Source organism: Chitinivibrionales bacterium (assembly GCA_014728215.1).
Classification (GTDB): Bacteria; Fibrobacterota; Chitinivibrionia; order Chitinivibrionales; family WJKA01; genus WJKA01.
On record WJLZ01000117.1, the window covers coordinates 115,344 to 173,014 of the forward strand.

48 protein-coding genes (1 of these 48 only partly in view) are annotated in these 57,671 nt (G+C 47.9%); 25 read left to right on the forward strand and 23 right to left on the reverse strand.

What is annotated here, in order from left to right; all coding sequences use genetic code 11:
- The first annotated feature begins 127 nt into the window (after window positions 1-127).
- From GF401_09210 to GF401_09230, 5 genes are all read left to right on the forward strand, one after another.
- A complete protein-coding gene (locus GF401_09210) occupies window positions 128-1,024 on the forward strand; it encodes a CHAD domain-containing protein (GenBank protein ID MBD3345225.1) in 897 nt (298 codons plus the stop codon).
- A 124-nt stretch (window positions 1,025-1,148) separates the two neighbouring features.
- The gene (glgP, locus tag GF401_09215) at window positions 1,149-2,867 is read left to right on the forward strand and encodes an alpha-glucan family phosphorylase (protein ID MBD3345226.1); all 1,719 of its coding nucleotides are present in this window, start codon (window positions 1,149-1,151) and stop codon (window positions 2,865-2,867) included.
- Between the two features lie 64 nt (window positions 2,868-2,931).
- The gene (locus tag GF401_09220; protein MBD3345227.1) at window positions 2,932-3,669 is read left to right on the forward strand and encodes a hypothetical protein; all 738 of its coding nucleotides are present in this window, start codon (window positions 2,932-2,934) and stop codon (window positions 3,667-3,669) included.
- 69 nt (window positions 3,670-3,738) lie between these two features.
- A complete protein-coding gene (locus tag GF401_09225) occupies window positions 3,739-4,944 on the forward strand; it encodes a 2,3-bisphosphoglycerate-independent phosphoglycerate mutase (GenBank protein MBD3345228.1) in 1,206 nt (401 codons plus the stop codon).
- Between the two features lie 52 nt (window positions 4,945-4,996).
- Entirely contained in the window at window positions 4,997-6,010 is a 1,014-nt protein-coding gene (locus GF401_09230) for an alpha/beta fold hydrolase (GenBank protein MBD3345229.1), read from the forward strand.
- Here GF401_09230 and GF401_09235 read toward each other — a convergent pair.
- From GF401_09235 to GF401_09265, 7 genes are all read right to left on the reverse strand, one after another.
- The gene (locus GF401_09235) at window positions 5,986-7,350 is read right to left on the reverse strand and encodes a PAS domain S-box protein (protein MBD3345230.1); all 1,365 of its coding nucleotides are present in this window, start codon (window positions 7,348-7,350) and stop codon (window positions 5,986-5,988) included. The two genes, GF401_09230 and GF401_09235, sit on opposite strands and share 25 nt — an antisense overlap.
- Window positions 7,351-7,362: 12 nt before the next feature.
- Window positions 7,363-8,700, reverse strand: coding sequence for a class I tRNA ligase family protein (locus GF401_09240; GenBank protein ID MBD3345231.1), 1,338 nt, complete (start codon window positions 8,698-8,700; stop codon window positions 7,363-7,365).
- Window positions 8,664-9,335, reverse strand: coding sequence for a phosphoribosyltransferase (locus GF401_09245; protein ID MBD3345232.1), 672 nt, complete (start codon window positions 9,333-9,335; stop codon window positions 8,664-8,666). The genes GF401_09240 and GF401_09245 overlap by 37 nt, the downstream gene beginning before the upstream one ends.
- Complete coding sequence (locus tag GF401_09250) at window positions 9,335-9,472, reverse strand: hypothetical protein (protein MBD3345233.1); 138 nt, start codon at window positions 9,470-9,472, stop codon at window positions 9,335-9,337. The genes GF401_09245 and GF401_09250 overlap by 1 nt, the downstream gene beginning before the upstream one ends.
- Window positions 9,473-9,578: 106 nt before the next feature.
- Window positions 9,579-10,058, reverse strand: coding sequence for an Hsp20 family protein (locus GF401_09255; GenBank protein ID MBD3345234.1), 480 nt, complete (start codon window positions 10,056-10,058; stop codon window positions 9,579-9,581).
- On the reverse strand, window positions 10,055-10,504 hold the full coding sequence (locus GF401_09260; protein MBD3345235.1) for a DUF2267 domain-containing protein: 450 nt from the start codon (window positions 10,502-10,504) through the stop codon (window positions 10,055-10,057). Before GF401_09260 ends, GF401_09255 begins: the two co-directional genes overlap by 4 nt.
- Window positions 10,505-10,669: 165 nt before the next feature.
- Window positions 10,670-11,089 (reverse strand): aminoacyl-tRNA hydrolase, encoded by a 420-nt coding sequence (locus GF401_09265; protein MBD3345236.1) that lies wholly within the window; start codon window positions 11,087-11,089, stop codon window positions 10,670-10,672.
- Window positions 11,090-11,226: 137 nt separating this feature from the next.
- Between GF401_09265 and GF401_09270 the strand changes: the two genes are divergently transcribed.
- From GF401_09270 to GF401_09285, 4 genes are all read left to right on the forward strand, one after another.
- A complete protein-coding gene (locus tag GF401_09270) occupies window positions 11,227-11,574 on the forward strand; it encodes an MTH1187 family thiamine-binding protein (protein ID MBD3345237.1) in 348 nt (115 codons plus the stop codon).
- A 166-nt stretch (window positions 11,575-11,740) separates the two neighbouring features.
- A complete protein-coding gene (locus tag GF401_09275) occupies window positions 11,741-12,229 on the forward strand; it encodes an Hsp20 family protein (GenBank protein ID MBD3345238.1) in 489 nt (162 codons plus the stop codon).
- A 3-nt stretch (window positions 12,230-12,232) separates the two neighbouring features.
- On the forward strand, window positions 12,233-14,725 hold the full coding sequence (locus tag GF401_09280; GenBank protein ID MBD3345239.1) for an AAA family ATPase: 2,493 nt from the start codon (window positions 12,233-12,235) through the stop codon (window positions 14,723-14,725).
- A gap of 107 nt (window positions 14,726-14,832) precedes the next feature.
- Window positions 14,833-15,828 (forward strand): DnaJ domain-containing protein, encoded by a 996-nt coding sequence (locus GF401_09285; GenBank protein MBD3345240.1) that lies wholly within the window; start codon window positions 14,833-14,835, stop codon window positions 15,826-15,828.
- Window positions 15,829-15,911: 83 nt separating this feature from the next.
- Here GF401_09285 and GF401_09290 read toward each other — a convergent pair whose 3' ends face one another.
- The 3 genes from GF401_09290 to GF401_09300 form a co-directional block, all read right to left on the reverse strand.
- Window positions 15,912-16,661 (reverse strand): DUF72 domain-containing protein, encoded by a 750-nt coding sequence (locus tag GF401_09290; protein MBD3345241.1) that lies wholly within the window; start codon window positions 16,659-16,661, stop codon window positions 15,912-15,914.
- A gap of 60 nt (window positions 16,662-16,721) precedes the next feature.
- A complete protein-coding gene (locus GF401_09295) occupies window positions 16,722-17,531 on the reverse strand; it encodes a hypothetical protein (protein ID MBD3345242.1) in 810 nt (269 codons plus the stop codon).
- 113 nt (window positions 17,532-17,644) lie between these two features.
- Window positions 17,645-18,808, reverse strand: a complete 1,164-nt coding sequence (locus tag GF401_09300) for a hypothetical protein (GenBank protein MBD3345243.1) — start codon at window positions 18,806-18,808, stop codon at window positions 17,645-17,647.
- Between the two features lie 454 nt (window positions 18,809-19,262).
- Between GF401_09300 and GF401_09305 the strand changes: the two genes are divergently transcribed.
- Entirely contained in the window at window positions 19,263-19,856 is a 594-nt protein-coding gene (locus GF401_09305) for an HPF/RaiA family ribosome-associated protein (GenBank protein ID MBD3345244.1), read from the forward strand.
- A 181-nt stretch (window positions 19,857-20,037) separates the two neighbouring features.
- Here the strand turns inward: GF401_09305 and GF401_09310 are convergent, their stop codons facing one another.
- From GF401_09310 to GF401_09350, 9 genes are all read right to left on the reverse strand, one after another.
- Window positions 20,038-20,919 (reverse strand): hypothetical protein, encoded by an 882-nt coding sequence (locus GF401_09310; GenBank protein ID MBD3345245.1) that lies wholly within the window; start codon window positions 20,917-20,919, stop codon window positions 20,038-20,040.
- A gap of 20 nt (window positions 20,920-20,939) precedes the next feature.
- A complete protein-coding gene (locus tag GF401_09315; protein ID MBD3345246.1) occupies window positions 20,940-21,941 on the reverse strand; it encodes a 2-hydroxyacid dehydrogenase in 1,002 nt (333 codons plus the stop codon).
- A 101-nt stretch (window positions 21,942-22,042) separates the two neighbouring features.
- Window positions 22,043-22,474, reverse strand: coding sequence for a CBS domain-containing protein (locus tag GF401_09320; protein MBD3345247.1), 432 nt, complete (start codon window positions 22,472-22,474; stop codon window positions 22,043-22,045).
- A 49-nt stretch (window positions 22,475-22,523) separates the two neighbouring features.
- Entirely contained in the window at window positions 22,524-23,996 is a 1,473-nt protein-coding gene (locus GF401_09325) for an aldehyde dehydrogenase family protein (protein MBD3345248.1), read from the reverse strand.
- A 103-nt stretch (window positions 23,997-24,099) separates the two neighbouring features.
- The gene (locus GF401_09330) at window positions 24,100-25,134 is read right to left on the reverse strand and encodes an AI-2E family transporter (GenBank protein ID MBD3345249.1); all 1,035 of its coding nucleotides are present in this window, start codon (window positions 25,132-25,134) and stop codon (window positions 24,100-24,102) included.
- Window positions 25,135-25,615: 481 nt separating this feature from the next.
- Entirely contained in the window at window positions 25,616-28,303 is a 2,688-nt protein-coding gene (locus GF401_09335) for an HAD-IC family P-type ATPase (protein MBD3345250.1), read from the reverse strand.
- Window positions 28,304-28,323: 20 nt separating this feature from the next.
- Window positions 28,324-31,119: a malto-oligosyltrehalose synthase gene (treY, locus tag GF401_09340; GenBank protein ID MBD3345251.1), complete on the reverse strand. Its 2,796-nt coding sequence runs from the start codon at window positions 31,117-31,119 to the stop codon at window positions 28,324-28,326.
- Between the two features lie 15 nt (window positions 31,120-31,134).
- Window positions 31,135-32,961, reverse strand: coding sequence for a malto-oligosyltrehalose trehalohydrolase (treZ, locus tag GF401_09345; GenBank protein MBD3345252.1), 1,827 nt, complete (start codon window positions 32,959-32,961; stop codon window positions 31,135-31,137).
- A gap of 31 nt (window positions 32,962-32,992) precedes the next feature.
- Window positions 32,993-34,501, reverse strand: a complete 1,509-nt coding sequence (locus GF401_09350) for a DUF4139 domain-containing protein (GenBank protein ID MBD3345253.1) — start codon at window positions 34,499-34,501, stop codon at window positions 32,993-32,995.
- A 689-nt stretch (window positions 34,502-35,190) separates the two neighbouring features.
- Between GF401_09350 and GF401_09355 the strand changes: the two genes are divergently transcribed.
- The 3 genes from GF401_09355 to GF401_09365 are packed head-to-tail and all read left to right on the forward strand — an operon-like array spanning window position 35,191 to window position 36,077.
- On the forward strand, window positions 35,191-35,451 hold the full coding sequence (locus tag GF401_09355) for a hypothetical protein (GenBank protein MBD3345254.1): 261 nt from the start codon (window positions 35,191-35,193) through the stop codon (window positions 35,449-35,451).
- 24 nt (window positions 35,452-35,475) lie between these two features.
- A complete protein-coding gene (locus GF401_09360) occupies window positions 35,476-35,712 on the forward strand; it encodes a hypothetical protein (protein MBD3345255.1) in 237 nt (78 codons plus the stop codon).
- Window positions 35,713-35,720: 8 nt separating this feature from the next.
- Window positions 35,721-36,077 (forward strand): hypothetical protein, encoded by a 357-nt coding sequence (locus GF401_09365; protein ID MBD3345256.1) that lies wholly within the window; start codon window positions 35,721-35,723, stop codon window positions 36,075-36,077.
- Between the two features lie 117 nt (window positions 36,078-36,194).
- On the opposite strand, the gene GF401_09370 is transcribed toward GF401_09365, so the two are convergent.
- The 3 genes from GF401_09370 to GF401_09380 all read right to left on the reverse strand — a co-directional run bounded on the left by GF401_09370 (window position 36,195) and on the right by GF401_09380 (window position 37,465).
- Window positions 36,195-36,863: a DUF1439 domain-containing protein gene (locus GF401_09370; GenBank protein ID MBD3345257.1), complete on the reverse strand. Its 669-nt coding sequence runs from the start codon at window positions 36,861-36,863 to the stop codon at window positions 36,195-36,197.
- Between the two features lie 4 nt (window positions 36,864-36,867).
- A complete protein-coding gene (locus GF401_09375; protein MBD3345258.1) occupies window positions 36,868-37,005 on the reverse strand; it encodes a hypothetical protein in 138 nt (45 codons plus the stop codon).
- 157 nt (window positions 37,006-37,162) lie between these two features.
- Complete coding sequence (locus GF401_09380) at window positions 37,163-37,465, reverse strand: hypothetical protein (GenBank protein ID MBD3345259.1); 303 nt, start codon at window positions 37,463-37,465, stop codon at window positions 37,163-37,165.
- Window positions 37,466-37,809: 344 nt separating this feature from the next.
- On the opposite strand from GF401_09380, the gene GF401_09385 reads away from it, so the two are divergent.
- From GF401_09385 to GF401_09415, 7 genes are all read left to right on the forward strand, one after another.
- A complete protein-coding gene (locus GF401_09385) occupies window positions 37,810-38,763 on the forward strand; it encodes a zinc-binding dehydrogenase (protein MBD3345260.1) in 954 nt (317 codons plus the stop codon).
- 277 nt (window positions 38,764-39,040) lie between these two features.
- Window positions 39,041-41,881: a hypothetical protein gene (locus GF401_09390; GenBank protein MBD3345261.1), complete on the forward strand. Its 2,841-nt coding sequence runs from the start codon at window positions 39,041-39,043 to the stop codon at window positions 41,879-41,881.
- A 54-nt stretch (window positions 41,882-41,935) separates the two neighbouring features.
- Window positions 41,936-44,596: a pyruvate dehydrogenase (acetyl-transferring), homodimeric type gene (gene aceE, locus GF401_09395; protein MBD3345262.1), complete on the forward strand. Its 2,661-nt coding sequence runs from the start codon at window positions 41,936-41,938 to the stop codon at window positions 44,594-44,596.
- 50 nt (window positions 44,597-44,646) lie between these two features.
- Window positions 44,647-46,095, forward strand: coding sequence for a biotin/lipoyl-binding protein (locus GF401_09400; protein ID MBD3345263.1), 1,449 nt, complete (start codon window positions 44,647-44,649; stop codon window positions 46,093-46,095).
- Window positions 46,095-47,528, forward strand: a complete 1,434-nt coding sequence (lpdA, locus tag GF401_09405; GenBank protein ID MBD3345264.1) for a dihydrolipoyl dehydrogenase — start codon at window positions 46,095-46,097, stop codon at window positions 47,526-47,528. Before GF401_09400 ends, lpdA begins: the two co-directional genes overlap by 1 nt.
- 120 nt (window positions 47,529-47,648) lie before the next feature.
- The gene (locus tag GF401_09410) at window positions 47,649-47,876 is read left to right on the forward strand and encodes a hypothetical protein (GenBank protein ID MBD3345265.1); all 228 of its coding nucleotides are present in this window, start codon (window positions 47,649-47,651) and stop codon (window positions 47,874-47,876) included.
- Between the two features lie 76 nt (window positions 47,877-47,952).
- The gene (locus GF401_09415; GenBank protein ID MBD3345266.1) at window positions 47,953-48,339 is read left to right on the forward strand and encodes a hypothetical protein; all 387 of its coding nucleotides are present in this window, start codon (window positions 47,953-47,955) and stop codon (window positions 48,337-48,339) included.
- Window positions 48,340-48,477: 138 nt separating this feature from the next.
- On the opposite strand, the gene glgX is transcribed toward GF401_09415, so the two are convergent.
- A complete protein-coding gene (gene glgX / locus GF401_09420) occupies window positions 48,478-50,661 on the reverse strand; it encodes a glycogen debranching protein GlgX (GenBank protein MBD3345267.1) in 2,184 nt (727 codons plus the stop codon).
- 291 nt (window positions 50,662-50,952) lie between these two features.
- On the opposite strand from glgX, the gene polX reads away from it, so the two are divergent.
- The 5 genes from polX to GF401_09445 all read left to right on the forward strand — a co-directional run.
- The gene (gene polX / locus GF401_09425; protein MBD3345268.1) at window positions 50,953-52,677 is read left to right on the forward strand and encodes a DNA polymerase/3'-5' exonuclease PolX; all 1,725 of its coding nucleotides are present in this window, start codon (window positions 50,953-50,955) and stop codon (window positions 52,675-52,677) included.
- Window positions 52,678-52,696: 19 nt separating this feature from the next.
- Window positions 52,697-54,742, forward strand: coding sequence for an NAD-dependent DNA ligase LigA (ligA, locus tag GF401_09430; GenBank protein MBD3345269.1), 2,046 nt, complete (start codon window positions 52,697-52,699; stop codon window positions 54,740-54,742).
- A gap of 113 nt (window positions 54,743-54,855) precedes the next feature.
- A complete protein-coding gene (dnaK, locus tag GF401_09435) occupies window positions 54,856-56,772 on the forward strand; it encodes a molecular chaperone DnaK (GenBank protein MBD3345270.1) in 1,917 nt (638 codons plus the stop codon).
- 95 nt (window positions 56,773-56,867) lie between these two features.
- Window positions 56,868-57,185 carry a hypothetical protein gene (locus GF401_09440; protein ID MBD3345271.1) on the forward strand — a complete coding sequence of 106 codons (318 nt, stop codon included), beginning with the start codon at window positions 56,868-56,870 and terminating at the stop codon, window positions 57,183-57,185.
- 22 nt (window positions 57,186-57,207) lie between these two features.
- On the forward strand, window positions 57,208-57,671 hold the 5' end (the start) of the coding sequence (locus GF401_09445; GenBank protein ID MBD3345272.1) for a hypothetical protein. The gene runs 790 nt beyond the window's last position; 464 of the gene's 1,254 nt are visible here — the first part of the coding sequence; it begins with the start codon at window positions 57,208-57,210; its stop codon lies beyond the right edge, outside the window.

Consider the following 57,671-nt stretch of genomic DNA (forward strand, 5'->3'; position numbering starts at 1 on the left):
CATCGGAAAACAGCAAAAACTGAGTAATTTCGCTGTAGCCGGGATAAAGAGGTGGTGAAGCAGACAAAAGCAAGGGGTAATCCATTATTCAATCATTTCATTATTCTCATTTATCGAAAGCATTCTCATGAGTTATCGATATGCAATAACCGAAACAACAAAACAGAATCTCAGGCGCATTGCCGGAGAGCAGATCGACAAGGCAATGCGGGATCTGGTGTTTGAAAATATCAAAAACGCCGGCGGCATACATGAGGCCCGGAAAGAGTTTAAAAAAATACGGGCACTGCTTCGACTGGTGCGTCCTGCACTCGGCAACAATTATACCCGTCTCAATGGAATGTTCCGTGGGGCTGGACGGGAATTTTCCGATTTCCGTGATGCGAAAGTAATGGCTGCAACCTGTAGCAACCTCGAAAACCACTTTAAGCCCCAGGCAAAGAAAGCGCTTTTTGCGGGGATCCAATCGCTTCTGGACAAACGGCGAGAGGATTTGATGAGCAAGCAGGGGCAGATTAAAAAGAAAGTTCAAAGAGTTCGGGACATGCTCAATGACTCGCAAAAAGTAATAGCTTCATGCAAAATGGGTGCTGAAGGATTCGATGCCGTGGGTGGAGGGCTGACACGAATCTACCGGCGGGGAAGAAAGGCTTTTGTCAATGCATACGATACTCCTTCCATGCAGAATTTTCATGACTGGCGAAAACGGGTCAAAGATTACTTGTATCACATGCGCCTTCTTCGCGATATGTGGCCGCCTGTTATAAAGGGATGCTGTTTTTCGCTCGAGGATTTGAGTCATATACTCGGTGATGAACACGATTTGAGTATACTGAGTGAATATATCGATGGTGTTTCAGAAGCGCATCTCAATTCTGAAGATCGGGCGGTGCTTAAAGATTTAATAACCCTGCGGCAATCGGAACTTCGCGCAAGTGCCCGGGCGCGGGGCAAACGCCTCTATGCAGAGAAGCCAAAAGCTTTCCGCACCCGTTTCGAGCAGTACTGGCTCGCATGGTCATGATACTCCCCAAGATACCCATCCTCTGATTGGCATACAATTTGCGTTTTGCTTTGTGCATTAACCGGGGGTTTGTGCATCAATCAACAATAAGGAGCCGGTCATGATGGAAGACGGTGTGTCGATAATGGAGAGATTCTACGATATCGGAACAGCCTATTTCTCCATGGAATTTGCGCTGGAGAATGATATGCACACCTATGCCGGCGGGCTTGGAGTACTGGCTGCCGACATGATGCGGGGATGTGCAGATCTGGAAATAGGCATTGCCGGCGTCTCTTTATTAGTGAAAAAGGGGTATTTTTTCCAGACAATCGATGCACAGGGAGTACAGCACGAAAAAGAAGATCGCTGGAATCCCCACGAATTTTTGACACCTCTTAATGCAGAAGTCTCCGTCACCATAGAAGACCGTCAGGTACGCATAACTCCCTGGCTGTACGGGGTGAAGGGGGTTACGGGATTTGAAGTTCCGGTTATTTTTCTTGATACCGACAATGAAGCCAATTCACCCTTCGAACGCAGTTTGAGTTATTACCTTTATAAGGATGACGACCGGTTCAGGTGTGCTCAGGAGATTGTTCTGGGTGTGGGCGGAGTACGGATGCTCGAGGCTCTCGGATTCGTCTCCGATCTCCGGTACCACATGAATGAGGGGCATTCGGCCTTTCTTGTTGCAGAACTCATGCGCAAATTTGGTGATGCTGCAGATCCTGCCCGGGAGGTGCGCAACCGGTGCATCTTTACCACCCATACGCCCGTTCCCGCCGGTCACGATAAGTTCAGTACAAAGATGGTTCAGAATATGTTTCCCTCCATGCCCGAAGAGATACAAAAAAGCATGGGGAGCGTCTGTAACATGACCGAACTGGCTCTCAACCATAGCGCATTTGTCAACGGAGTGGCCGGAAGTCATACCGAAACTACGAGCACCATGTTTCCCGGTCATGATATCGAATCAATCACCAATGGCATTCATACCTCATACTGGGTGTGCCCGTCAATGGATGAACTTTTTGGCCGCTATGTTAAATCGTGGCGAAAAGATTTTTTTAATCTGCGGTATATCGCGGGGGTTTCATGCAAAGAAATCATGGAGGCCCACCGGGCGGCAAAGGAGCGGATGATTGCATGGCTTTTCGGGCATCAAAAAGTCAATCTGAATCCGGATGTTTTTACTATAGGATATGCCCGCCGGATAACACCCTATAAGCGTGCAGACATGCTTTTCTCCGATATGCAGCGCCTGAAATCTATTGCACAACAGTATAGGGGGCTGCAGATACTCTATTCGGGTATAGCCCATCCGGCCGACCGGGAAGGGAAGCGGCAGATAGAGTATGTTCATGACGCCATGAAAGCTCTGAGGCCTCACGTGCGTACGTGCTATATCGAAGACTATGATTTGCAGATCGCCGGTATGATGGTATCCGGGTGCGACCTGTGGCTCAACACCCCCCGTCCGCCCCAGGAAGCTTCCGGTACCTCGGGAATGAAAGCCGCAGCCAACGGTGTGCCGCAACTCTCGGTTCTCGACGGCTGGTGGAATGAAGGACATATCGAGAATATCACCGGATGGAGCATCGGTAAGCGCTATGATGAAAACGAAAGAGCATCACATGCAGAAGAATTGGAAGATATGTACGGTAAGCTGGAACATACGATCCTCCCACTCTATTACAACAATCCGGAACAATGGGCCCGGATTATGCGCAATTGTATCTCAATCAATGGTTCATTTTTCAATACGCACCGGATGGTTCGTCAATACGTCGTAAATGCCTACTTTACACACATCACCGAAAAGATAGAGACAACCGAGCCGGTGCTTCAGGAAATCAGGTAGCGATAATTCAGATGAGAAAAAAGTTTTGACATTACAATAATCAACAAATGAAAGGACATGCGGAATGGTTACCCTCACATACCTTAAGCATGCACAAGAAATCAGGGAAAGCAATGATATTCGGGTCAAAAGACTTTTCCCTGCTTCCGATCAGACATCCTATGATCCCTTTGCTCTTGTGGATGAATTTTTTATACCTCAGGACAGCGGTTTTCCCCGAATGGAATACCGCGGGTTCGAAGGGTATACGTATATCACTGAAGGCGCCCTTCTGCATTCCGATACAACAGGAATTGCACGGGTGATTGAAAGCGGTGGATTGCAGCATTATGTAGCAGGCAGAGGACTCGTTCACTCGGAAACATCAGTCGCCGGTCATCCGCTGTGTCATGGATTCCGGATCTGGGTCAATCTTCCCCGGGACATGAAAAAGATCGATCCGTCATACGACTCTTGGCAGCCCGACCAGTTACCCTATGTTCAGAACCAGGGAAGCTCGGCTTACCACATTGTCGGGAACGGCGCGCCAACATCTTCAACAATACCGTTAATTATCCAGGATATACATATGGATATCAATGCCCATCATTTTATGTCGGTGCCCAGTGAGATGGAGGGGTTGATGTACTGTTACTGGGGTGAAGTTGAAGCGTGCGATTACCGGATCGGTCCCGGCGAATACTTTTTTCTTCCCGATGCCGTTGAAATAGCTGCTTATGCCCGGAGAGAAAGCAGAATTCTGCTTCTTGCAGGCGTACCGTTAGCCGAACAAATCAGACTCAGCGGAACATCGGTTGAGTAATTGCGAATTATCAGCAAAAGTGTCTCTTTCCTCTGTTTTTTACCTTGTAGAAAGTGAAAAAGTTGTATTATGGATTTTAAACATCTCATGCCCTTGCAGCAAAAGAACGATTCGAAGATTATTATGCTTGTTATGGACGGCCTTGGTGGCCTGCCGAAAACATGGCAGGGAAAGACCGAGCTGGAGCAGGCGAATACGCCTGAAATGGACACGATGGCCACGGAAGGAATGTGTGGATTACATGTTCCGGTAGGGCCGGGGATCACCCCCGGAAGTGGTCCTGGACACCTTGGCATATTCGGGTACGATCCTCTCCAGTATACGGTAGGCCGCGGGGTTCTCTCGGCCCTTGGAATCGATTTTGATATCGGGCCTGATGATGTTGCTGCGCGGGGTAATTTCTGTACGATCGACAAAAAGGGGAATGTTACCGACCGTCGTGCAGGACGAATCGATACCGAAACCAATAAGAAATTATGCGAAAAATTACGGAATATCACAATCAATGGAGTTGAAATATTTATCGAGACAATTAAAGAACACCGTTTCCTTCTGGTGCTGCGGGGTAAGAAATTGAGTTCGGCAATTAACGATACTGATCCTCAGGCAACGGGGGCGCCGCCCAAAGAGGTGGAGACTGTTGCTCCGGATGCCGAACACACCGGAAATATTGTTGAAGCTTTTATTTCCCAGGCGAGTGAGATTTTATCCCATGAGCCAAAAGCAAATATGGTGCTGATGCGGGGATTTGCCAAAAGGCCCAATTGGCCCCGGTTCGAGGAAGTATTCGGAATGCATGGAGCCGCCATTGCTGCATACCCCATGTATCGTGGACTGGGAAAATTGATCGGCATGGATGTCATCGGGAATGCAGGCAATCTTGATGAAGAACTTTCTCTTGTAAAAGAACATTACGGCAACTATGATTTCTTCTTTGTTCATGTGAAGGCAACCGACAGTTCGGGAGAGGATGGTGATTTTGACCGGAAGATGCATGCCATTGAAGAGGTCGATTCGATTATCCCCCGGATACTCGATTTTAAACCGGAGGTAATGATTATTACCGGCGATCACTCGACTCCGTCGGTCTTGAAATCCCACAGCTGGCATCCAGTCCCGCTTTTAATCTGGTCGAAATCATGCCGGCCCGATGATGTTCAGAAATTTGGTGAAAGCTATTGTACCCATGGCGCTCTGGGGCCACAAATGCCTGCCGTTGATATCATGCCCATGGCGCTGGCGCATGCACACCGCCTGAATAAATATGGCGCCTGATAGTGTTGCTGCTTCGCCGGGTATGTGATGCGGGTACTAAACCGAAAGGAACATGATCATGCAAAAGCTGCTTACCAGAATATTCATGTTCGTGCTTAAGTCGGCAGTATTTCTTGCGCCCCGGGAAGCGTGTCAGAAAAAAATTGAGGAAATCAACTGCACAATCAATAAAATTCAGGAGTACAATTTACACGGATGGTCGTACCGGAGTGTAATATCCCATGAAACACAGGAACAGTACTGGTATTACGAAGCCGGACCGGATACCGCGCCGGTTCTCGTATGTATTCATGGGTTGATGCTCGATGGGAGAACCTTTGTCAAATTAAACAGGTATTTGCGTGATTACCGTATCATTGCAATCAATATGCCCGAACAAAGTTCTTTATATACGGGGAGTATCGAAAACTTTTTAACCATAATCGTTGATTTTCTCCGTTCGGTGAATGTCCGAGAATGCGATCTTATGGGGGTCTCTTTTGGCGGCGTTGTAGCAACACATCTGGTTGCTCATTTGCCCGAGGATATTGCCGTAAGGCGGCTCGTGCTTGCATCATCGGTAATTGCCGGCGCCACACGCAGCATACGAAACAGCGTAAAAGTGAACCATGAATGGATCCGGTCGGTTCCCGATTATCAGATATACTGGTTTTTTGAACAGCTTATCAATTTTGTCAAAAATACCCGGGGGCAAAAGAGCGGAGATGAAGAATTGGTGGAATTTCTCCGGGTTAAACATCCAGCCTATTACCGTCAGGTTTTTGAAGCCTTGGCGAATTATCAGGGGCTCGAGGATGCCTGCCGGATATTCTGTCCGGTTATTGTGATGAATGGTGAAAAGGACATGCTGATCGATAAGGAGATGCGAAACCTGATGAAGCATATTTTTGACGGCAAACGCTATTTCACGATCCCTGAGGCTTCACACGAGATGATGTTCACAAAGACCGAGCTGGTTGCCCGCCATATGGAAAACTTTTTCACCCGGACCCGCCGGCCGGTACCTGCGACAGGAATAAATATCAGTGCAGTATATAACCGTCATCCGGTCACCAGGGTAAAGTAGAACGTTGCCCCTCTGTCGACCTGGCCTTCAGCACATATTGTCCCACCATGCTTATGTACAACCCGTTGAACGATCGAGAGGCCAATACCGGTTCCACGATATTTTTCCTGTGAATGCAGACGGGTAAACGGTTCAAAGATTATTTCTGCATGGTTCATATCGAAGCCGGCGCCATTGTCTTTTATGTAAACAACTCTCCGTCCATTGTGATCCTGCATACCGATTTCTATACGGGGATTTTTTACCTTTGAAGTATACTTCCATGCATTTCTGATAAGATTTTCGAGAGCAAGCCGGATTAGTCCCTTATCTGCATTGACAATGATACCGCTCTGAACGATTACTTCAACATTACGCCAGGGATTACTCTTTTTCAGTTCACTTAGGAAACTGTCGGTGATCGCACTCAGATCAACATCCTGTTTTTTTAGTTCATGTTGTGAAATTATTGATAACTCCAGCAAATTGGAAATTGTGCTGGTCATGCGATAGATGTTTGTTTCGATCTGTTCGATACACTTGTTACCGTCGGCATCCATAAGGTCGGCATAGTACATTTTCAGGACATCAACCATGGCCGCCATATTATTAAGCGGATTGCGCAGGTCGTGGGATACTGAATGGGCAAAGGCTTTGAGTTCCCTGTTGGCTGCCAGAAGCTCATTTGTGCGATTCTGCAGTTGCTCTTCCATTTCCTTATGTTTTGTCATATCGAGGGCGATATAAATAAAACTGTGGGGAGTGCTTCCCCGGTGGTAAACCAGATTGCCCGGGACCAGAATAAAATGACGGAGATCTCCGTTTTGGGCATAAATGGAGACTTCTGTGGTTGGCGGCTGTTCACCTCGTGCGGATGCCCCCAGTTGACGGCGAACATCCTCCCGCTGACGGGGAACGACAAAATTGGTAAGCGGTTGTCCAAGCATTTCCTCTTTAGCATACCCAAGGCTGTTCAATGCCTGTTTATTGATATCCAGTATTGTACCGTCCATGCCGATTACCGCATTTACTGCAGGAGACTCTTCGTACAAAAAACGGTATCGTTCTTCGGATAGCCGCAATCTTTCGTACTCATCACAGGCCTGTTTCAATTTTTCATTTGCCGCGATGAGTTCATGCTGAACCATTTTAAATTCTCTGTTAAGATCTTTGGTTCGGGTTTCCAGTTCACTCTGGTTCAGTTGCAGCCGGTAAATAAGCCCCTGAGCATTATCACTGCCGTTCCGGGGAAGGGTATCGCACAGGGTATCGACCTGTTTTGCCGGCCAGGAGTGCAGATTGTCGGGAACGGGAGCATCATAGGACGATTGTTTGTTTAAATGAAACAATTTTTTAATCATACGGGCTACTCCTTATGAATGGTTAATACCTGTCTTCAGGACCATATCGATCTTTTGAAGAACATGGCAGATGCCCGCAGTATCCGATTGATTCAGCGTTCCCTCTTTACGGGCTTCCGATAAGGGCATGAGCATGTGCTCAAGATCATCAAGAGCGCGTTCGGTATGTAAGTCGTCACTCAGCGCATTTTCAAACTGCACGAGCAATTCCCCGGCACTGTGGCTTGATTCAGCCGCTTCTTTATCGGGCTGCACATCCGTGGTGAACACGCGTGCATACTCGATCAGCCGGGCATGACGTTTTGCTGCGGCATCAAGCGCAGCATAGGTAAAATTGAGCTTTTTCCGATAATGTTGTGTTGCAAAGAAAAAACGGATCACCGCACCATCATACCCCTTTGATGCAAGGTCGCCGACATGGATTATGTTTCCCTTATTTTTAGACATCTTGTGGCCGTCAACCAGGAGATGTTCCCCATGAAGCCAATAGGGGGCAAGTTCTTTCCCCGAATAGGCTTCGGTGACTGCAATGGTATAGTCATGGTGACGGTAGAGGTTGTCGATGCCGCCGCAACTGATATCTATTTGTGTGCCGAGATGCTTGACTATCATGGCGGGATCCTGAACATTCCATGCAGGACGCCCCTTGCCAAGCACTGTTTCCCATTGGGCCGGTTCATTATCACGCGCACCATGCCAGAGAATAAAATCTCCCAGATTCCATCGTTGACCCGGGTAGGTATCTTTACTGAAACGTTTTTTCCTAGAAGGCCATTTGCTCATATCCAGTCGGTACAGCCGTCCGAAGCCCTGGAAGGTGAGTGGATCGAAATAGATATCCGGCCCATAGGAGTAGGCATGTTTCTTTTCAAGTAACCCTTCAATAATCTCGGCCGCGGTATGAACGCTTGTTGAGGAACGGGGGATGAATGGAGGAAGATCGATTGAAAGAAAGCGGCAATCCTCAAAAAAACGCTCTTCTACCGGACGGGTAAGGTCGTCGACCGATATCTGCTTCCGTCGTGCTTCACTGATGCTTTTATCTTCTATATCGGTGAAATTCACTACCCGTTCTACTTCAAATCCCAGGTGGCTGAGATAGCGATGAAGAATATCTTCATAAAAGAAGGTTCGATAGTTGCCAAGATGAGGGTGGCGGTATACCGAGGGGCCACAGGTAAACAGTTTCACATGGGGCGGTTGAAGTGGTCGGAACAGGTCCTTGTTCCGGCTCATGGTGTTATTCAACATCAGTGGAGGAGTATTCATGCTGTAGGTACCTTGGTGAAGGTATTGACTATGGTGTGCAACATTCAGCTTCCCGCCACCGATTGATGCATCGATGCCCATTCTTTCAGTAAATCTTTGACCTCTTCATCGGTTGTGGGAGTGAAATCATCATACCAGGCTCCCACTGCTGAAAAGGCCCGGGGTGTTTGTACGCATATGATATCATCGGCGTCTTCGGCCAGTTTATTGCGCACGCTTGGAGAGGCGACTGGAACCGCAACTGTTATGGCGGAGGGGTTTTGCTGTCGCAAAGTTTTCACCGCCGCCATCATGCTCGCTCCTGTCGCAAGGCCGTCATCCACCAGTATAACCGGGCGACCTTCGGCACTGACCGGAACCTTCCCGCCCTCTCGGTACATCGCCTCACGTTTGCGGACTTCTTCCTGTTCGCGGCGGGTTTCCATTTCGATGGCATCTTCTGGTATGTGAAGATATTCCACAACATCCTCATTGATCACCCGCGTATCTCCTCCGGCAATTGCGCCCATGGCAAGCTCTTCATGACCCGGCGTGTCAAGTTTACGGACAACAAATATATCCAGATCGGCATCCAGCGCTTTTGCCACTTCAAAGGCCACAGGAACTCCTCCGCGGGGCAATCCAAGAACAAGCAGATTCTCTTTTGATTTATATTCTTTCAGATGGTCGGCCAGTATTCTGCCGGCTTCACGGCGATTCCCGAATATTCGTTCCATCACCATCCTCCCTTAAGTAAATCGTGGTGTCTGGTTGTCGGTGTTACCATCTTTTCATCACGGCGCCACAGCAGCTCGTTAAAGATCACATTATTTAATCGCTTGTACCGGTAGATAAAAACAATAGTTGACTTCACCTCAACGCCTCGCTTTGAGCATGTTCCTCCCCGCCGGCAAAGCCGGGAGGAGAGGGAAGAGAAGAGGAGAAGTGGGTGACAAATCAAAAAGGCATAATTAAAAAAATTATGCCTTTTTTGTCGGAACAGCGACTCCTACATAATCGTTGCGCATATAGGCCTGTGCATTATCCCAGTCAAGATCACCTTTTAATTCGACACTATTGGAAAATTCAAGTTCGAATTCCTGGCTTCCAAGGTCTTTCCAATTCTTTTTGACCGATCGTGTCCCTTCGATAATGAGCATATTACCGGCATGCGTCACATTCACATTTTTTTTCTGTACACCGGGAACTTTTCCGGCTACCCATACATACCCGTTTTTCCGGCCTGCTGCAAAAGTTGTCCCACTTTCCTTATCAGTTTTGCCGGGAAGGTTTTTTGCAACCATTTCGGGTATGGAAGACCATGAAAAACGCTTTTGGGCAACATCTGTTTTTTTGAATACCTTGCTGTGACCCGCGCGTGACCAGGGTAACGGAACTCTGGTATGTCGTTTTTTTCTTTTCAGTTGACTTTTTCTCATTCGTGGATTAACAAAATTCATGCTGCATGCTCCTTATCATACTTTTCCCATAATTCTTTTAGTTCGCCGGGAAGCAACTGTTCAATTTCCTGTGCTTCACCGGATGAAATCTCGTGTTTAAGTACATTTAAAACCACGCCGGTGACTTTTTCGGGCTCGAATGCAGGATCACCGGCAAAATCACGTTCGATACGCTTGAGAAATTCTTCTTTTGACCGGTATTTGATCGGAACCTCTGCCGGACGCCAGCTCTCGTAATAGATGCCACGGATCAGCATAGGAAGCTGAGCGCTCAAATGCGCGCCTTCATCGATGGTCAGGCGGTCTCGCAGAGCATGAAGTACGGCACGTAACGCCTTGTAAGACTTTTGGCGACTGTCCCATCCAAGCTCCTTACCGATCTCTTTGAGCCAGACCTCGCTTTTCTGAACAGTGGTATCAAATGCTTCCAATCCTGTCATTGCCATACTGGCCTCCTTTCATAGGTGATTTTCAGGCAGGTGTTACAGTTTTCAATTCATTGCACTAAAAAGAAGCAAGTTGTGTGCCAAAATGGATGGATCAGGAGGAACGGAAGCGAGGGTTCTTTTTTATACTAGATGGTATATGGTATTACGATAAGAATAACATTATTAATCGGGATGGATTGGTTTTCGCAGCTGTTTTTTTTCTCCGCGCTTTTTTTTGCGTTGCAGCCGTTTTTCCCGGGAGGCCTTTGTTGGTTTGCTGGGTTTTCTCTTCTTTTTTCGGATGCTTGCTTTGCGAATAAAGGAAATAAGCCGCTCCAGAGCTTCGTTGCGGTTTCTGGTCTGGCTCCGGTGAGTGTGAGAATCGATACAGAATTCCCCGCGGTTATTGATATAGCCGGGATATAACCTCTGCAAACGTTTTTTCATATCCTCCGGTACAGTTTGCGAGCCGGCAAGGTCGAATACAAGCTGGACACCGGTCGAAGAGGTGTTTACATGCTGCCCTCCCGGACCGGGAGAGCGAATAAACCGCCATCCGATGTCGCTCTCGTCAATTTGTACTTGGTCGTTAATCCTGATCATAGCGCATGTATCCTGAAAATCCTGTTGTTACAAAATACTACACGTGCGGTGTACTGGTGAAGGGTGGCACAGTATTTGAATATACTAGCCTTTAATAAACAGTATGTGGTATCAACCAATTAACAAAGGAGTAGTATATGCTTGCTGAGATCAGTTTTATTCCGGTTGGCGGCAACTCACATATCAGTGAAGATGTTGCCGAGGCGGTAAAGGTAATTGCAGAATCGGGTCTGGCCTATCAATTGACGCCCACCGCCACGTGTATTGAAGGTGAATGGGACCAGGTAATGGAGACTATAGGAAAAGCACGCAAAAAAATGCTTGATAAAAACAGTCATCTCATCACAATGATTAAAATGGAAGATGATGCTGATGAGCATAATAAGCTTCAGTCCAATATGGAATCAATCAGCGAAAAGATGGGCTCCAAATCACAAACATATGAGGAAAAGCCGCCGGAAGCATTGGTGACACCGAAGGTATAGGGATGTGGTTTTCCCGAATCCGGTAATTGTTTTTCCCGGAATTGATAATATGCCCGGTCGTTGCATCGACGCCGGTGATCCGGTCGAGGTAGTGGCTTTTGCTTATGGTAATTCTGGTATGTAATTTGCGCTACAAACCGGGAAGTTCACAAAAGCGCATAAATGGATGTATGTCTCGAATATTGGACTTTTTCCAGAAGGAATATCTATGAATTCAAGTTCCCGTGATAATTTGCTGCAAATCCTGCTCGATTTTGAGACTCATATTGATTGTGTGTTCGATGAATTAATTCATAATCGATGGCGTCAGATGGAAAAGGGAAAACATTGGGAACCGCACACCGATGTAATTGAGACGGCGGATGAGGTCGTTGTGTTAATCGACTTGCCTGGTATCAATCCCAAGGAAGTTACCGTGCGGAGGCAGGATAATGTGCTTGAGATATACGGCGTGCGGGAGGAAGAGGTGATGCGCACAACCTTCCGTCACCTTTCAGAACGAAAGAGTGGCCCTTTCAAGCGCAGAGTCGAGCTCGATGACAATTCTGAATATTCAGCCCAGATGCATATCGATTACCGCAACGGTGTGTTTATGATATTGATCGAAAAGGAACATGAAAACAATCACTCTGAACAATGTCTCAAGGGAGAATAAGCAATGGCAGAAAAGAACAAAGCACAGAAACTCACTTCGCACGATCTTGATATCGATTTACCGCCGAGTGATGGACTCTTTAATACGACGCGTAATCTTTCGCCCTTGGATGATATCGTTGGTCAGCCCCGAGCGATAAAGGCCCTCGAACTCGGATTGGATGTTAACGATTCCGGCTATAATATCTATGCTTCGGGAATGAGCGGGCTGGGCAAGCGTACAATGTTGCAGAAAATTTTACAGCAGAAAGCAGAAGAGAAACCCGTACCCTCCGATTGGATATATGTCAATAATTTCGATCAGCAGGACCGTCCGCCGGCATTTGAAATCCAGCCGGGAAAGGCACGCGAACTCAAACGTGATATCAAAGAACTGATCGAACAACTCAAGGAAGAACTTCCAAAAGCTTTCCAAAAAGAGGACTTCAGTAACGAGAAGAAACGATTGAATCAACATTACCGTACCCAGGCCCGAAAACTCTTTCAGGAGCTGCAACAGAGCGCAGATGAAATCGGTTTTGTAATTGACCAATCGCCGGATGGCCGGGTGATGATTATCCCTAAAAAAGATGATCGCGCGATGAAAAGTGAAGAATTTGATTCCTTGAAGGATGAAGAAAAAGAGCAGATAGAAAAGAAACAACAGGAACTTGCCGAAAAGGCAAACAAGAAAATGGGACAACAGCGCGAGATCGAACGGAAATTGCGGGAAGATATCCGGAACATTGAACGGGATTTTGCCCAACAGCTCTTTGGGCCCGCAATCGATTCAATCGTTCAAAAGTACCCGGGTGAAAAACTCAAATCATGGTTGGGGCAGATGAAAGAACACATGCTCGATAACTTGCAACAGTTCCAGGACAAGGGAGAACAAAATCAGAACCCTCTTGCCGTGATGATGGGAGGAGGGGGAACTCAGGATCCCCAGGACCCATTCGAGCAGTATGATATCAATATCGTTGTAGACAATAGCGAAACAGACCATGCGCCGTTTATAATGGAAACATCGCCCAATTACAAAAATCTGTTCGGCACAATTCACGGTATCAGCGACCGGATGGGCCGGATGATCACCAATTTTCGTCAAATTAACGCTGGCAGTATTCTCCGGGCCAATGGTGGATATCTCATGTTCGATCTTGTCGAAGCTTTAATTGAACCGCTGGTCTGGAAAGAACTGAAACGTACAATAAAGAGCGGCGTTCTGGAATATCATATGTACGACCCCTTCGGGGTGTTTTCATCATCGGCAATGCGTCCGGAACCGATTCCGATCAAACTGAAAATTGTCGCCTATGGTAACCCGCTGATATATTACCTGCTTCAGCTTTACGATGAAGATTTTGCCGAGATTTTTAAAGTAAAAGCGGATTTTGCCGGAGAAATGGAATTACAGGATACAAGTCTTCAGACTATCGGCAAGTTTATCAGTAAACTTCAGCAGAAAGAAGACGGTGTCATGCCCTTTGACCGGGAGGGAGTGTATGAACTGCTTCGGCAGAGTATCCGCATGGCCGGAGACAAAGAAAAAGTTTCAACCGCATTCAAGCAGCTCGAAGACCTTGCCCGGGAATCGACCTACTGGGCTAAAAAGGACAATGCCGCACATGTCAGCCGTACCAATGTCCGGAAAGCGATCGATGAAAAAATATTTCGGTCTAATTTGATTGCCGACAAAATGAGCGAGATGATTGCGAAGGGAACACTGCTTATCAGCACCGAAGGGGCGGCGGTTGGGCAGATCAACGGTTTGAGCGTTATTGCGCTCGGGGATTATATGTTCGGAAGGCCCACCAGACTGACATCCAGTATCGGTGTGGGAAATGCCGGTATTATCAATATCGAGCGGGAAAGCAAACTGAGTGGACGGACCTATGATAAGTCGATGATGATTCTGGAAGGTTTCTTACGAAATACCTACAGTACCCGCCATTCCCTTTCCCTTTCCGCAAGCCTTGCCATGGAACAGAGCTACGGCATGATTGAAGGCGACAGTGCATCGGTTGCCGAACTCCTTTGTCTTTTAAGTGCCTGTGCGGGTGTGCCGATGCGGCAGGATATCGCCGTAACCGGTTCGGTCAATCAATGGGGGCAGGTACAGGCAATCGGCGGCGTCAATGCAAAAATTGAAGGATTTTATGACATATGCAAGATTGTCGGGTTGACCGGCAATCAGGGAGTATGCGTTCCGAAATCGAATATTCGAAATATCGTGCTTCGCCCTGATGTGATCGAAGCCGTCAAAGAAGAACAGTTTCATGTTTGGGCTGTGAATCATGTCGATGAAGCTCTTGAGCTGTTCAGTGGCGTCCCGTCGGGTTCTATTGATGAAGAGCACAGCTTTCACTGGCGAGTCGATCAACGGTTGATAGGCATGCTCGAGCTGTTGAATAAGCAGAAAGCCGCGATTGAAGCCCGGGAAATGCATGTGCTTGGAAGCGTTGACTCACCAAAACAACCCGATCCCCGCCCGCCCCTGCCGGGAAATAACGAATAGGACACGGAGATTCTGTGTCGATAAGGTCGTATGTATGCGGCACGGCATTCCAGGCTATGTCGTAACGAACACAACCAGGCATAACTTTTATAAGGTGACGGTTTCTCATGGAATTCAAGGACTATTATTCGGTTTTAGGCGTTGACAAAAAAGCTTCCCGGGAAGACATAAAGAAGGCCTTTCACAAGCTTGCGGTCAAATATCATCCCGATAAGAACCCGGGGAATGGCCAAGCCGAGAAAAAATTCAAGGAGATAACCGAAGCGAACGAGGTGCTGGGTGATCCGGCGAAGCGGAAAAAATACGATCAGCTGGGTTCCAACTGGCAACAGTATCAGAGCACCGGCGGTGAGGGGTATGATGACTGGTTTCGTAAAAATTCATCATCCTACCGTGGTCAGGGTGACTACTATACCTATTCATCGAATGCAGAAGACATTTTTGAAAATCTGGGAGGTTTTTCGGATTTTTTCAAGAGCTTTTTCGGCGACAGTGCTTTTGCAGGTAGGGCCGGAACAGCCGGTGCTCGGTCCGGCGCACGGGCCCGTCGTCCCCGAGGCGGACCAGGCTTTTATGAATATGGCGCTAAAGGAGCGGATTATGAAGCCGAACTTCATATCTCTTTAGAAGAGGCGGTGACGGGAGCCACAAAAACAGTCTCCATTAACGGCCGGACTCTTCGAATCAAAATAGCGCCGGGAACCACAAGCGGTCAGAAATTGCGTCTGAAAAACCAGGGTGGCGAAGGGATTGGAGGTGGACCGCTCGGCGACCTCTATGTTACGATCCGGGTCGATAAACACCCTTGGTTCGAACAGCGAGATTCCGATCTGATTACCAACCTGAATGTCGATATGTATACCGCAGTACTCGGCGGCAAGAAACGCCTTCGGCTTATTGACGGTAAGGAAGTTGATATTACGATTCCACCCGGATCCGACAGTTCAACGATGTTGCGCCTCCGCGGCAAAGGGATGCATAAATACAACGGCAAAGCCGGAGACCTGCTCGTCCAACTCGTCATTAAAGTCCCCCGAAACCTGACCGAAGAACAGAAAAAGCTCCTTTTGCGGATGAAGGAAATGGAGAAGGAGAAGGTTTGAGGAGGTAAGAGGGAAGTCGAAAATCAGAATACCGATATTTCCTGTTACAGGCGATTTGCCTAAACCGGTGTGGCCGGGACTGGTCAGCTTGAACGTGTGGTTTGAAGCATTTCCATTAAGGTGAGAGCATTGTGAGGGGCGTAGCCGTTTTGATCGTTATCGAAGTAGCAGTATGCCTTGCGGCCTTGTTCACGCCATGAAGAAAGCAGGTTTGCCCATTTGCGGAGCTGCTGTTTTGAGTAGGATCCCTGATATTTTCCATCGGGGCCGTGGAGGCGGATATATCTGATCGGTCCGACCAGATGGGAAGGTGATGTTCTGCCTTCGATATCATAAATGCAAAATGAAGCATTATATTCATTGAGTATTTCAATAACCGAATCGTCAAACCATGTTGGATTGCGAAACTCGAAAGCATAGGAGAATCCCCCGGGCAATACTTTACAGAATGATTCCAGCCGCTCCAGGTTCACTTTCCATGACGGTGGGAGTTGAAACAGAACAGGACCAAGTTTGTCTCCAAGCACTTCGATGCGGCTCATGAAGGTATTCACTGGTTCTTCAGGGTCTTTCAGCTTTTTGACATGGGTAATATACCTGCTTGCTTTAACTGCAAATTCGAAGCCGGCAGGGACGAGCGATGCCCACTGCTTAAGCGTTTTTTCTTCCGGAAGTTTGTAAAAGCTGTTGTTAATTTCGACCGTAGAGAAATGCTGGAGGTAAAATTTTAACATATCACCGGTTTTCATTTTTTCGGGATAAAAGGGCCCTGTCCAGTGCTTGTAGTGCCAGCCCGATGTACCGATGCGGTAGTTCTTATTTGTCTTGGTCATGTTATTCCATTTCGTAACTAGTTCCGATTCTGCGGCATATTTAATTAATGATTCAGCCGCTTATGTTCCTTTCTTATTCGCCGCGTCGTTTTTCTGACATTTTGGGCATATATATGACGACCTTCCTGCAGCGGAAATTTTTTTAATTTCCGAATCGCAGCGCGGGCACTTGTCTCCCTTGTTTCGGTGCGGAAGCAACCAGCGGCGGGGAAATCCATCACTTCCGGCTCCGTGACGAACAGCAACATCGATAATCCGGTGCATGGTGTTATATAATTTTTTGATCTCTTTTTTATTCAGCTCTTTTGCGGGGTATTCGGGATGAATGCCACTCTGATAAAGTATTTCATCGGAATAGATATTCCCGAGCCCTGCTAGTTTGCTTTGATCCATGAGTGTGGATTTTGCACCCGACCGGCTCTGGTTTAAAATCTCATTCAGATCATCGACACTGAGGTCCAGGGCATCAGGACCCAGTTTCTCTTTTTTGATATATTCATCCACATCCCCGGTCCATGTAACTTTGCCTAAAAGGCGGGTGCAGGAATAGGCAAGAAGAGATTTGTCGTCGAACCTGAATGCAACGCTGGTGTGCTTTGGCTGCTCTTCATCATTTTTAACCAGTTGTAAATAACCGGTCATGCCGAAATGCAGTACCACAGCACCGCCATTATCGGTTTGCACAAACAGATGTTTGCCGTGGCGGCTGCTTGCCATAAAACGGCAATGGCCTACCCGCTTCTGAAACGAGCGGGCAGAAATATCTTCCAGAATTCTATCTGCCGATATATCAACTTTGTCAACTCTCTTTTTCAGTGCTACATTATTAAAATACTGTCGAAAAACCTCAACATCGGGAAGTTCAGGCATAGGCGCTCCTTGAAGGTAGTGGGTAGATGATATCCGGCATACGATTTTGTGAATACCAATCCATTATCTTAGTCTATTATCCTTATCAATTATCTTCTTTCTTCCTTCGGCTCCTAATATCTCGCCACTCCCGCAAGTGTTTTACCGCTCGGGACTCGTTCGGGCTCCACGACATACACATCGCCGTCGTGTGCAAGGGTTTCTATGGCAGCGAGATTGAAAAGGTCGCTGTCACCGGCCTGGTGTTCCTGATGTTTCTCGATATCACCAGTTTCAGGATTGAGTCTTCCCCACATGTGGTTGTTTTCAGACACAAAGAGGGCGCCCATCCTGCCTTCCCGGGCCATGCGGATCGATTGCTCGATTGTTTCGGATGCTCGTTCACCATCATGCCCCTTTTGTCGACGGAATTCATCGGCATACCGTTCCTGTATTCGTCTGATAAGCGGCTCGAGAATATCAACAGCTTTTTGCTGAAGTTCTTCTTTCGGGCAGTCAAAGGGGTTTTCGGAGATGCCTTCTTCGAGAAGGTGCGGATAGGTGTTGGCTTCTTTATAGATTGCCCGTGCATAGGGCAGCCCCGCGGTAATCAGGGGTGCGGGTTGTGTAAGATTTTTGTGAATGCTTTCATCGATCAGCTTAAAATAGTCATGCAGGCGCTCTTTTACGTCGCTTTCACCACCCTGGCCATGAAACTTACCCGGCCTGCCGGCTTCACTGGTAGGGGTGGTCGATTTAAACTGTACACCCTTTTCAGAAAGGTCCAAAAGAAGAGCTTCATGGATTGATGACGGCATATCGGGCGGGGTCGCATCTTCGATGAGAGTATGGGTACATCGGAATAAAGCGATATTCTTTCTTCCCAGACGAAGCACGAAAAATTCCCGTGGTATGGCCGATGCTTGAATCAGAGGGAGGACATGAAAATGGTCTCCCACGACAACCAGTTCTTCGGGGGACTGGGGAAGATGAATAAATCGATGTGTTTCCCGGTTGATGAAAACGGCGAACCCATTGCATAAATGCCGTTGAAGAACGGAAACTTCAATCTCTTCATCCAGCGGGAACATATATGCTTCGGCGTCGGTCCGTCGTATGCCGGTGCCCATTAACTCTTCGACTGCATGATTACGCAGATTTTTAAGGCGAATGGGATCCTGCTTGGTTTCTTCTCCCGCAACATGGGTCGGCATATAGATCGATACACATCGTTTCCCCTTATGGAGTAATACATCACGGACATCATCAATCGAAAAAGTGCTGTGTAATGTGGCCATACAACAAAATCTCCTTGAAATTGTGGACGAATTGAAGTTACGGAGTGCGGGAGTATCAGAGCAGTGAACGTTGGTATTCATGCCCCAATACTCCATTAGCCCCGAATATATCGGGATTATTCCACTACTACTCCGCTTGTACTCTCCAAGTGCAAAAAAGATGCCAGCAAGTATAAGATCAAAGTCCCGGTCCGCTTACCGGAGAATCGGAGTCATCTTTACTCTATGAACAAACAGCCGGCATATGTCATTTGCATATCTGAAAATGGTTTTATCGGTTTCGGGAATTCCGGCCCCTTTTATTGCAGATTCTGCTTTCGCTCTTCTCTATCCGCCATTGGCATGTGATTTGCATTTTCAGGAACAAAGATGGGTAGTAAATGTTTCATACTTTATCTCTGGATTTGCTCAAAAGGCACTGTTCGGAGATAAACAATGAAGAAAGAAGACGCTTATGAATGTTCCACTTGAAATTTCCTATCGCAATGTAAACCCAACCGATGAACTCGATGATCTCATTCGAGCAAAAGCCGCGAAGCTTGAAGAAATATGTGATTATATTTCCAGCTGCAGGGTTCTTGTCGAGCAGCCCGAACGGCATCAACGCACCGGAAGACCCTATCATGTTCGGCTGGATATTTCAGTGCCGCCGGGACATCGTATCGCAGTCCATCAGGAACCAAAGCATGTGGAGCAGACTGATTCGGCTCAAACCGAAATCAGACGCGCCTTTGAAGAAGCCTTGCGTCAATTAAGAAAACTGAAAGACCTCCAGCGGGGTGAGACCAAAATACACGAGCAGCAGCGCCGTGAGGCCGTGGTGGACAGAATCTTTCCCACTAAGGGGTATGGTTTTCTGCGGACAGTCGATAACCGCCGGATTTATTTCCATCAGAATGCGGTAACCGATAACGATTTTCAAAGGCTGGAACCGGGAACCGGGGTTTATTACAATGAATCCATGGGTGAAATGGGACCCCAGGCGACAGTGGTTAAAATCTCCGAAAAACCGGGAGTGGGAGTAAAACATGCCGGTCCGACGGTTTAGTTTTAAATCGCACCTGTTTATGATATGCTGTCACTATTCAATGGAGTGTTCGCATACTGGAGTAGTAGGGCAACTCTCTGAACCTGCGCCGTATTGAGCCGTCGAAATATCGAAGTGTCGTTGAGTAGTGTGAAAAATAAGCTTTGCAAAATATTCTTCGAAAGAGAATTCGATGGGGCGGTTATCCATGCTGTCGTGCCAATGTTCTGCTTGTCTGGATCGATTCCTTTTTCATCTGTTGAAGGCGGACTTTTTCAATGATAATTCTCAAGATTGTTGTAAGCGCTTTACAGAGAATGCTGTTTTCGGAATAGTCCGCTGGCGCGGCAAAGTCGATCCGGTTTCCGTCAATTAAGTCCTTAAGCGTTTTCAGGCTTGAGGGCGTTATATCGGAATAGACTCCTATTCCGTATCCACCGTTTTTCCGTACTACACTCAACGCCGGAATATCGGTCAGGCCATCGCCAAGATAAATCATATTCGAGAAAGGAACCGGCCGTTCTTCTTCGGGCATATACTCGTTAACATCTTCAGACCACCGTTCCCGGTTTTTGTTTATTCTGTAAAGGCACTGGGTTTTTACGGCGTCATTAACTACAATCTGAGGAAATGTCGGGCCGGTACGTTCATAATAAAACAGGGAAGCAAAAATATTGCGGAAATGGGAGGCGATCGGCGTGCCTTCAATAACGTCCTTGATACTCGATGAAATAATATAATGATTGCACTCCATTGTACCGTGCGACATGGAGTATACCGAATCATTTATCCGGGTGAAAAACGATTCTACGCCGCTGAAAAAGGTTACATTTTTCCCCTGTTCCAGAAAAAACCGTCTGGTCAGGCGTCCGGGTTTGAGGTCGGCATACTGTTTGACTTTTCTCATCCAGTAGATTTCTTTGTCTACTTCACTGGAGAACGATGTTGGTTTATCATTCCAGAGCGCGCCTTTCTTTTTGTCGGTAAGGTCGGGCCAGTTGATATAATCGCGCATAGGCCTGGGAGTGAGGGTTTTGTCGAAATCATAGACCAGCGCCAGACGTGTCTTTTTATCGCCCATCATTCTTTTTCCGGTTGAAATATTCAGGATACTTCATTGGGCGCCTTGTTTTTCTCAAAAAATTGAGTGATATTGTCGAGTGTGGTGGCGGCAATATTTGTCATAGCTTCTCTGGTAAAGAATCCCTGGTGTGAAGTAACAATTACATTGGGGAATGTCAGGAGCCGGGCCAGGAGTTCGTCGCTGATAATCTGGAGCGACCAGTCTTCGAAGAAGTATTCGCTCTCTTCTTCGTAAACATCAAGGGCGGCTGCGCCAATTTTGCCCCGTTTCAGGCCTCCCACAAGGGCGCTTGTTTTTATCAAAGCCCCGCGACCGGTGTTGACAAGCATAACCCCGTCTTTCATCTGATCGACGGTCGTGTCGTTTATCAGATATTTGGTTTTGGGAGTAAGCGGACAGTGAAGGGATATGACATCGGATGATTCGAGAAGCTCCGAGAGGTCAACATATTTAACCTGATGATCTTTTGCAAAATTATCGTCCTGTTTAATATCATAGGCCAAAACATTCATTCCCATTCCCCGAAGAATGCTGATAACACATTTTCCGATTTTGCCGGTCCCGATAATTCCTGCGGTCTTACCGTTGAAATCGGATCCCATGAGGCCACTGATGGAAAAATTATGTTCCCGGATGCGGATATATGCTTTATGAATACGGCGGTTGAGACACAGCATAAGACCCACCGTATGTTCCGCCACGGCAAAGGGTGAATATTCAGGCACACGGACGGCTTTGATATGACTTTTATTGAGTGCTTCAATATCGATATTGTTATATCCTGCACAACGTAAGGCAATCAGACGGACATCATTGGATTCGAGCATTCTGATGACCTTTTCATTGATCTGATCATTAACGAAAATACACACGGCGCCGAAATTTTCAGCCAGGGGCACGGTATCTTCATTGAGATGCGTCTCGAAATAAGTAATGGTGTAGCCGAAATCTTTGTTGACATCATCGAATACCTGCTTGTCGTACGATTTGGTATCGAAAAATGCAATTTTTGTTGGAGCCATGGAAAAAGCCTTTCGGGTTGAATAAACTTTATAGGATATGAATATCAGTATAAGACGGAGGAGGTTGACGGATATATCTCCTCCGTCCGGTGAGATTATTTTTATCGTTCCGGTTGCGCGGGTTGCGATACTTCTTTGAGAATTTCGGCGCCCAGGTTGATACTTCCATGAACAGCCAGGTCGCCGAGTGAAATGATACCGGTAAACATCCCTTCGGAATTTTTGACCAGCAGGCGGCGCACTTTATACTGTTCCATGGTCGTTGCAGCATCTTCAAGACTATCGTCTTCATAGCACGATGCAATGTTTTTGGTCATGATTTCTCCAACCGTGGTTGCAGCCGGATTTAAATCTTCGGCAAGGGCGCGGATAGTAATATCCCGGTCGGTGATCATACCAACGAAATTATTACCTTCGCACACCGGCAAAATACCGACATCCCGTTTTTTCATCCGGCTTGCGGCTTCCTTTACTGTCTGTGACGATTGGATTGTCTCGGCATTGGGGGTCATAATGTCTTTGATGTGAGCCATACACTCCTCCTTGAAACAGGGTGATTGATCAGGTAAAATAAAAACGTCATTATTTTTCGGCTATGACAATGGTATGTAGTCTGGTTAATTCATCGATACTGTGTTTCAGACCTTCGCGGCCCATACCGGACGCCTTGTTTCCTCCAAAAGGGAAGTGACCGACGCCATGTTTTGGAGCGGCATTGATACCGACATTGCCGTCCTGCATTGTTTTTGCAATACGTATGGCGTCGTTAATGTTTTCGGTAAACAGGCAGCCGTCAAGACCATATTCCGAAGAATTGGCTATCCGGACGGCTTCATCGGGAGTCGAGTAGGTCATGACCGGCATAACCGGACCGAATATTTCTTCCCTGGCGATATCCATGTCGGGAGTGACCTTGTCAAGGATTGTGGGGAGATAAAACAGATCGTCATGCCCGGCGCCGCTGATTACTTCAGCCCCCGAATCGACGGCACTGTTTACCAGACGTTCTACTTTCTCGAGGGCGTCGTTATTGATAAGGGGACCAACCTTGGTATCTTCATCCAGAGGATCGCCCATTTTATAGGAATTTATTTTTTCGGAAACTGCTTTCATAAAAGTATCATGAATACTTTCATGGACCAGCACCCGGGAGACCGCATCGCAACGCTGTCCGGAATTTTTAAACGTCCCTTTACAGATCTGTTCTGCCGCGTGGTTGATATCGGCGTTTGGTAGGACCAGGGCGGCAGCATTACCGCCGAGTTCAAGATGGAGCCTTTTTATACCGGCCTGCTGAGCAATGGCTTTTCCGGCCCTTGTCGAGCCCGTGAAACTGATCGCCTCGACGTCGGAACTCTTTGCCAGAACGCCGCCCAGAACACTTCCTTTGCCGGTCAGCACTTGCAGTATACCCGGAGCAAGGCCGGCTTCCTGAAAAACGCGCGCAAAAAGCAGCAGGCTCAAAGGGGCGTCGCTTGCAGGCTTGACAACCACGCTGTTGCCTGCAAGAAGGGCCGGGATAATTTTTGCAGATCCAATAAACAAAGGGTAATTAAAGGGCGATAAGGCTGCAACTACCCCCAGCGGGTTTCGCAGGACGATCGCAAATTTATTGCGGGTGTCCTCGACCCATTCGCCGGGAATGTATTCACCATACAAAATCCGGACCTCTTCCCGGGCAAGATGCATACGCTCGATTGTGGCATGCACTTCAGACCGGGCGTCGGAAATCGGTTTTCCCGATTCACAGGTGATCGTTTGAACAAAGCTGTCGGAATGTTCTTCCAGAATACCCGCCGCCCGTTCCATTATCGCCAGACGGTCCAGTGGAGGAAAGGATTCTTTCCCCTGAGCTTCTTTTGCCTGCCTGATAGCCTTCGATACATGATCTTCGGTGCAAAGAGGCGCCGTTGCAATGGTCTCTCCGGTTGATGGGTTAATTATATCGAACCGGTCCGTTGATTCGGGATCAACCCACGTGCCGTTAATAAAGTTTTTGTACGCCTTCTTGCTTTCTTTTTCCTGCTTATAGAGGGGGTCGAAAAAACTGTTCATAAGTGGTCTCTTTGCTAGTGGTTAAAAGTTAAAAATCTAAAGTCGAAATCCAGCATCAAACATTCAGTATTCATTCCTTTTTGCCCGTACAAGCATGCAAACACTATGCCGAATCGTGAAGAACATCTTCGACGTACAGCATTCGAATGGCCACAATCCCTGCTACAGCAAGTGGGGTAGCGATAAGGATGCCCATGAGGCCCCCAACCACCGCCATGACAATCTGAACAGTTATCAGAAAGGCTGCCGGTACTGATGTCGCATGCTGCTCGACAAGGGGGGTTATCAAATAGCTTTCGAGGACCTGTACAATCGAATAGACGATCAACACATACAGTGCCTTGATCGGTTCCTCTGCAACGGTGACGATCAGGGCCGGTATCAGTGCCAGCACCGGGCCGAGATAGGGAATGAATGAAAGGAGACCCGCGATAACAGCAAGGGCAAGGGCCAGTTGAATATCCAGAATCAGATAGCCAATCAGAGAAAGGATTCCCACAACGATCATGGAGATAAGCCGGGCCAGAAGCCATGCCCGAAGGGAGGACCCGGTATGAGAAAAAACAGTCCGAATACGCTCTCTTTTACCGGGCGGGATCAACTTGAGAAAACCATTGATATACACTGACGGTTTCAGGGCCAGATAAAAACCGATAAAAAAGATTACCAGCATATTACCGATAACGCCGAGGGTTGAAGAAAAGGCCAGGGTAAGACGGTCCACTACCTCACCGGCAGGGAAATTTGTCCGGGTCAGGTTTTGCCAGATTTCATCACCCCAGTTGTAGTTCAAAAGGATGGATTTAGTTCGTTTGGCCGCTTCCGGAACACGATCAAGAAGCTGGAGGGCCTGGTCGATTATATTCGGACCGATCAACCACGATCCTAGTGCTGCCAGGATTAAAAAAGCCACGACCGTCAATAAAAGCGCTAAAACCCGGGGGAAATGAATATGTTTGCGGATTAATTCAACAATGCCGTCAAGCAGAATGCCCGCAAGGATACCGGCAAATATCATGAAGGCAATAAATCCAAGAGGGCGTAATACATAAATCGCTCCGAGCATGGCAACCAGAACGCCTAAAACCATCCAGAAACGTTCCGCATTACTCCGGTGATTGTGGTGATTATTATTCAAACTCCTGCTTCTCCTGTCTTAAAGGTGCGAATGTACGAGCTTCTATAACAATCAAATTTAATGCCGATGCTCTTTACAGCGTTTTAAGGCGAATGTTTTTGCATATTCGATAAAATTATTGGCATTTTCGGGAATTTACGGCAATGCCGAAAGATGGAGTGGTACGAAGATTGCTTTTTTTTAGTATGGTTACAAAGAATTATTGACAAGGGAGGTGTATAATGACACAACGGCAGATATATGCTCGATGGGGGATAGCAGCCCTCATTTTCATAATTTTTCTGATGGCTTTGCTTTCACTCACTATTCAGACAATGGATCAAAACAGCAATCACGAGAACGGTCTGGACAGGGATACAACCCAGGCATTCGAAGATACCGCCTTTATACCGGTGCCGCGCCTGGAAACACTGCCGCAGGAGAATGGGAGATATCCGTATACGCTTGATGTGTTTCCATTCCATAACGGCAGATTATCGGTTCAATTGACAATGCCGAGCCGGACAGCGAGTTGCCCGAGAAGCAGGGGGATGATACTTGTAAGACCGACCAGTCCCCATTCTGAGGCTGATAACTGTACGACATCCAGGACCCGGGCCACAGGAGGAACATAGACAGCGATTAACAGAAGGGCAATGCAGAGCCCGATGGCCATCCATACCACCAAATTTCGTGTGATGCGGTTTTTTAAGAATGATGAACCATGTTCGCGCAGATTGAGTGCATGCCAGAGACGGGCAAAGGCGATAGAGAGAAATGTTATTGTCGCCGCTTTCTGATGGTCCATGCCGGCCCATCGCAGGGCATAGGCAAAGGTGCCGAGAATCGGAATGGCGATAATAATACCGAAAATGCCTATTGTACGCCAATTGCGCCGGGTAACGATGGGTTCTGACGGGGCGCGGGGTGGATGTTGCATTTCGTTGCCGCTTCCCGGGCCAACCGCAAGGGCAATGGCCGGAAATATATCGTTGACAATATTGATATAGAGTATTTGAAGAGGAAGAAGGGGAAGCGGGGCGCCGACAATCGAGGCAAAAAAGACAATGCAGATTTCACCGATATTGCCGGAAATCATATACATGACAAAATTTCTGATATTTTCAAAGATAACTCTTCCCTGCTGAATGGCCGCGGTAATGGTGGCAAAACGGTCGTCTTGAAGGATAATGTCCGATGAATCTTCGGCAACAGGCTGCCCCCGTTTTCCCATGGCAATACCGATATCCGCCTTTTTCAACGCAGGGGCGTCGTTGACGCCGTCGCCGGTCATGGCAACAATCTCGCCCTTGTTCTGATGTAAGGCTATGAGGTCGAGTTTCTGTTTCGGACCCACGCGAGCGAATATGGCTCCGGAGATCAGCTCCTTGCGCCGTTTTTCATCAAGATTCTCGGGAGCTTGAAGGTCACTTCCATGAAAGACATTCTTGTCACTCTCAACAAGACCCAGTTCCTTGCCGATAGCTATTGCGGTCTCCCGCTGGTCGCCGGTAACCATAACAACGCGAACACCGGCCTTGCGGCACATTTCGATCGGTTCCATGACATCTTTACGGGCAGGATCGATCATGCCGACAAGTCCCAGGAAGGTCAGGTCGGTATAGGGAGCGCCCTCTTCACTTTGGGGAGTGCGCATGGCCAGGCCAAGGACCCGCATGCCCTCCAGTGCCATATCGGCTGAATTCTTTTTCCATTCTTCCCGCAATGTATCATCGAGTTTTCCGGTCTCTCCATTGGTTCGAATAGTCGAACATGCCTGCAATACCGCACCCGGCGCCCCCTTGACCGCTTCAAAAATACCGTTCTCGGTCTTATGATAGGTAGCCATCATTTTCTTATCAGGATCAAAGGCTACTTCTCTGATTTCGGGGTTCTTTTCTGTTTGCTGTTCCCGGTCCATGCCGGCTTTCATTCCGGCTTCAAGAAGAGCGATTTCCATGGGATCGCCAACATTGCCCTCATCATTTATCGATGCATTATTGCAGAGTACTCCCACCTGAACCATGGCCCTGAGCGTGGTATCCTGCTCGATATCGATATCTTTGTCCTGTTTGCTGTCGTGAAACACGACGCTGTTATCATCTCCCCGGCCGGCAACATCGACCGGATGGTGCACGGAGCTGTATTTTTCCACTCTCATTTTATTTTCGGTCAGGGTTCCTGTTTTATCGGTAAAGACAATGGTAGTTGATCCCAGCGTCTGGACGGCCGAAAGACGGCGGACAAGTGCATTCCTTTCAGCCATCCGTTTCATGCCCCGGGCAAGGGCGACGGTCGATACGATGGGAAGACCTTCGGGGACCGCGGCAATAAAGAGTGCAATCGCTGTTTCAATCATTAAAAACAGCTCTCTCCCGGCGATAATGCCCGCCGCTGCAACAACAACCGCAATGACCACAATCAGGCGTACGAGCTTGGTTGCCAGGCGGTTCAATTGACGGTCGAGTGGATCTTCTTCCGACTCGGCCTCCTGTACCAGCGAAGAGACTCCGCCGATTTCGGTATCCATGCCGGTAGACACCACCACCGCAGAGCCCGACCCTTCGGTAATTGCCGTACCCTTGAACAGCATCGATTTCCGTTCGGGAAGAGGAGCGTCTTTGGAAACGGTGTCTTCAGTCTTTCGAACAGGCACCGATTCTCCGGTGAGTGCGGATTCATCTATCGTAAGATTGTTCGATTCGATCACCCGCATGTCGGCAGCGGCAATATCACCGCTTTCGATAAGGACAATATCCCCGGGGACCAGATTCCGCGAATCGAGCGTATGAGCAGTGCCGTCACGCATGACCTTGGCGGATTTGGTGTCCATTTGCTGCAGTGATTCCATGGTCCGCAGGGCACGAAGCTCGGTAACGAATCCGATCGCTGCATTAATGAGTAAAGCGAGCAGTATGGCAATACCGTCGGTCCATTTCTGGAAAAGAAAGGAAAGCACGACTGCGGCAAACAACACCGCCATGATCAGGCTTTTAAATTGCCGTATGAGAATCGACCAGACACTCTCCCGTTCGACTTGTGCCAGACGGTTACTGCCGAATGTTTCCAATCGCTGTTTCGCTTCTTCGGGTTTCAGCCCCGACTCAGTATCTACCTCAAGGGTTTTACAAACATCTTTCCATGACTGTGTCCATGCTGCTTTGATATTTTCCGTTTTCGATTTGTCCATTCAATAGTCCTTAGCGGAAGTTAACCTTTTGAGATCCAGAGCCCCACCGGAAAATGGGTGATCAGCTCACCGACCTCTATTTCGGGGCCAAGTTCCATCTCTTCACCGCTGTATATTTCCCGGAAGCTCCTCTGCTCTGCAAAGGGAAGTGTCAGGTTCGTATTTTTCCACATTTCCTTACCCAGGGGATATTCCATTTTTTCCATCAGCGAACAGGTGAACCTTGGCGCAAGTGTCAAGGATGCGGTGGCGCCGGATTCCCGGACAAAGGCGACAATGTTCTCTGCGTAGTCACCCGTTGTTCTGACTGGAACATAACTCCCTTGGTTAAAGAGTTCCGGGTTTTGGCGACGGGCCTGGAGGGAACCGTAAATTGCATACATTTTCATAAGCGCTTCATTGGGCGTGGCGATCAATTGAGCAAGCAGAGAATCAAGACCCGATTCGATTCCTTCGACAAGTCTGTTCAAAAGGCTTTTGCGCAATCGATAGTCAACTTCACGGCGATTGTCGGGATCAACGAGCATATATTCGATCAGTTCGGTCCCCTGAAACATGTCCGGAACTCCCGGAACGGTATTTCGGATAAGGCACTGAGAAAGAGAATTGAGCATGCCGTGCCATGCGATTGTCGAGACAAAGTCCCGCAGGTCATCGAGGAATTCCCTGTTGTCTTCTGCCAGAAGAGCATCGATAAAATTCATGACCGCTTTTTCATAATCTGTATCAGGTTCTATCCATGCCGTATGAATTTTCGCTTCTCTGATCGCTTTGAGCATGAACTCTTTAATGCGCGACCGATAGGCGTCGTTAAGCCCCCGCTCAGTAAGGGTGAGTGTTGCAATCAGTGTCTGATAGAGCAGATATTCATCATTGAAATCGGGAGCCTGCCGCGAATGTACCCGTTTTTTGAACCGGCTGTTAATCTTTTTCCAATGGGATGCCTTTTTTCCCCATTTAAATGGAATTTCAGAAAGAACCAGGAGCCGTGTGCGGGTATCCTCGCCCCGTTTCGAATCGTGAGTAGCCGTTGCATTGAGCGCAGCGGGGCGGTGTTGCTGTCGTTTTTGTATATAATGATGAAACTTCGTGAGTGGTGTACCGAATTCGGCAGGCCAGCCACCCACTTCATTGAGCGCCGTCAACCTGTTGTATATGTAAAGAAAAGTGTCTTCGTAACCCTTTGCCATAAGAGGACCGGTAAATTGCTGGAACCGCATCAGCGATGCCCGGCGGTCCTGGGTTTCCGGTGCCGGATTGGTTTTCAGACGAGTAAAAAAATACTCGATAAAACGGTATTCGTATTTGAATTCGGGACGGGCACTGAGGGCTTTTTTGATTGCACTTAAAACAACCTTTTTATCGCTATTCTCATATTTGTAAAAATCGATATAGGTCCGGTACACAGGAAAATGGACCAACAGTTCGGTAAGCGCCCGGCGCAAACCATGAAAAGTGACATCGTTGCCCGGAAGTTCATGGTTTGCCGCATGAAGAATAAGCGCGGCCAGATTATCGAGATCACCAAGCATATGCTTGTGAATAATTAGACGCTTGCGGTCAACTTCGAGTTCATTGACCCTGATCTTATGGCCGATAAAACGGGTATAGATTCCACTCAAGATCCGTTCACTGCTTCTCCGGCAGAATATCCCGTTCAGTTTGTTGAGAAATTGATACCCCGTATCGCCTTCCACCGGCCAGTGTTTGGGGAGCGTCTCGTTCCGTTCAAGGATTTTTTCGACTACCAGATAGATACCCGGAGAGCGGGTGCGGATATTTTGCAGATAGGCATAGGGATCATAAAGCCCGTCGATATGATCGATGCGAAGTCCCTGAATCAATCCCTGGGAAATAAGATCGAACATCAGTGCATGGGTGGTGTTGAATACCCGTTCGTTGTCCACCCTCACGGCGATAAGATCGTTGATAGTGAAAAACCGGCGGTAGTTAATTTCTTCGGCTGCAACACGCCAGAAACTGAGACGGTAATGCTGGTGATCGAGCAGTTGCTGCAGAAGTCCCGGGCCGGGAGACGACGAACCGTCGGCATTGTATTCCGCTATGGTCTCATCGATAAATTTCCTGATCGACTCGTGTGTGGTATATACTTCATTGAGTACCTGTAACGCCATCTCCGTCTGGCTGTACCGTTCCTGTGGTTCGCTTGAGTCGGGGAGGTTGTGAAGGGTGTGCAGTACACCGGCAAACCGGACATATTCCTGCCCCGAAAGACATTGACGGAGCGCAAAGAGATTGCGGCCGAACACTTCGAAATAGCTTTCCGGCCGGACTGGAAAACGTTTCTCGTAATAGGCCGTCTGCAGCCGGTTGTTCTCGTAGACAAGTGAAATTTCCTTATCGCTGATACAATCACCGAGCGGCTTGCCTAAAAAAGGGGCGATAATCCTTCCACGCAGACTTTCGTGCATATGATCCCAGTTAATATCAAAAAATTCCGCATACCGTGACGCTCGCCCATGAGTGAGTACATCCATGAGCATGTTATTTTCAGGGCTGTATGCCATGTGATTGGGTACAATGTCCTGAATCCATCCCATGTCATGATCTTTTACCCAGGCAAGTAAGGAGACGAGTTCATCCCAGGTACCCAATTCAGGGTTGATTTCCCGTGGATCGCAAACATCGTAGCCATGAAGACTGCCGGTGGCAGCCCGTGTTACCGGCGATGCATAAATATGGCTGATACCCATCTTTTTGAGATAGATGATCTGTTCGCGGGCATGAGCAAAAGTAAACGACGGCCTAAACTGAAGTCGATAGGTGGAGTCGGGTATAATTGTGTTTGTATTCATAGACTTGATATTTCATTACGCAGCGACAAAAACCGCGCTGCATTTCCCATTTATTTTTTCCTTACGAAGTGAACCCTTCTTCAGGGCGGGGAGCAGTGAACCGGGACCGTTCCATCGTGGATCGCTCGAATCGAGGACCTTTTCCCAGCTTTTATCTTCCATACGGGTAATCGATGCAGGATGATCGGCAAAATTGAAAAGACATACAACTGTTCCACTTTCTGTTTCCATGATAATGGTAATAAATTTACCATCGTTGTCTGCGTATATTTCAGGGGCAGATGAGACATGTTTCTTTGCAAAGGCATATTCCCGGCGTAAACCGATACAGGTGCGGTAAAAACCGAGCAAGATGGCATGATCGGCCTTTTCTGTCCGGCTCCACTGGAGTTTAGACTGAAAAAATGTATCCTCTGCAAAGGGATCGGGAGGGTCGATTCCCACATGAAATGCGGCAAATTCCTCTTTTCTTCCTTTGCGTACCGCTTCCTGTAAATCGGGATCGGTATGATCGACAAAATAAAGAAAGGGGTTCGCTTCCCCATACTCTTCACCCATGAACATCAGGGGGATATACGGGGAAAGGAGAAGTACGGCCGCTGCACACTTCCGGCTTTCAAAATCGACAAGTAGGCTCATTCGTTCACCCCGGGCACGATTACCGACCTGGTCGTGGTTCTGAATGCAAAGGACGAATTTATTTCGGGCCAGGTCAACCGCCGGGTTGCCATGGGTCCGTTTGCGGTAATTCGAATAACGGCCGTCATAAACAAACCGGTCATTCAATGCTTTGGCGAGTACGTCGCTGTCGGTGAAATCTCCCAGAATTCCCTGATTCTCACCGGTGAGTTGGACATGAAGCGCATGGTGGAAATCATCGGACCATTGCGCATCGATATCTAACCCGCCTTGTGATGCCGGTCTGATTAAACGGGAATCGTTCAGGTCGCTTTCGGCAATGAGCCAGCGCATGCGGGAGTTGGAACGCGACCACTCATGAACTTCATCGGCAAGCTGAGCAAGAAAAGGTTTGGCACTGAAATCGTATATCGCATGCACGGCATCCAAACGAAGAGCGTCGATATGAAAATATTCGTACCAGTAGAGTGCATTGGCGATAAAATAACGTCTTACTTCATCGCTGAAGGGACCGTCAAAATTGACAGCATCGCCCCAGGGCGTTTTATATTTATCGGTAAAGTAAGGGCCGAAATCGCGCATGTAGTTGCCTTCAGGACCAAGATGATTATACACAACGTCAAGAATAACCGCCAGTCCCCGTTTATGGCACTCGTTAACAAAATCTTTTAAGCCGTTGATACCGCCGTAAGCGGTGTGTACTGCAAAGGGATAGACGCCGTCATACCCCCAGTTGCGGTTGCCCGGGAAGTGGGCTACCGGCATGAGTTCGACTGCAGTAATACCGAGATCGACAAGGTGGTTAAGACGTTGTGTCGCCGACAGCAGTGTTCCTTCGTCGGTAAAGGTGCCGATATGAAACTCGTAGATGATATAGTCGTGAAGCAGAATTCCTTTCCATTTCTGATCTTCCCAGGCGAATTCGGTATGGTCGACTACCTGAGAGGGGCCATGGACCCCTTCGGGCTGGGTAAAAGACGCCGGATCCGGGCGCCGTATGGAGTCGTCAATACAATACTGATATATGCTTCCCGCCGGAAGTTCCGGCAACAGGCAGTGCCAGTATCCCAGCGGATCTTTATCCATCGGAATTTCGGCTTTTCGCGGACGGAGTAATTCCAGGGTGATTTTTTCATGATGGGGTGCCCAAACCGTAAATGTGCACTTTCCGGGTGTATACCAGGCTCCTGGTTTAAACGGCATATAATACCTTTCTAATGACGGTTCGGCAAACTTATTCCAGTCCCACTCTCACCCGATAGGTGAGAGTGTTTTTGTCCTTTTTGGGAATGTTCAGGGTAAACTTGACTGTAAAGGCATCGAATTTTTCGTATGAATGGCTTTTTTGGGTTATTTCCCAATTGTCATCAAAGTGTTCGATAATATCGACCCGCACCGAAGATTCGGTCTGATTTTTCACTTCAATTTCCCATGCCGATTCATATAACTGAGTACTGACACGGTTATATGCTGTTTGACGGCGTTCTGCGGTAATATCAAAGGCGGCTCCCATTTCCAGCTTGACTGTTTTATTCACCGGGGTATGGTCGATTCTGTCTTCACCGATAAACTGCCGCTGTCCTTCGGAATCTTCTACATATCCTCTGATAATCCCTGCCGGAAGCGGCCGTCCGGGCCCCCGCCGTCGGGAATTGGTCAAAGAATAAATAACCAGCACCGGCGCCTCAACATCCCTGCCGGTATATCTTCCCCTGAAAAAACGGCTGCTCCCCTCGATCAGGTATTCTTTGGCAACCGATATTTTCGATGTTCCAAAGAAACGGATTTGCTTTGTTTGCGCCTGGTCGATATTTACCGGACGAGCGATGGTGTATAAATGGTAGGATGATAATGCTTCTTCCCCGACCTCCTCCGCTGCCTCGGCTTTACCCAACCCTCGATATCGTCGACGGTCGAAACCGGGAGATTGCTGCACGCGATTCACTTTGCCGGCAACGAGTTTCAACGTTGCATTGGGAAAGGATGCGCCGCTGCGGTTGTCGAGTGTCACCCATCCATTCAGGTCGGCCCGCCGCTTGTTGTCGTACACAAGCAGAATGTAATTGGCTTTCCAGTTGATATTTTCGGTCAGATAAGATGCTTCGAGGGTGTGTGCTTTCTCCGTCCTGTTCTCAGCCAGCCATATCAGCGTGGGGTGGGCCACCAGTCCCTCGGGAAGCGCCGGAAGTACCACATATCCCGGATGGTCCAGATAAATCTTATCTTCCACCCGATACACCGGACCGTCGTTGTTACTGATCAGATTGGCTTCGGTGGTAATTGTCCGGTCTTGATATTCGTTCCACTGGATTATCCGGAGCCTTTTACCGACATATTTATTCAGCAGTTTATTTCTGTTGATAAGGTCGTATTCGTAGTTCTGCTCGAGGATTGTAAAAGAACCTGAGTTCGATGTCGATGTTGCGGTGACGCTTGAAGGAAGTATATCGGCTGCAACTCCCTCGAAATACACCTTCACCTTTCCTCTGGGCATGGTAATTGTACGGGTATCTTTGACAAGGCCGATATTTGCATTGTAAACGGTTATTTCCATGCCTGAGCGGTCTGCTTTTCGGGCTAAAACCCGGATCGGCTGAGCCTGGGAAACATCACAAACGAGCATATACAGGCATAGGGCAACCGATGTCCTGCACAAGTCGGCCCATTTCGTGCTACAGGTCCGATATGGATATTGAGCCATGGTATTGTTCATAGTCATTGCAATACAAATAGCGAAATGCATGCCAAAATGTGTAGTACAACGGCTATAGTGAGAATTTGTTCGAAATGGATCGTTTGGTTTTCCCGAATCAGACAATCGGATTCTTATTTTTGCAAAAATGGAAAAAGGGGAGGGGGACCACCAATGAACGAGCAAATGAGGATATGAGGGAATCGAGATCGTGAGGAGTAAATACTTATAGAACTCATCTCATATATGGTTGCGGACTTCGTCCGGCTGCAAAGCCGACTGCCTTTGTCGTGCTGCATCGCCGGACCATTCCAGGATGTCTGCTTCGCGCTTCGCGGCACTCGGCTTTTCGCTCGGCCTCGGGCCATCACGTCCATTTATGAGATACAGTACACTGGGGCCCGATCGTGAACGGGGGCTCATAATTATGGTGAGGCTGAGGAGGAACCTGAATGTTGAAAGTCGGAAGAGGATAAATAAATTTGTGTTCACAGACCGGAAGAGAGGGGGACGATACAGTAGCCCGACTGTGAAGGGGTTGCAGCCGGGGGACTGCAGCAGAGGTTTTTAGCATAGGCGCTTAGATGTCTGATCCATTTTATTTACCATGCGCTCCCGTTTTTTTGACCGATAGTATTTAATTTTTCTCGGCTCAATATCCATTAAGCATTTTTTCAAACCAATCGGACATTTTCAGCCGGATGAGTCTTATCTTGATTTATTCAGGCTTGATAGTTATTTTGAGTGACAATAGCCGGTTTTATACAAAAGGAGAAGCGTCTCCTGCGGTTGCGCCCGCGGCAGGGAAAAAAGTAGACAAGAATAAAGATCCGGTAACTGAGAAGGAATGGAAGAAGGCTCCGGTAAAGCCGGGGCAAATACCCGAAAATAAAGAAGTTTCCATAAAGCTGATTAAACCGGAAAAAACGCCGCACAAGCAGTTCGTTAACCTGAAACAAAACGATTCGGATCAGGGCCCCGAATTAACAATGTCTGTGTAAATCAGGGGCGCTCCTGACGGCGAGATGGTAACCTGGGAAGCAACCGCAGGTGACAATAACAGCAAACGGAACGACCCGAAAACAGGACTGAAAAATCCGGCCGACAATAAGCTGGTCGAGTTCAAGGACAAGAAGGCGAAAACCGAGACAAAGGTGAAGAACGGGAAGAGTGAGTGTGTGCTTGCGTGCGGATTGGCGGGGGGAGATGAATTCAGCATATCGACGATAATACAGGTCTTGTTAGTCGTGTCGATGAATTAAATGTTAAGGTGGAACTGCCAAAGAATGCAGCAGTCTCTTTAAAAGAACCGGTCGATATTGCTCTACGTTTAACCGCTGCGTCAGGCCCATGGGGCGGCGATGGCGGCACTCCGCCGAATAATCTTATAGTTATTGACAAAAATGATACTATTCATTCAATGTGCATTATGCATGAATTAGGGCACCTTATGAATATGGTGCCACTGAAAGAGGGGCAATCCTTAAAAGCATATTTTGCTTTCGATTGCATGAAAGAATTTTTTAATAAATATGGCGTAAGATTTGAGGTTCCGGCTGAATTTCTGGTGACCGCTATATATAAAGGGATAACCACAGGTCCATTCAGAATTAAAACCGGAAAGTAGGATTCTGCGCAAGCTTGGTCTGAGATATTTGTCTGCATCAGTGTGAGGGGCCGGGAGCGAGGGGCGGACCATGAAAAATAAAGCCGGATGTGCCGGTCAAATGACTCGGATACGATACTAAAACCCCAGCGTCACCACAATCCCCTCCTCCCTGATATTAACCTTGCGGATAAACAGCTTTGCAATGGGGGTCCGCAGAGAGCCGGGTTCCAGACGACGGACAACGGATCCTTCGATATTCTCCCCTAAAATTATTCGAATTACCTCCTTGATTCCTCGCTGTACCCGTGTATCCAGTTGGCTGAGATCGAGCACAATGGAATCGACATTGGTATTTTCGAGGTAGAACGTGCCTTTTGAGGGATCAAAGGCGAGGCCGCTGGTGAAAACGATTCGCCCTTTTTCCACCTCCACTGCTCCCAATCCCCGCGGAGAGAGCACCACCTCCAGACCGATGGTGAGTTTATCCTTGCGGCGGGCTAAAAGAAGTGTCGGGTTCTGCAGGGTTACCTGAGCGATTGCAGCATAGGTTCGGGTTTCCGGAAATTTCTTTTGCAAATCCCGTCGCACCTCGGCTGCGGGTATCTTTACTTCTATAGATGGCTTGCCGCAAAAAAACAGGAGCATGCCGAGCAGAACCAGAGACGTTAATAAAGCATATAAAATGGCCGAAGGAAGATTTTTCATGGTTGCGCTCCCTGTTACATGATACCGGTCAATCACCGGTGAATTGAGGTGCAAATTACGGGCCATTCGGGTGGTGCCCGGCTTCACAGGAAGTATCATTGTTTCATCGATGGGTAAATGAGTATGACAATTTGGGTAAGGTCGGGTATTCTGGACTTTCTTCGGGGTCACCGTTGTCACCAATCATTTGCATCACCGCCCGGTAATCGCTTTGGGTTTCATTTCTGATTGTTATATCCATATCACGGGTCTGCTTAAGGTATATCTTTTGGAGCTACCATTTTATGTTCTTTCAAAAGCCGTATTTTGCCGTAGTTTTGGGCAGATTCTTTCGTAACTATACATTTAATGAGATTTATATTCCAAAGACAAAAAAGTAGAATGTTCACCCTCACTCTTCACAAATGATGCATCCTCCGGTCCCCGGCGGTATAGTGCTGCCGCCCGTATTTCAGATGGGCTCTGGCTTCACGCTCGATATGCCCTACGATCAAATTAGCCCCTTCCCATTCCCGTCCGTCGAGTTCCTCGATCGTGGTGTGTCTGTTTTTCATTTCGATAACGGCGATACCCCGGGATTTCCCATCCGGATCGCGCAATACCTGGACCCATCGGGGAGAACCGTAATTCTCCATAAGGTGCCGCAATTCCTGATCGCCAACTTTTCGTGGTAGATTTTCGATATAATAACGTTGTGCCATAGAATGCTCCTTTCGGTATGTGAAAATTCAAATAGAGCAAGACTCGTGCCGGAAGAAGAGACGAGGGAGGCCGAAGATGGGGGCGAAATACGAACGTCGAAGGCGATGCACTGAGTTTGCCGAAGTGTCAAAAGAGGATAATGGATGATGGTCGTGGATCAGGATGGTAGGTTTTTTTCTTGTCAAATCGTTGTCACTCTACCGGTAGCATCTCAGGACAGGTCTTTTGTCTCAAATTGCTTGTAATCTTTCCCCCTCTTCTCATCCCTTTCCTCATTGGCATTCAAATTGCTTTCCTACTCCAGCACTTCACCAATTAAACTCTTAACCGGGGAGCGTGTCCTATGCGAGCAATGGTAACACCGAAATTTGGAAGTCCTGATTTGTTTGAATTGAAGGATATTGAAAAACCGTCACCGGGACCGGGCGAATTGCTGGTCCGGGTTGTGGCATCGGGGACAAATCCTGTGGAAGCGAAAATTCGCAAGACCGGTTACTGGGGTGGCATTAAGCCGCCGGTGATTTTAGGGTATGATGTGTCCGGGATTGTGGAGCAGGTGGGTGATGGCGTGAATGAATTTGTCAATGGTGATGAAGTATTCTATACGCCGGAGATCGATCCCACCCGGTCGGGGAGCTATGCGGAGTACAACGTTGTGGCGGCATCGATTGTGACCCATAAGCCGTCATCGCTCAGTCACATAGAAGCTGCTGCGGTTCCACTGGCCGGGGGCACGGCCTATGAAGCCATTATACGGCGTCTCCGGATAAGTATCGGTGAAACGATTCTGATTCACGGCGGTGCAGGTGGGGTCGGCTCCTTTGCCGTGCAACTGGCCAGGGGATCGGGTGCACGGGTACTGGCCACGGCAAGCAAAAGCAACCAGGAGACTCTTCACTCACTCGGGGTTGATGTTGCTATCGATTATGCAAACCAGGATCCTTTCGAAATTGCGTTAAAAGAAACCGGCGGCAGGGGTGTTGATGCTGTTTTCGATACAGTGGGTGGTGATATCATTCAGCGAAGCCTTGCCGCAACGCGACCTTTTGGCCGTCTGGCAGGAATTCTGGGACCCGGTGGCGATCTGACCCAGGCTTACCGGAAGAATTGCACCTATTACGGTGTGATGCTGACCCGGGAGCGGAAGCGGCTGGAAATTCTTAAAGCCATTCTGGAACAGAGGAAAATAAGCCCGCTGATCGACAGAATTATTCCCCTCGAAAAGGTAAGCGAAGCCCATCACCGTCTTGATTCGGGACACGGGCGGGGAAAAATTGTGCTCAAGATCGGGAAATAATCCCACGGAATACAGGGAAAAGAATTTTCTCATATATGCAAAAATCTTTATTAAAATCGAAAATCACTGCCGTTGCCGCCGGTTCACCTTCGGTATTCACCTTTTGCAATTACAATGCCTTCTATTCGGCATGCTTATTGCATTATATCCTGAAAATACCGAGTATGCAGATAACTTCCCGTGGGTTTCTGATACTATTCAGTAATAAATGAATAAACATAATTAATAGAGATATCCCGGCAGGGAGTTCTCCATAAAATCCGTAGTCGGAGGATGTATGTTTCTTTTTATCGGGCTTCTCTTTTTTTTGCTTGGATGTATTCCACTGTTTCAGACTTTTCAGAGATCAAACAAGTTCCCTCCCGACCAATATACAAAGAGGCTGCGTAATTCGATCGGTATTATAATTTTAGACATATTGATCATAATCGCATTCAACATATTCGGCGCCATTTACACCGATTTGCTCTGGTTTGATAATCTGGGCTATGCGCAACGTTACTGGACGGTTATTACGGCAAGAATACTGCTCTACGTAATCGGCGCAGGCGTCGCCTTTGCATTTGTCTATGCTTTTTTAAAAACCTCGGCTCGAAAAGCAGCAGAACATAAAACGAAATATTCCTTTGTATTTTCCCTGATTCTTGCTGTAATACTCGGATTCGGAATAAGCGGTATGTGGGAGAGCGTGCTGCTGTATATAAATCGTGTTCCGGGTGATATACGGGACCCGGTTTATGGACGGACCATGGGATTTTATCTTTTCTCATTTCCTTTTTATTCGGCGCTTTTAAACTGGTTTTTTTCTTTGATTGTTCTTACCGGTATTACCGTCGTTATCGCGCGTCTGTACACCTATATCCGGACACAGACAGACAAGAATTCGATTACCGCCGAAGATTTCGGGCGGCTTAAAACAATCAGCGGCCATCTTTTCTTACTGCTCGCCCTGTTTCTGGCGGGCCTGGCGGTCAATTCATGGCTGGCCATAATCCGGCTCATGTATTCGACCGAAGGGGTTGTAAACGGCGTCGGGTATGTCGACATTCATTATCGCCGGCTTGCCTATATCATTGCCGTTATCCTCTATTCGGCTGTTGCGATTATTTCGGCAGCCTGTGCCTTCTCACCCCGGGCGCGGCGGATTTTTTTCGGTATTGGAGAAGGAGAAGTCCGGTGGGGAAGAACGTTTCTTATCCCCGGATTGGTTGCCGCCGTCCTGATTGTCTTTATCGGCATCATTCCCCAGGTAGTCAATGCTCTGATTCTGACCCCCAATGAGATTACCCTCGAAAAACCCTATATCCTCCATAATATCAAATTTGCCCGTCAGGCCTATGCTGTTGATGATAAAAATATTATCGAGCGGGAATATTACGCCGAAGGTGAAAACGTTACCCGGGAAGTTATCGACCATAATACCAGTTCGGTTGAGAATATCAGGCTCTGGGATCCGCGCGCGCTTATCGATAATCTGAAGGAACAGCAGGAGATTCGCCTTTATTACGAATTCCACGATGTCGATATCGACCGGTATTATCTCAATGGTGAATACCGTCAGGTCATGCTCTCGGTTCGTGAACTTGCGAAAAACAAACTCGAGGTGGAGTCACAGACCTGGGTAAGTAAGAAAATGAAATATACTCATGGATACGGCCTGGTCCTGCTGCCGGTCCATGAATTCCTGCCCCAGGGTGGTCCCAAACTTTTAGTAAAGAACATGCCGCTGCAGGTTATTCCCGAAGGGCTTTCCATTACCCGGCCGGGAATTTACTATGGTGAAAAAACGAATGATTATGTGTTTGCCCGCACAACGCAGGAAGAACTTCATTATCCCTCGGGCGAAGAGATCGTGTACACCACCTATGACGGTACCGGCGGGGTAGGAATCGCCTCTTTTGTCAGAAAATTTTTCTACGCCTGGAAATTCAATGATTACCGGATACTCTTTTCCGATTATTTTACAAAAGAATCCCGGATCCTATTCAATAGAAATATCCTTGAAAGAGTGCGGGCCCTGGCCCCCTTTCTCATGTTCGACCGTGATCCCTATGCCATGATCAGCAATGACGGGCATATCAAATATATAATCGATGCCTATACGGTTTCCGACAATTATCCCTATTCACCCAAATACCGGGGATCGATCAGCCATTTCAACGGCGTCAATTATATCAGAAATTCGGTAAAAGCGGTGGTCGATGCGTTTGACGGTACGGTCGAATTCTATGTGGTCAATGAGGATGACATCATTGTGTCGGCCTACGATCGCATTTTTCCGGGGCTGCTCAAATCCTTTGATGAAATGCCCGAAAATATCAGAGAACACATTCGTTATCCGGTCGATTTCATGACGGCTCAGGCGGAAATTTACAGCATCTATCACATGGAAGATCCGGGGATTTTCTATCAGCGTGAAGATGTCTGGGAGTTTGCTACCGAACGATACCGTGCAGATTTCCAGGTTGTCGATCCCTACTATGTCATGGTCGATTATCCTGCAGAAGACGGTATTATCTTTTCGCTTATCATACCTTTTACGCCCCGCAATAAAAATGTTATACATGCATGGATTGCGGGTATCTGCGACCTGCCCAACTATGGGAAATTGAGAGTTTTCACCTTTCCCAAGGGTGTTGAAGTTTTAGGGCCGCGGCAGATCGAGGCACGGATCGATCAGGATACCGAAATGTCAAAGGCCATCACCCTATGGGGACAGCGGGGGTCACAGGTGATCAGGGGCAATCTCCTGGCTATTCCACTGTTTGACAAGCAGAAGCTCTATATACTGTATGCCGAACCCATCTTTCTTCAGGCGGATAACGCCCAGTTGCCCGAGATAAAGCGAATCATTCTCGCCGATCAGACACGGGTTGTCTGGGCTGATAAATTCGATAGGGCTCTGGCAAAACTGGTCGGTGAAGCTCCTCCTGAAGAGGAAGAAGGTCCTGCGGTTGCTCGTCCTGCCGCAGAAATGCTCTCACGGGCAGTGGAGCTTTTCAATTCGTGGCAACGGCTTACGTCACAGGGAAAATTTTCAGCAGCCGGAGAACGGTTGGAACAACTGAAAAATCTCCTTCAGCAAATGACAGTGGAGCAGCAGCCTGAAGAGCAGTAAGAAAAAGATAACGAATTGTTTCTCAGGAAAGAATACAGAATAAGGAGTAAAACAATGGCCGAAAAACAGGATATCCGCTCAATTGAAAATCAGGAGTGGCTCGAATCACTCGATTATGTTATCAAGCATGGCGGGGGACAACGGGTCCACGAATTGTTTCGTAACCTTCAGGTCCGGGCGCAGGAGAAAGGCATTACATTCACCTGTCCGGGCACGACCCCCTATATCAACACTATTCCTAAAGACAAGCAACCGCCCTATCCCGGCAGTCTCGAGGTTGAGCGGCGGATTCGCAATATTATCCGATGGAATGCTATGGCGATGGTCGTGCGGGCGAATCGGGAACTGAGCGGGATCGGGGGACATATATCGACCTATGCGTCCCAGGCCACACTTTTCGAGGTTGCATTCAATCATTTCCTCCGGGCATCCAGAGACGGTTTTGACGGCGATATTGTTTTCTTTCAGGGCCACGCATCACCGGGGGTCTATGCCCGTGCCTTTTGTGAGGGGCGATTGACTGAGGAACATCTGAAGAATTTCAGGCGCGAACTCAATCCCCGGGGCGGTCTTTCATCATACCCCCACCCGTGGCTGATGCCCGATTTTTGGGAAATTCCCTCGGTATCCATGGGACTGGCGCCGATTATGGCGATTTATCAGGCTCGGTTCAACCGGTACCTTTTAGACCGCGGGATAAAAGATACCACCGATCAAAAAGTATGGGCTTTTTTAGGCGACGGTGAAATGGATGAGCCCGAGTCGATGGGGGCGATCACGCTGGCACCACGGGAGCATCTGGACAATCTTATCTTTGTAATCAACTGCAACCTTCAGCGCCTTGATGGTCCGGTGCGGGGCAACGGCAAGATTATTCAGGAGCTTGAAGCCGCGTTTAACGGCGCGGGATGGAACGTTATCAAGGTTGTCTGGGGCGGTGACTGGGACCCGCTGCTTGCCACCGATACTGAAGGACTTCTGGTGAAACGCATGGAAGAGCTTGTTGATGGACAATTACAGAAGTATTCTACAACGAGCGGCGATTATATCCGGAAAGATTTCTTTGGTACCGATGAACGGTTGCTTGAGATGGTGAAAAACTACTCCGATGAACAGCTTACGAAAATGCGCCGGGGAGGACATGATCCCGAAAAAGTCTATGCCGCCTACAAGGCTGCTTTGCATACCGAAGGCGCTCCCACCGTTATCCTTGCCCAGACAATCAAAGGGTACGGGCTGGGTGAAGCCGGTGAGGGGAGAAATGTCACCCATCAGCAGAAAAAACTGAACGAAAAGGAACTCAAAGATTTCCGCAGCCGGTTCGGGATCCCGATTTCGGATGAGCAGGTGGCCGAAGCGCCGTTTTATTCCCTTCCCCAAGACAGTGATGAATACAAATATCTCCAGGAACGCCGCAAAAGCCTGGGCGGCTATATCCCCCATCGACAGAACAGGGCCGAACCGATCACCATGCCGGATGATTCGGTGTTTAATGAGTTTTATGAAGGAAGCGGTGACCGGGAAGTAGCGACGACAATGGCCTTTGTGAGGCTTTTAGGCAAGCTGCTCAAAGATAAATCCGTGGGCAGTATGATCGTCCCTATTGTCCCCGATGAATCGCGGACCTTCGGCATGGAATCGTTGTTTCGTCAATTTGGCATATACTCACATACAGGACAGAAATATGAGCCGGTTGATGTTTCGAGCTTACTGTTTTACAATGAGGAAACGCGCGGTTCCATACTCGAAGAGGGTATTACCGAAGCCGGTTCTATGTCGTCTTTTATTGCCGCAGGCACCAGTTATGCCACTCATGGTATCAACATGATTCCCATTTTCCTTTTTTATTCCATGTTTGGGTTTCAGCGTATCGGCGACCTGATCTGGGCTGCCGGCGATGCGCGGGCACGGGGATTTTTAGTCGGCGGGACATCGGGACGAACAACACTGCCCGGTGAAGGTTTACAGCATCAGGATGGACAGAGCCATGCCTATGCCTTTGGGCCGCCTACAATCCGGGCCTATGATCCGACCTTTGCCTATGAAATTGCAGTCATTGTGCGTGAGGGTATGCGGCGGATGTATGTGGAACAGATCGATGAAATCTATTATTTGACCGTTATGAATGAATTTTATCACATGCCTCCAAAGCCCGAAGGAATGGATGAAGGTATAATCCGGGGAATGTATAAATATCGTAAGTCGACGAGCAAGTCGAAGAAAAAGGTAAACCTTATGGGGAGCGGTGCGCTTTTGATACAAGCACAAAAAGCTGCGGATATACTCGAGCAGAAATACAATGTCGCGGCTGATGTCTGGAGCGTGACAAGCTATAAGGAACTGTATAAGGACGCTTCCGAAACGGAACGTCAAAATATGTTACATCCATCGGATAAACCGAAAAAATCATATCTGGAACGGTGTCTTCCCGAAAAAGACGGCATTTACGTGGCGGTAACCGATTATCTGAAAATGATTCCCAATTCTATTGCCCGGTGGGTTCCCGGGCGGTTTATGGTGCTTGGCACCGACGGTTTCGGACGGAGTGACGGCCGAGATGAGCTGCGACGGTTCTTTGAAGTGGATGCCGAATCGATTACCGTTGCTGCATTGCGTGGGCTGATGCTGGAGAATAAAATCGAAGCAAAAACAGTCAAGAGCGCAATTAAAGACCTTGGAATCGACCCTGAGAAACCGAATCCTCATATTAGTTGAGTATAATGAGATAACAAACGCGTATCGATAATAACAAAGGAGAATCCACAATGACCGAAGAAATAAAACTGCCGGAAATATCAGAAAATGTCGATTCGGGTGAAGTCGTTAAAATCCTGGTGAAGGAGGGTGACAGGGTTAAAAAAGAGCAGCCCATTATGGAAATCGAAACCGATAAAGCGAGCTTTGAGGTGCCGTCGACTTCTGAAGGAAAAGTAACAAAAATTAATGTTTCCGAAGGAGATGTTGTATCCGTCAGTCAGACCCTATTAATTATTGAGAGTGAGGGCGGCAAAGAGTCGGAAGAGAAGGCTGAACCTGAAAAAGAAAAAAAGCCCGAAAGTAAAGAAAAAAAGAAAGCTGAAGAAGAAAAAGAGAAGGAGCAGAAGGAAGAAGAACAAAAAAAGCAGGAAGAGCAGCAAAAGGCAGAGAAAGAAGAAGAAGCAAGGAAAGAACAAGAAAAGGAAGAAAAGCCGCAGAAAGAAACTGCCGGTCGCAAAGAGGAAAAACCGAGCAGGCCGCAGAAGGGAGAGGAAAAGCAAAAGCCGCCGCGGCCCCTAGAAGAACCTGCCATGAAGGAACCGGTTCTTGTTCCCGCAGCGCCATCGGTGCGCAGAGAGGCCCGGGAGATGGGGGTCGATATAACCGATGTTAAGGGAAGCGGGCCTGAAGGTAGAATCGTGTCGGATGATGTGAGAAACTATGTCCGGAAACGGATGGAAGAAAAGCGGGAAGCTCCCGCTGCTCCGGCTGCAGCGCAACCCCCGTTGCCCGATTTCTCCAAATGGGGTGAAATAAGCCGGGAGTCTTTGTCAAAAGTACGGGCCATAACAGCCGATAGCATGCATACCGCATGGAATACTGTCCCCCATGTAACCCAGTTCGACTCGGCGGATATTACCAGCCTGGAGGAATTCAGACAGGAGTACAGTGCCGAACTGCAGAAAAGGGATGTAAAACTGAGTATTACATCACTAATTATCAAAATAGTCGCAACAGCACTTAAGCAGTTTTCCCGGTTCAATGCATCACTGGACATGGAGAAAAAAGAGATAGTTTACAAAAAGTATATCAATATCGGCATTGCGGTTGATACCGAGAGGGGATTGCTTGTCCCTGTTCTCAGAAATGCCGATCAAAAGAGTATCACCATGATTGCCCGTGAGATAGCCGATCTGGCCTGGCGGGCACGGAACAAGAAAATCGACCCTGGCGAGTTGAAAGGCGGGAACTTTACCATATCCAACCTCGGCGGAATCGGGGGAGCTAATTTTACACCCATTATTTACCATCCCCAAGTAGCAATTCTGGGTGTTTCCCGTGCGACGATGCAGCCGGTGATTCGCAACGGTAATACCGAACAACGATTGATGCTGCCGTTGTCGCTCTCCTATGATCACCGGATAATCGACGGCGCCGATGGTGCCCGGTTTCTTCGCTGGCTGGTCGAATCGATGGAAAGTCCACTACGTATGCATCTGGATCTTGGAGGTTTTTAATGAGTAATCAGGAACGAAAAACATCACTTGCAGTTATTGGAGCCGGTCCGGGAGGATATGCAGCCGCATTTCTTGCCGCAGATCTTGGAATGGAAGTCACTCTGATCGACCCGGAAAAACGTCCGGGGGGTGTCTGTCTGTATCGGGGATGTATTCCCACAAAGGCGTTACTCCATGCCTGCTCGGTCAGGAGAGAAATTGACCGGTCGAAACAGTGGGGGCTAAAAGCTGAAAACGTTTCCATCGACCTCGATTCATTGCGTCAATGGAAAGAAAGTGTGGTAAAAAAACTGACCGGTGGTCTGGGACAGCTTGTCTCGAAGCGAAAGATAGATTATATCCGCGGTAGGGCAAGATTTCTCGATCCTCATTCGCTTGAGGTTACTACCACGGAAAAGGAGACACAGAAACTCGCCTTCGATCATGCGATAATCGCTACCGGCTCCTATCCGACTCATCCGAAAGGGCTTCCCGAACATTCGAAACGGGTTATGAATTCGGAAGAGGCCCTGAATATCGAGGATATTCCCGAATCATTACTGGTAATCGGCGGCGGGTATATCGGCCTGGAATTGGGAACGGTCTATGCAACACTGGGAAGTAAAGTATCGATAGTAGAAATGATGCCTCAATTAATGCCGGGCAGTGATGCCGATCTTATCAAGGCATATATGAAAGGCGGGGGTAATGTTTTCGAAAACATATATACCGAAACAACTGCAGAGATAAAAGAGAAAAAAGGTCGTTTACATGCGACACTGAAAAACGGGAAAGAGAAAAAAGCGGTTTCCTTTGACAAAGTACTGGTCACCGTCGGACGGAAAGCGCTGACCCGCAACCTTGGACTCGAAAATACCGGCGTTGAAACCGACGACAAAGGATTTGTGCTTGTCGATGAACAGCGGCGGACGCAGGAAGAGTCGATTTATGCAATTGGTGATGTTACGGGGCCACCGCTTCTGGCCCATAAGGCCACGCATGAAGGCCGTGTTGCTGTTGAGGCAATTGACGGTCGTGCTGCGGCATTTGATCCCCATGCTATTCCATCGGTGGAATATACCGACCCGGAAATCGCCTGGTGCGGTATGACACAAAAGGAAGCCGAAGAAAAGGGAATTAACGTTGAAGTCAGTGCCTTTCCCTGGGCGGCATCAGGCCGCGCGGCTACACTCGGAAGAGCAGAAGGAATAACTAAACTCGTTTTCGACAGTGACAGCCGTCGTATTATCGGGGCAGGGATTGTTGGAGCAGATGCCGGTGAATTGATTTCCGAAACCACCCTGGCAATAGAAATGGCGGCAAGGGATGGCGATCTGGCAATGACAATTCATCCACACCCCACCCTGTCGGAGACGATTATGGAAGCCGCTGAAGCGTATCAGGGAAGTGCTACCGATATATATCGACCAAAAAAAATGTTATCGAAAAGATAGCTCTATACCGAATATCCAGACAAAATTGAGGAGTGGAAAAAAGCTGGATGTAAATCGGAAAGCGGCACGTTTGAATCTGATAATAGGTTTCTGGTGTGTTCTTTTAAGAGGAGGTGGTGTATGGCACGGTATCGGAAAATCGAATGTATTCATTGTCCCTATATGCAGATATGCAACGTACGTGTAAGGGTTTATGAAAATTATTGCGGCTGTAACACGGCATGGAATGAACGACGAAACGGCACGGTGCAGAATGAATGCAAATTAAGAGTCGCTGGCATGATTAAGAATTTAAAAGGAAATCGAAGTCATACATTGATCGGCCTGCAGCATAAACCTGTTATCTGAGCCGGAGGGTACCCAAGATGCAGGCCGGTAGAAGGTGTGTACGTATATTTTTTTTTATTTTTTCCAAGGAGGAATTGTGGAACCTACTTCATTTATGAATACTATGCGAGAAAGAGTACGGAGCGGTATCTCCACCGCTTCAAAAACCGCTCAGCGGTATTCCCGTATCGGCCGGCTTCGTGCAGAAGAGCAACTTAAAAAGCATATGCTTAATAAGGAATGGACCGAAATGGGAAAACGTATTTATGCTCTTCTTAAAGAAAACAGAGGCAGTGAAGCGCAGGATGATCCCATTCTCACCAGTTCGCGGCAAAAGATTGACGAACAGCTCAAACAGCTGGATGATTTAAAATCGCAGCTCTGCGAAGAACAGAAAGCTGGAACCGAAGGTATTCAACAATCTCCTGAGCAGAGTGTGCCGCCTCATGAACATGTCGCCCCGACTCATGAGCATGTGCCCTGATAAAAAACAATGAGCACCACATTGATCCGTCCTTGTCTTTCTTCCTTTATCGAAAAAATTAACAGATCCACGGGAAGATAAGGACGGTAATCATTATTGACGCCGGAAGGTGTTGAACGTTGGACCGGCGTTGCGTTCTTACAGATTAAAGGGATCGAATTTTTGGAGTATAATGCTTGCCAGGGGAGAATGACTTTTTGTTATGAAGAGTGAGCAACTGCGGGCATTGCATCTCTGACGTTTCTGATTGCGCAAAACTTTTTCTTTCCCATGAGCAAGAAAATCCTGGCCGGCTTTCCGTGAAGTATCGATAACCCGATACCATTTCATGTTCTTAATCGGCGGCAAATGAACGTAAACACTTCTGAAATGCATGTTGAAAACAAAATAGAGAAAATGAACGTTGTCCTCGCCTTGAAGCGCAGCATTGTAAAGCAGGAAACAGAGGGTTTTTAATTTGGGATAATCCCAGCGTGGGTCGGATAGATTTTTATCATACCATAAAATGTCGGCCATGCCCCCTGCAGACTGACTTCGACCGGTTAAAAATTCATTCTCATGGAGTGGGCCATACTGTTTTCTTAAGGATACGGCCTTTTTGAAAAATTCAAACACATCCCGGTTTTTATGCACTAATTCCCAGTTATACCAGCTTATTTCATTATCCTGACACCATGCGTTGTTGTTACCATTCTGCGTACGCATGAATTCATCGCCCCCATAAACCATGGGCGTGCCCCGGGATATCATCAAGGTAAGCAGACTGTTTTTTATCAGCTTCTTTCGTAAAAGAAGGATATGTCGGTCGGCGGTGTCACCTTCAGTCCCGCAGTTCCAGGAATTGTTATCGTTTGCACCATCATTGTTGTTTTCTTTATTACTCTCATTATGTTTTTCATTGTATGAGAAGATATCATACAACGTAAATCCATCATGGGCGGTAATAAAATTGATGCTCTCTACGGATTTTCTTCCCTCCTTCTGAAACAGCCCCGAAGATCCGCTGATACTTCGTGCAAACTCTGCCGCCTGATTATCATCCCCCTTAATGAACCTCCGGCCAGTGTCGCGGTAATTACCATTCCATTCAAGCCATCCAGGGGGGAAATTGCCTACCTGATATTGGGTCATGTCCCAGGGTTCGGCGATAAGCTTGACTTTTCTAAGCAGAGGATCCTCGCTAATGGCTCTGAAAAAGGGTGCATTCGGATCAAAGGTGCCATTCAGATTTCCCAGGGCTGACGCAAGATCGAACCGGAATCCGTCAACGTGCATGATTGAAACCCAGTAGCGAAGAGAATCGATGATCAAGCGAAGGCATTGGGGATTTTCAGCATTAAGTGTATTTCCGGTTCCTGTTTGATCGAAATAATAACGCATGCTTTCTATGTCGTTGTCGCCTGTCAGCCGGTAATAAGTCAGATTATCGACACCTTTTAATGAAAGGGTTGGTCCCAGGTGATTGCCTTCAGGAGTATGATTGTAGACAACATCCAGAATAATCTCGAGCCCTGCTTTGTGCAGTTCACGCACGAGGGTCTTGAATTCCGTAACCTGGCACCCGGAATATTGTTTGTTGCAATAGGTTACCTCAGGAGCAAAGTAGGCAAGGGTGTCATAGCCCCAATAGTTGGTCAGGCCACGGTCGAGAACGAACTGCTGGACATGATGCTCCTGTATCGGCATCAGTTCAACCGTGGTGATCCCCAGCTCTTTTAGATAGGGAATTTTTTCAATAAATCCTTTATAGGTTCCCGGATGTTTTACGCCCGATGATGGGTGAGCGGTAAAACCCTTGAGATGCGTTTCGAATATAATTGTATCGGACTCGGGTATTCGCGGTAATGAATCATCCTGCCAGTCGAATTCATTATCCACAATAATCGATTTGGCCATCTGTTTGGAGTTGTCCCGGTTATCAAAGGAGAGATCCTCTTCCTCTGATTTAATATCGTAGGCAAAAAGGAGACCGTCGTTATGATTGCATTTGCCGCTCACCGCTTTTGCATAAGGATCAATCAGCAGTTTATTGCGATTGAACCGTTTCCCCTCCCTGGGATTATAGTCTCCGTCGACTTTATACCCGTACAGATGCCCTGCTTTAATACCATGAACAAATATATGCCATACACCATAATCGTCTCTGTTCATGTGAATGATATCCGTGGGTTCGCCGTCATCGGGATTATTAAACAACAAAAGATACACCGCCGTGGCAAAGTGTGAGGCTACCGAAAAATTAACTCCTCCATGATTAATCGAAGCGCCCAATGGCTCTGGGCTGCCCGGAGAAATTCTTCTGTTTGTGTACTGTGCTATCATAGGGCTTACAGGTGATTAACAGTGATAGAAATTCTGAAATTGCAATCAGAATGCAATTCATATGCCAAGCTGGATGGGGAAGGATAATGGATGAGGATGGTGGATCCAGAAACCCGAGACCTGTATCCGGCATTATTTCGAGTTTATCCATGGCATAGTATTTGCGATTTTTTATTCCGCCAGAAGATGATGATGTAAGTAGTAGATCGTGTGACCCCGAAGTTTTCTCCTTTGGAGAGTAACAGATAGTTTCGTGTATGATAACGCAATTGTCGAAAATGAGAAAGTGCTATGCCGATTCATAATAACGATATCGCCGGAATATTCAATAAAGTGGCCGACCTTCTGGAATTAGAGGGGGAAAATCAGTTTCGGGTAAGGGCCTACCGGACGGCAGCGCAGACAGTTTCCAGCATGGGAGAAAATCTTTCTTCCATGATTGAAAAGGGTGAAGATCTCACCCGGTTTTCGGGAATCGGCAAGGATCTGGCAGGAAAAATCAAAACCATTGTCGAAACCGGCTCACTTCCGCTGCTGGTCGATTTGGAGAAGAAAGTCCCTGAGGAGCTGACAATAATCATGCAGGTTGGAGGGCTTGGCCCCAAGCGAGTAAAAACGCTTTATGATGAGCTTGGTATCCAGTCAATCGATGAACTTGAAAAGGCGGCATCGGAGAAACAAATCCGAAAGATCCGTGGGTTCGGCAAAAAGACCGAAGAGGCCATACTCGAAGGGATAGGGCAGGTTCGCCAGGGAGGGCAGCGCCGGTTATGGTCTGATGTGGAAGAAATCGCTTCGGGCCTTGTTGATTATTTGCACAGGGCAAAGAAAGTAAAAGAGGTTATCGTGGCTGGATCGTTCCGGCGGCGGAAAGAAACGGTACGTGATATCGATATCCTCGCTACCTGTTCGAAGGGATCCAATTTGATGGATCGCTTTGTCTCTTTTGATGAAGTGAATAAGATTGTTTCAAAGGGTGAAACCCGGTCCACGGTCATTCTAAGGTCGGGCCTTCAGGCTGACCTGCGGGTCCTTCCCCAGGTCTCCTACGGCGCAGCACTTCATTATTTCACCGGAAGTAAGGAGCATAATATTGCCATACGGAAAAGGGGGGTTAAACAGGGCCTAACAATTAATGAGTACGGCGTTTTTCGCAATGAAAAACGGATCGGCGGAAAAAAAGAGCAGGATGTGTATGATGCGGTCGGGTTGCCCTATATCGAGCCGGAATTACGGGAGAACAGAGGGGAGATTGAAGCCGCACAGAAGAAAAAGCTGCCCCATCTTGTTACTTTCGATGATATTCGGGGCGATCTGCATGTTCATACAAACGAGACCGACGGACGTGAACCGTTAAAGGTAATGGTTGAAGCTGCTCGAAAAAGAGGGTACGACTATATCGCCATTACCGACCATTCAAAGCATGTGAGTGTGGCAAATGGTATGGATATAAAACGGTTGCGGAAAGAAATTGAAGCAATCGATAAATTGAATGATTCAATCAAAGGTTTTCATATCCTGAAGGGTATCGAACTCGATATCCTGGATGACGGCTCGCTTGATTTACCCGATGAAGTACTCAAGGAGCTTGATCTGACGGTCTGTTCGGTTCATTACAAGTTCAAACTTCCCGAAAATAAACAAACCGAACGGATTATCCGTGCTATGGATAACCGGTACGTTACAATCCTCGGCCATCCTACCGGCAGAAAAATCAATGACCGGGCACCCTATGACGTTGACGTTAACCGGGTTTTGGAAGCGGCAAAGGAACGGGGATGTTTTATGGAGGTCAACGGTCAGCCCGACCGGCTGGACCTGTCCGACACCTATTGCCGCACCGCAAAGGAGATGGGGGTCAAATGTTCTTTGGCCACAGACGCTCATATGGGAAGCAACTTCGATTTTATCCACTATTCCCTTGCCCAGGCACGCCGCGGATGGCTTGAGCCCGATGACATAATCAATACACGAAGTTATTCTTCACTGAAAAAACTGATTTCACAGCGCCGGTAAGACACTAAGAAAACAGACTATGGATTACAGAAAAAATGTACCGTCAAAATTCCCGGATATCGATTCCATGTCAAAAGATAACGCACGAAAGGAAATCGAAAAATTACGGGATGCTGTTAATTATCATGACCATCTTTATTACGGAGAAAACAAGCCGAAAATATCCGATTCAGCTTATGATCGGCTGTTTCATCGTCTCCAGGAGCTTGAGGAAAAATTTCCCGAATTCCAAACAGCAAACTCACCAACTTCCCGGATTGGTGCAGAGCCGGTCGGTTCTCTTAAAAAGCGCCGTCACACAACGGTTATGCAAAGTTTGCAAGCAGCAATAGAGACCGACACGATCGAATCATTCGATTCATCGATTCGCTCTCTGGCACATAAAAAAAAGATCGAATATGTGGCCGAGCCAAAATTTGACGGGTTATCGGTGGAACTGGTTTATACCAAAGGTGAACTGGAGTATGCTGCAACACGCGGTGACGGTCGGACTGGTGAAGACATTACCAACAATGTGCGCACGATGCGCTCGGTTCCTTTAAAACTGAACGGGGGTGGTAGCGTGCCCGAAAGGATTGCCGTACGGGGTGAAATTCTCATGACCAAGACAGGATTCCAAAAGCTTAACCGGGAACGGGTCGGTAACAACAAAGAGTCCTTTGCTAATCCGCGTAATGCCGCCGCGGGAACGGTTCGTCAACTGGACTCTAAAAATGTCGCAGGCCTGCCCCTGGACATTTTCTGTTACGAATTACTGCAGATATCAGAAAAAGAACCGGAAACGCATCTGGAGGCGCTGGATTTTTTAAAGTCGCTGGGGTTGAAAACGACCAGGCAGCGACAGTTGTGTTCATCGGTGGATGACCTCCTGGATTTCAGGGAATCGATGGCTAAAAAGCGTGAATCGATCGATTTTGATATTGACGGCATTGTTGCAAAGATCAACAATCGTTCATTGCGTAACGAGCTTGGGTCCCGGGGACGCAGCCCACGGTGGGCTTTTGCGTGGAAATTCCCACCCCGTCAGGAGGTGACCCGACAATTCGATATCGTGGTGCAGGTCGGACGGACCGGTATTCTGACACCAGTTGCTCTTCTTGAGCCGGTCGATATCGGTGGGGTAACGATCAGCCGGGCCACATTGCACAATGAGGATGAAGTTCATCGAAAAGATATCCGGGTGGGCGATAATGTCCGTATTGCCCGGGCTGGTGATGTTATTCCCGAGGTTATCGAGCGTGTGCCTGAAAAAGGAAAGAAGCGGGGCACGCCATTCAGTATGCCGAAAAAATGTCCATCCTGTGGTGATCCGATCGTTCGTGAAGGCGCCTATCATATCTGTCCCGCTGGCTTGTCCTGCCGGGCCCAGCTTGAAGGACGGCTCAGGCATTTTGCATCCCGGTCAGCATGCAATATCGAAACTCTTGGAGGAAAAACTACCGAACAACTGGTGGAAAGAAACATGATAAACGATCTGGCCGATCTCTTTGGACTGTCGGTTGAGGATTTTATGCAGCTTGACGGTTATGCTGAAAAATCGGCGAAGAAGCTGCACGACCAGATTCAGAATGCAAAAAATATCCCCCTCGACAGGTTTATTTATGCTCTGGGGATTCGTCATATCGGCGAGCATATGGCCCGGGTTTTGGCACACCATTTCGAATCCTTTGACAAGGTGCGTTCGGCAACGCTGGAACAGCTTTCGCATATCAGAGAAATCGGAGATGAATCTGCACAAAGCATTGTCGAGTTCTTTGGAGATAAACGCAATAATGAGTCGATCGACAGGATGCTCAGCTATGGGGTGAACCCGCAACCGGTCAGCAGGAAAAAAGCACAGAAACTCAAAGGGACAACGATCGTTTTAACCGGCGAATTGGACAAATGGACCCGAAGTGAAGCAAAACAGCGCATTGAAGCACTTGGCGGAAGAGCAACGTCGAGTGTCAGTGACAACACCGATTATCTGGTAGCCGGGCAAAATCCCGGATCAAAACTCGATGCGGCACGGAAACATAACGTAAAGGTGATTGATGAAAAAGAGTTTGAGAATATGGTGGGGTGAATCGAAAAGAAATAGTTTCCGTCAATGATGATGATGGTATGGTTTTTGCGGCATTCAGGGCAAACAGGAAAAGAAAAGTTTCATAGTAAGAGGATAAACAAAGGGAGGAATCCATGGCGAAAATAATTGGTATTGACCTTGGAACGACAAATTCGTGTGTTTCTGTTATGGAAGCCGGCAAGCCGGTGGTGATTCCCAACACTGAGGGCGGCCGTACAACACCGTCGGTTGTTGCTTTCAGTAAAACAGGAGAGCGGCTTGTTGGCGCCATTGCCAAGCGCCAGGCCATAACCAATCCGGAAAATACGATTTTTTCAATCAAACGTTTCATGGGACGGCGCCATACTGAGGTGCAGGCCGAAGAAAAACTTGTTCCCTACAAAATTGTGGGTGGACCACAGGAACTGGTAAAAGTGCAGGCTGGCGGTAAAGAACTTACTCCACCCGAAGTGTCGGCGATGATTTTACAGTATTTGAAAAAGGCTGCGGAAGATTACCTCGGAGGCAAGGTTGACAGTGCCGTGATAACCGTTCCGGCCTATTTTAACGATGCACAACGTCAGGCAACAAAAGATGCCGGAAGAATTGCAGGCCTGGATGTCAAACGGATAATCAATGAACCGACAGCAGCTTCCCTGGCCTATGGTCTGGATAAAAAGGCAAATATGAAAATTGCCGTATTTGATTTTGGCGGTGGTACATTTGATATATCGATTCTGGAAATTGGCGGGGGAGTCTTTGAAGTAAAGTCCACCAACGGTGATACTCATCTGGGTGGCGATGATATCGATCAGCTACTGATCGATTATATTGCCAAAGAATTCAAATCGAGCAGCGGGGTTGATATCCGTACCGACCGGATGGCCCTTCAGCGCCTTAAAGAAGCTGCAGAAAAGGCAAAGTGTGAATTGTCAAGCGCCATGCAGACCACAGTCAATCTTCCCTTTATCAGCGCAACACCATCCGGACCGCTCCACCTGGACCATACCCTGACCCGGGCAAAATTCGAATCATTGATCGATCCGCTGCTGCAACGCATGGTCGGACCGTGCAAGCAGGCGATGACCGATGCCGGTGTGGTTAAAGATGATATCGGTGAAGTTATCCTGGTGGGTGGTGCTACGAGGACTCCCGCGGTGCAGCGTAAGGTTGTGGAACTCTTCGGCAAAGAACCGAGTAAGGGTGTTAATCCCGATGAAGTTGTTGCGGTTGGAGCAGGTATACAGGGTGCTGTTCTTGGCGGTGATGAGTCGGTCAAGGATGTTCTTCTGCTCGATGTTACCCCCTTGTCTCTGGGTATCGAAACACTGGGAGGGGTATTTACCCGTCTGATCGACCGGAACACCACTATTCCCACAAAAAAAAGCCAGGTTTTTTCGACTGCAACCGACAATCAGCCTGCGGTGTCGATCATGGTTTATCAGGGTGAACGGGAAATGGCTTCCCAGAACCGGTTACTGGGAAAATTCGATCTGGTCGGACTTCCACTGGCTCCGCGGGGGCTGCCGCAAATTGAAGTCACCTTTGATATCGATGCCAATGGTATTCTGAATGTCAGCGCCAAGGACCTTGGAAGCGGCAAAGAGCAACAGATCCGTATCGAGTCATCGAGTGGCCTTTCCGAACAGGAAATCGACCGAATGGTGAAGGATGCTGAAGCACATGCTGCCGAAGATAAGGAGCAGCGTGAAAAGGTCGATACCCGTAATCAGGCCGATCAGCTTATTGCCCAGACTGAAAAAACACTTCAGGAAGCAGGTGATAAGGTGAGTGCTGAGGACCGGGGAAAAATCGAATCGGCGTTGTCCGATTTAAAAGAAAACGTCAAAGGTGATGATGCTGGCGCAATGAAAGCGAGCATGGATTCGCTGATGCAGGCATCGCATGCCATGGCTCAGGCAATGTATCAGCAGGCACAGGGCGCAGGTGCCCAGCCGGGCGGTGGCGCTGGAGGCCAACAGCAGGAACAGGAGATCGGTGAAGGCAAAACCGTCGATGCCGAATACGAAGAAGTTAACAAAAACGAATAGAAGTGATTCTCCGCCTGGGTCGCTATTCGTTAAATCGAATTAATACGGTAAAAGAAAAAGCAAAACATGTATTCACTTATCGAAAGGAGTCCTTGATGGACATCATGAAAAAAATCGCCGGAATTGGAGCGGCGGCACTTGCCGTTACCGGAGCAGCATTCCTTGCAAAGAAAGCTGTTAAGAAAAAACATGAGAGTCCCTTTGAAAAATTCGGCCGTGAAATCGATGCGTCGATTCTCAAGGCAACCAACCGCATAGAAGTACTGGCGAACAAAGTCAGGCATTATGCCGGTAACGGCAAAGGAGAGGAGATCGGCCGGGAAATGGAAGAAGCGATTTCGGAGGCAAAAAGCGATCTCGATCATATTTCATCTGAAATGAAACAGAAAGTGATGAGCCTGCAGGAATTATAAAACAACCATCAAGGAGGGGGCTATGGCTGCGGGAAAGATGCGAACGTTCGTTGTGAGCGGACTGTTGATCCTTGGGGCAATGGGGTGGTCGGCAGGCGACTCTTTATCAACAAACAAAAATTCGAATGCGAGCGAAGCTTTACGTTCCCGTTTCATATTTCTAAGCACTACCACGATAAAGGCCGGTGTGTTTACGCCGGTTATTTTTAACCATGCCTTTGACAAAATGGGTTCGGTAAAAGTGACGGGAACGTCCCTGCTTGCAACCGGTGGAAGCTTCTTTGCTGCAATGTATCTCACCAGGGATATTGTTTTGCATAGTCCTCAGGCCGTATTGATGGGATATGGGGGAACGCTGGGATTGCTGTATCCACAGCAGATCCGGCTGCTGCTTCACTACGCAACGGGAATAGACACAGAATATGCCTATCGCAAATCGGACGGCAGCAAAGGATACCGCGGTATACTGCCCAGCCGCCGGATACA

Bases quoted from the DNA above. Each gene is read 5' to 3' on its own strand.
- GF401_09285 (MBD3345240.1), top strand. From the start codon at position 14,833: ATGGAATTCAAGGACTATTATTCGGTTTTAGGCGTTGACAAAAAAGCT.
- GF401_09210 (MBD3345225.1), top strand. From the start codon at position 128: ATGAGTTATCGATATGCAATAACCGAAACAACAAAACAGAATCTCAGG.
- GF401_09335 (MBD3345250.1), bottom strand. From the start codon at position 28,303: ATGGACAAATCGAAAACGGAAAATATCAAAGCAGCATGGACACAGTCA.
- GF401_09270 (MBD3345237.1), top strand. From the start codon at position 11,227: ATGCTTGCTGAGATCAGTTTTATTCCGGTTGGCGGCAACTCACATATC.
- GF401_09375 (MBD3345258.1), bottom strand. From the start codon at position 37,005: ATGGATATAACAATCAGAAATGAAACCCAAAGCGATTACCGGGCGGTG.
- GF401_09280 (MBD3345239.1), top strand. From the start codon at position 12,233: ATGGCAGAAAAGAACAAAGCACAGAAACTCACTTCGCACGATCTTGAT.
- glgP (MBD3345226.1), top strand. From the start codon at position 1,149: ATGGAGAGATTCTACGATATCGGAACAGCCTATTTCTCCATGGAATTT.
- treZ (MBD3345252.1), bottom strand. From the start codon at position 32,961: ATGCCGTTTAAACCAGGAGCCTGGTATACACCCGGAAAGTGCACATTT.
- GF401_09275 (MBD3345238.1), top strand. From the start codon at position 11,741: ATGTATGTCTCGAATATTGGACTTTTTCCAGAAGGAATATCTATGAAT.
- GF401_09315 (MBD3345246.1), bottom strand. From the start codon at position 21,941: ATGGCTCCAACAAAAATTGCATTTTTCGATACCAAATCGTACGACAAG.
- GF401_09325 (MBD3345248.1), bottom strand. From the start codon at position 23,996: ATGAACAGTTTTTTCGACCCCCTCTATAAGCAGGAAAAAGAAAGCAAG.
- GF401_09360 (MBD3345255.1), top strand. From the start codon at position 35,476: ATGGTAACCTGGGAAGCAACCGCAGGTGACAATAACAGCAAACGGAAC.
- treY (MBD3345251.1), bottom strand. From the start codon at position 31,119: ATGAATACAAACACAATTATACCCGACTCCACCTATCGACTTCAGTTT.
- GF401_09255 (MBD3345234.1), bottom strand. From the start codon at position 10,058: ATGAATTTTGTTAATCCACGAATGAGAAAAAGTCAACTGAAAAGAAAA.
- aceE (MBD3345262.1), top strand. From the start codon at position 41,936: ATGGCCGAAAAACAGGATATCCGCTCAATTGAAAATCAGGAGTGGCTC.
- GF401_09225 (MBD3345228.1), top strand. From the start codon at position 3,739: ATGGATTTTAAACATCTCATGCCCTTGCAGCAAAAGAACGATTCGAAG.
- GF401_09380 (MBD3345259.1), bottom strand. From the start codon at position 37,465: ATGGCACAACGTTATTATATCGAAAATCTACCACGAAAAGTTGGCGAT.
- lpdA (MBD3345264.1), top strand. From the start codon at position 46,095: ATGAGTAATCAGGAACGAAAAACATCACTTGCAGTTATTGGAGCCGGT.
- GF401_09265 (MBD3345236.1), bottom strand. From the start codon at position 11,089: ATGATCAGGATTAACGACCAAGTACAAATTGACGAGAGCGACATCGGA.
- GF401_09230 (MBD3345229.1), top strand. From the start codon at position 4,997: ATGATCATGCAAAAGCTGCTTACCAGAATATTCATGTTCGTGCTTAAG.
- dnaK (MBD3345270.1), top strand. From the start codon at position 54,856: ATGGCGAAAATAATTGGTATTGACCTTGGAACGACAAATTCGTGTGTT.
- GF401_09310 (MBD3345245.1), bottom strand. From the start codon at position 20,919: ATGATGGGCGATAAAAAGACACGTCTGGCGCTGGTCTATGATTTCGAC.
- GF401_09220 (MBD3345227.1), top strand. From the start codon at position 2,932: ATGGTTACCCTCACATACCTTAAGCATGCACAAGAAATCAGGGAAAGC.
- GF401_09400 (MBD3345263.1), top strand. From the start codon at position 44,647: ATGACCGAAGAAATAAAACTGCCGGAAATATCAGAAAATGTCGATTCG.
- GF401_09305 (MBD3345244.1), top strand. From the start codon at position 19,263: ATGAATGTTCCACTTGAAATTTCCTATCGCAATGTAAACCCAACCGAT.
- ligA (MBD3345269.1), top strand. From the start codon at position 52,697: ATGGATTACAGAAAAAATGTACCGTCAAAATTCCCGGATATCGATTCC.
- GF401_09370 (MBD3345257.1), bottom strand. From the start codon at position 36,863: ATGATACTTCCTGTGAAGCCGGGCACCACCCGAATGGCCCGTAATTTG.
- GF401_09235 (MBD3345230.1), bottom strand. From the start codon at position 7,350: ATGATTAAAAAATTGTTTCATTTAAACAAACAATCGTCCTATGATGCT.
- GF401_09320 (MBD3345247.1), bottom strand. From the start codon at position 22,474: ATGGCTCACATCAAAGACATTATGACCCCCAATGCCGAGACAATCCAA.
- GF401_09410 (MBD3345265.1), top strand. From the start codon at position 47,649: ATGGCACGGTATCGGAAAATCGAATGTATTCATTGTCCCTATATGCAG.
- GF401_09440 (MBD3345271.1), top strand. From the start codon at position 56,868: ATGGACATCATGAAAAAAATCGCCGGAATTGGAGCGGCGGCACTTGCC.
- GF401_09385 (MBD3345260.1), top strand. From the start codon at position 37,810: ATGCGAGCAATGGTAACACCGAAATTTGGAAGTCCTGATTTGTTTGAA.
- GF401_09240 (MBD3345231.1), bottom strand. From the start codon at position 8,700: ATGGGCATCGATGCATCAATCGGTGGCGGGAAGCTGAATGTTGCACAC.
- GF401_09290 (MBD3345241.1), bottom strand. From the start codon at position 16,661: ATGACCAAGACAAATAAGAACTACCGCATCGGTACATCGGGCTGGCAC.
- GF401_09260 (MBD3345235.1), bottom strand. From the start codon at position 10,504: ATGGCAATGACAGGATTGGAAGCATTTGATACCACTGTTCAGAAAAGC.
- GF401_09390 (MBD3345261.1), top strand. From the start codon at position 39,041: ATGTTTCTTTTTATCGGGCTTCTCTTTTTTTTGCTTGGATGTATTCCA.
- GF401_09245 (MBD3345232.1), bottom strand. From the start codon at position 9,335: ATGGAACGAATATTCGGGAATCGCCGTGAAGCCGGCAGAATACTGGCC.
- GF401_09350 (MBD3345253.1), bottom strand. From the start codon at position 34,501: ATGCATTTCGCTATTTGTATTGCAATGACTATGAACAATACCATGGCT.
- GF401_09295 (MBD3345242.1), bottom strand. From the start codon at position 17,531: ATGCCTGAACTTCCCGATGTTGAGGTTTTTCGACAGTATTTTAATAAT.
- GF401_09300 (MBD3345243.1), bottom strand. From the start codon at position 18,808: ATGGCCACATTACACAGCACTTTTTCGATTGATGATGTCCGTGATGTA.
- polX (MBD3345268.1), top strand. From the start codon at position 50,953: ATGCCGATTCATAATAACGATATCGCCGGAATATTCAATAAAGTGGCC.
- glgX (MBD3345267.1), bottom strand. From the start codon at position 50,661: ATGATAGCACAGTACACAAACAGAAGAATTTCTCCGGGCAGCCCAGAG.